Source organism: Sphingomonas epibiotica (genome assembly GCF_039615155.1).
Taxonomy (GTDB): Bacteria; Pseudomonadota; Alphaproteobacteria; order Sphingomonadales; family Sphingomonadaceae; genus Sphingomonas.
Genome location: NZ_JBDGHY010000012.1, coordinates 1 through 56,834, shown reverse-complemented (window position 1 = coordinate 56,834; position 56,834 = coordinate 1). Strand labels below are relative to the sequence as shown.

The window sequence follows — 56,834 nt, the reverse complement described above, 5'->3', positions numbered from 1 at the left end:
GGTCAATTTGTCGATGTCGGGCGTGCCCAACTGGACCCATGATATCGGCGGTTTCGCGGTCGAGGATCGCTATGCGAAGAAGGACCCGGCGCATCTGGCCGAATGGAAGGAACTGAACCTGCGCTGGTTCCAGTTCGGCGCGTTCAGCCCGCTGTTCCGCAGCCATGGCGAGACGCCGTATCGCGAAATCTATGAACTGGGCGCCAGCGATCCGGCGCTGTACGATGCGCTCGCGAAGTACGATCGGCTGCGCTACCGGCTGTTGCCGTACATCACCTCGCTGGCGGCCGAGACGTGGCATCGCGACGGGACGATGATGCGCGGACTGGCGATGGACTTCACCGCTGACCGCAAGAGCTGGGGCGTCGACGACGAATATATGTTCGGGTCGGCCTTTCTCATCGCCCCGGTGACGCAGTATGGCGCGACCAGCCGGTCGGTCTATCTGCCGGCCGGGGCCGACTGGTACGACTTCACGACTGGCGGCTATCTGAAGGGCGGGCAGACGATCACCGCCGCCTCGCCGATGGCGGTGCTGCCGCTCTACGTCCGCGCCGGATCGATCGTGCCGACGGGCGCTGAAGTTCAGTCGACCGCCGAGAAGCTGGACGCGCCGTACGTGCTGCATGTCTTTACCGGCCAGGACGGCGCGTACACGCTGTTCGAGGATGACGGCCTTACCGAAGGCTATCGCAAGGGACAGTCGTCGCAAATCCCGCTAACATGGAACGAGGCGACGAAGACGCTGACGATCGGCGCGCGCAAGGGCAGTTTCCCGGGCATGGCGGCGAAGCGGGCGATGTCGGTGCGCTTCCATACGCCGGGGACGGCGGTGGCGCCCGACTTCGCCGACAACGCGGCGACGGCGTTCGTGTATGACGGGCGGGAAGTGCAAGTGCCGTTGGCGGGGCGCGCACAGAAGAACTGATGTTTCGTCGTTCCCGCCGTCGCGGGATGACGAATGATGGCGGAGAGTTGGCATGGCGGACGCAAAGCGGGTGGCATTCGGGACGCTGGACGGGGCACCCGCCGAGGCGATCGAACTTGGTGCGGGCGGGCTGTCGGCGCGAATCCTGCCGTTCGGGGCCACGTTGCAATCGCTGTGCGTGCCCGATCGTGACGGGGCGGTGGCCGATATCGTGCTCGGGTTCGACGATGTGCAATCCTATCGCGACCGGCCGTCTTGGTTCGGGGTGACGGTCGGGCGCTATGCCAACCGGATCGCCGATGGGCGCTTCAGCCTCGACGGGCAGAGCTATACGCTCGAAACGAACAATGCGCCCAACCACCTGCACGGCGGATCGAACGGGTTCGACCGGCGGCTGTGGGACGTGGCGGAGATCGGCAGCGATGCCGACGCGGCATGGGTGCGGCTGACGCTCACCAGTCCCCATGGCGATGCCGGCTATCCGGGGACGGTGGAGGCAGGCGCGACCTATCGCCTGACCAATGACGCGCTGACCATCGAATATGACGCGACGACCGATGCGCCGACCGTCGTCAACCTGACTAACCACGCCTTTTTCGACCTTGGCGGGCGCGGCGAGGCGCTGCGCCACCTGCTGACGATCGAGGCGGATGCGTTTCTGCCGGTCGATGCGACGTCGATCCCGACAGGGGAGCAGCGCGCGGTGGCGGGAACGCCGTTCGATTTCCGCACCCCCCATGGGATCGGCGAGCGGGTGCGCGACGGGCACGACGACCAGATCGCGATCGGGCGCGGCTACGACCATAATTTCATCGTGCGCGGGGAGCCGGGTACGCTGCGTCCGGCGGCGATGCTGGCCGACCCGGAGTCGGGGCGGACGATGACACTGTCTATAACGGCGCCGGGGCTGCAACTGTATTCGGGCAATTTCCTCGGCGGGGCGGAGCCGGGCAAGGGCGGACGGTTGTACCGACAGGGCGATGCAGTGTGTCTGGAGCCGCAAGCCTATCCCGACACGCCGAACCGGCCGGAATTTCCGTCCGCCCGGCTCGATCCGGGGCAAAATTGGAACAGCATTATACGATTTGCGTTCTCCGCCCGATGATCATTTGTACCGCACCGCGACGAACGTTTGTTGCGCGGCGCACAACCGTGCTTGACGAAAACGTTTGCGTTTGCGAACGACCTTAATCCTATGAAGCACCCCCTTCTCCTCGCCGCCACCGCTGCGGCCTTCGCCCTTTCGGCCTGCGGTCAGTCGCAGCCGGAGCAGCTCGACACGCGCGCGCCCGATCCGCTGGCATCGCAGCTCGCCAACCGTGCCCCGGTGGAACTGCCGCCGCCCGTCAAGGCGAGCGTGACGTTCCGCTGCAAGGACAACAGCCTCGTCTATGTCGACTTCTTTGAAGGCGACACGCAGGCGAATTTCCGCACGAAGCAGGGCGAGATGCCCGTCCGCCTGAAGGCCGAGGAAAAGGGCAAGCCGCTGACCGCCGAGGGCGGCTACAGCCTGACCGGCACCCCGAAGTCGATCACCCTGACCCAGCCGGGCAAGGCGGCGCAGGCCTGCAACGCCTGATCCGATTACCGATGGCGGCTCCCTTCCGGGCCGTTGTCGGACGATGTGCCTGACGGCCGGCGGAGCGATCCGCCGGCCGTTTTCTTTTCAGAAGATATTGAGGGCCGAAGCGCCGTAAGATGCTCCAGAAACGTTCGTCCTGAGTAGCCATTGAGCTTGTCGAAATGGCGTATCGAAGGACCATCTGTGGCCAAGTGCTTCGATACGGGTCTTCGACAAGCTCAGCCCCTACTCAGCACGAACGGTACGGTGTTGATCCGGAAGGGTAGCAGAAACCTCAATATTTCACCCGCGTCGCGCGCAGCTTGTAGCGCTTGAGCGCGTCCTGCACGCTGCCGGTGCCTGCCAGATGCCCTGCGCCGACCGCTACGAAGACGGTGCCGGGGCGCTTCATCCGTTCCTCGATCCACTTGGCCCAGCGGGCATTGCGGTCGGTCAGCAGGACGCGGCGCAGTTCGGGCGAGACGGTCATGTCCTCGTTCATCGTCGCGGCGAGCGCGGCGGGATCGCCCTTCGCCCATTGATCGACCATCTTGTCGATCTGTTCGCCCGCGGTCGGCAGTTCCTTGATCGTCTCGCTCAAGAAGGTGACCTGCGCGGCGTCGGACAGGGTGTCGAAGAATCCGAATTGCTGTTCGAGCGTCTCCAGCCCGGTGACGGGCTTGCCCGCGACCTTGGCCGCCTGCGAAATCGTCTGCTCGGCACCGCTTTGCGGGTCATAGCCCTGCTTCTGCAGCGTCACCAGCGTCAGCGTCGAGGCGGCGAACCATGGATCGAGCTGTTCCAGCGCACCGGCCGGCAGTCCGGCATCGGCGACCGCCTTGGCATAAGCGTCGCGTTCGGCGGCGGGAAGTTTTTCGCTGAGCTTCGGGCCGGTCACGTTGACCGCCGACTTCATCACCGCCGCCTGTGCCTGTTCGGGGGTCGGCATCGGAATTTCGAGCACCACCTCGTTCGATTTGTCGAACGCGGTCTTCACGGCTTCGTCGAACCATGACAGGCCGGGTTTCAGGACGTGGATCGTCCCGAACAGATAGATGGTCGTGTCCTTGTCCTTGACCACCCACAGAGCCGGGTCGGCGTCGCGCGGTGTCGCGGCGGTGGCGTCGGAGGCGGGGGTTTCGGCAACCGGGGCCGGTGCGGTCTGCGCCATGGCGGGCAGGGCGGTCATCAGGCTGAACGCGGCGCCGAAGCGCAGCAGGATCGAGGACATCGGCGTCTCCATAGGGCCGGCGAGCCGGCAGTGCCGCCTGCATAGCAGCGGCGGTTCGCATGCGACAGGCCGCAGGAACGGACGCGGCAGACGCTTCGTTCAACGATCCTCTCCGCCCGATATCAGGGCTTTGCCGGGAACTCCGCTATGCCGAACACCACCGCCGCCCCCGATCGTCCTGAAAGGGGGGAGCATGCGATCGGACCGATCGCGGCGTGTCTGGCGGTGGAGGTCGGCAAACGCCCGGTGCTGTTCGTGGCTAACGACGAGACCCGCGCCGCCGCAATCGCCGCGGCACTGGCCGCGTTCGCGCCGGGGGCAGATGTCGTGCATCTGCCCGCCAGCGACGCGCTGCCCGGGGACGATGCGCCCGCTTCGCCCGGCAATGCCGGTGCGCGGGTCGCGGCGCTCCGTCGGTTGCGGATGGCGTCGGTAACGGGGCGGCGTATCGCCTGCATCACCGCACCCGAGGCGACGGCGCTGCGCATCGCGACGCCCGAAGATTTCGATGCCGCGCCGCCGGTGCTGCGGATCGGCGATGCGATCGACATGGCTGATTTCGCCGAACGCGCGGTCGAGCTTGGCTATGTCATCGACGACCGGGTCGACGAGCCGGGCGAAGTCGCGGTGCGCGGCGGGGTGGTCGATATCTTTCCCGCCGATGCGATCTGTCCGATCCGGGTCACCGTGACCGATGGCGCGATCACCACGATTCGCAGCTATGATCCGGTGACGCAGCGCGGCGATGCCGATCTGGGCGAGGTCACGATCGGTCGCGCCGCCGAACCAGTGACGACCAAGGGCGTGTCGCTGCTCGACCATCTGCCCAATGCGGCGGTGGCGATGGACCCCGATGCCGAGCGGCGACGCGCGCGCTTCCTTGACCTTGCCGAGGACGCGACCCGGCGGCGGCGGCGCGATGCGGCGACGCTGGTCGATCGGCAGGCTTGGGAGGATTTGCTCAAGGCACGCGACCGGATCGAATTGCCGGCCGATGCCGCGCCGCCGCCGCGCTTCGTCACCCACCGCGCACCGGCCCGCGCGTTCGGCAAGTTCGCGCGCGAGGTGCTCGACTGCGGGCGGCTGGTACTGGCGGGCAGTCCGCGCGACCTGCGCTTCCTGCGCAAGCGGCTGGCGACGCTCGGGCGGACCGAGCCGGTGACGATCGACGCGTGGGAAGAAGCGGTGCGGGCCGAACCGGGCAGCGCGATGCTGCTGACCGCGCCGATCGATCGCGGTTTCGTGGCGGACGGAGTGACCGTGGTCGCGGGCGGCGACTTGCTGGGCGGACGGGCGCGTGGCGACGAGCTGGCGGCGGCCAGCGCCAATCCGCTGTTCGCCGAAGCAGGCGAGCTGCGCGTCGGCGACGTGATCGTGCATGAGGAGTTCGGCATCGGCCGCATCATCGGGCTGGAGCAACTGCCGGGCGAAGAGGCCGGCGATGCGATCGTGCTGGAATATGCCAAGGGCGCGCGGCGGCTGGTGCCGGTGATGGAGGCCGACCGCATCTGGCGCTACGGTGCCGATGGCGATGCGGTGACCCTCGACGCGCTCGACGGGTCGAGCTGGCAGAAGCGACGCGGCGCGATCGATGCGGCGATCGCCGAAAGCGCGCGCGAACTGGCGGCGATCGCGGCCGAGCGCGACGCGATCGAGGTGGCGCCGATCGAGGCCGATATCGCCGCCTATGAACGCTTCGCCGCGGGCTTTCCGTTCACCGAAACCCCCGATCAGGCGCGCGCCATCGCCGCTGCCCGCGCCGATCTGGCGGCAGGACAGCCGATGGACAGGCTGGTGATCGGTGATGTCGGTTATGGCAAAACCGAGGTCGCGCTGCGCGCCGCCGCGATCGTTGCGCTGTCGGGACGGCAGGTCGCGATCGCCGCGCCGACGACGGTGCTGGTGCGCCAGCATGTCGAAACCTTCCGTCGCCGGTTCGAAGGGACGGGAATCGAGGTCGCCGGGCTCTCGCGCCTGTCCGATGCGGCGGAGAAGAAGCGGGTCAAGGCGGGGCTGGCCGATGGATCGATCGGCGTCGTGATCGGCACGCAGGCGGTGGCGGGCAAGGGTGTCGAATACCACGATCTCGCGCTGGTGGTGATCGACGAGGAACAGCGTTTTGGCGCGAAGGACAAGGCGAAGCTCCGCGAGCTGTCCGACCATGTCATGACGCTGTCGGCGACGCCGATCCCGCGCACGCTGCAAAGCGCGCTGATCGGGTTGCAGCAACTCTCGGTCCTTGCGACTCCGCCCGCGCTACGCCAGCCGATCCGCACCGCGGTGACCGAATTCGACGAAGTGACGGTGCGGACCGCGCTGCTGCGCGAACGCACGCGCGGCGGGCAGAGCTTCGTGGTCGTGCCGCGCATCGAGGATATCGAACCGCTGGAGGCGCGGCTGCGCAAGCTGGCGCCCGAACTGACGCTGACCGTCGCGCATGGCAAGATGCCGGCGGCGGAGATCGACGCGGCGATGGTCGGCTTCGCCCATGGTGAGGGCGACGTGCTGCTCGCGACCAACATCATCGAGGCCGGGCTGGACGTGCCGCGCGCCAACACGATGATCGTTCATCATGCCGACCGGTTCGGCCTGTCGCAGCTGCACCAGCTACGCGGGCGGGTCGGGCGCGGCGGACGGCGCGGGCAGATTTTGCTGCTGACCGATCCCGACCATACGATCGCCGAAGCGACGCTGAAGCGGTTGCGGACGTTGCAGGCGTTCGACCGGCTGGGCGCAGGCTTCGCGATCAGCGCGCGCGACCTCGACCTGCGCGGCGCGGGCGATCTGGTGGGGGAGGCGCAGGCCGGTCATATGAAGCTGATCGGCATCGACCTGTACCAGTATCTGCTCGGTCGCGCGCTGCGCGCGGCGCGGGGTGAGGTGGTCGACCGGGTGGTGCCCGAACTGCATCTGGGCATCGCGGGACGGTTGCCCGAGACGTGGATCCCGGAAACCGAGGTGCGCCTGGTCCTTTATGGTCGGCTGGCGCGGATCGAAGGGGAAGGCGCGCTCGATGCGTTCGAGGAGGAGCTGGAGGACCGGTTCGGCGCCTTGCCCGAAGAAGCGCAGTTGCTGATCGATCTGGCGCGGATCCGGTTGCTGGCACAGGCGGCGGCGGTGGCGAAGGTCGATGCCGGGCCGGCAGCGATCGCGTTGACGCCGCAGGGAAACAGCGCATTGCCCGATGTCGACGGGCTGACCGAAAAGAACGGGCGCTGGATCGTACCGGCGCGGATCGACGATGCCGGCGAGCGGCTGACCAAGGTGCGCGACGTGCTGGAGACGGTGGCGGCCTGAAAACCGCTGGCGTCGGTGCGGTTCCTGTCGGATGCTACGGGGATGAAAGCGATCTTCATCACCGGCGGCGGGTCGGGCATCGGGCGGGCGGTGGCGCAATTGTTCGCGGCGCGCGGCTGGCGGATCGGGCTGGCCGACGTGAACGCGGCCGGGCTGGCGGAGACGGATGCATTGTTGCCGGGCGGCGCGGCGACGTTCGTGTTCGACGTGACCGATCGTGCCGCATGGGAAGCGCCGCTTGGGCATTTCGCCGGGGGCGGCGGGATCGATGTGCTGTTCAACAATGCCGGCATGGCGGCAGGCGGCGTCTTTGCCGAGATGACGCCCGCCGCGATCGAACGAACGATCGCGGTCAATTTGACCGGGGTGATCCACGGCGCGCATGCGAGCCACCCGTTTCTGAAGGCGAGTGGCGGCTGCCTGCTCAACACCGCGTCGGCGGCGGGTATTTACGGGACGGCGGGCGCGGCGGTCTATTCGGCGACGAAGTTCGGGGTGCGCGGGTTGACCGAAGCGCTCGACGGCGAATGGGCGGCGGACGGCATCCGCGTGCGCTCGTTGATGCCGGGGTTCATCGACACGCCGCTGCTCGACGCGTCGTTGGCCGGAAGCAATTACAACGTCCGGCAACAGGTGCGCGCGGCGGGGCTGGAGTTCACACCCGTCGAGGTGGTGGCGCAGGCGGCTTGGGATGCGGTCCATGGCGACGCCGTCCACACGCCGGTCGGCCCGACCGCCAAGCGGATGCGCTTCGCCGCGCGGTGGATGCCGGGGAAGCTGCGGCAGCAGATGCGGCGGCGCTGATTCCGAACCGTTCGTGCTGAGTAGGGGCTGAGCCTGTCGAAGACCCGTATCGAAACACCTGCCTGCAACGTTCCTTCGATACGCCACTTCGACAAGCTCAGCGGCTACTCAGGACGAACGGGGCTAAGGTACGTTGCGGCGTACGCCTATTCCACCAGTGCGTCGATTGCCTGTGCCATGTCGATATCGCGGTCGGACAGCCCGCCCGCATCGTGCGTGGTGAGGAGAATGTCGACGCGATTATACACGTTCGACCATTCGGGATGGTGATCGGCCTTTTCGGCCAGCAGCGCGACCTGCGTCATGAACGCGAAAGCCTGCGAGAAATTGTCAAAGGTGAAGCTGCGGACGATCGCGTCGCGCCCCGCATCATGGTCCCAATCGGGCAGGCCATCCAGCGCGTCGGCGCGTTCGGCTTGGCTCAGCGGTTCCATCGTCCCTCCCTTGTCTCTCAATCGCGATGGCCTATTGCTTGGGCCATGTCCGATCAAGCGCGAACCGCCCCGAGTGCCGCCGAGATGGAAGCGTTGGCCCGCTCCGCGCTCGCCCGCATTCCCGAACCGTTCGCCAGTCACCTGTCCGACATCGTCCTGCTGGTCGAGGAGTTTGCCGACGACGAAACGCTGGCCGCGATGGAGATGGAGCCGTACGAGCTGACCGGCCTGTATCATGGCAGTCCGGTCGGTGAGAAATCGATGTTCGACGGGGTGCGCCTGCCCGATCGCGTTCATCTGTATCGCCAGCCGCTGCTCGCCGAATGGTGCGAGACCGGCGTCGATCTGGGCGACCTGATCCGGCATGTCGTGGTGCATGAGGTCGGCCATCATTTCGGTCTTTCCGACGACGATATGCACGCACTGGAAGACGCGGATTGAGCTTGTTGGCGTTCGACCGGGTCAGCGGCGCGCGGGGACGGCGAATGCTGTTCGCCGACCTGTCCTTCGATCTGGGCGCAGGCGAGGCGTTGCTGGTGCAGGGGCCGAACGGCGTCGGCAAGTCGACGCTGGTGCGGATCGCCGCCGGGCTGTTGCCGCCCGCCGGCGGCAGCGTCACGCGCGGCGGAGCGGTGGCGTTGTTGAGCGAAGCGGCGGCGCTCGACCCGCAACTGCCGTTGGCGAAGGCGCTGGGATTCTGGGCCGGGCTGGATGGCGCACGCGACCGGGTAGATGCGGCGCTGGCGGCCACGGGAATCGGGTCGCTGGCCGAAGTGCCGGTGCGGATGTTGTCGACCGGGCAGCGCCGCCGCGCGGCGATCGCACGCGTGGTGGCCGCCGACGCCCCGATCTGGTTGCTCGACGAGCCGGCCAATGGCCTCGACGTGGCATCGCTCGAACGGCTGGAGGAGGTGATCGCCATACGGCGCGCCGGAGGCGGGGCGGTGCTGGTCGCCAGTCATGTGCCGGTCGCATTGCCGGGCGCTGGGGTGGTAAGGCTGTGATCGCGTTGATCATCCGCGAATTGCGAATCGCGTGGAGTGGGGGCGGCCTGCTGCTGCCGGTCGCGTTCTTCCTGCTGGTCGCGACGCTGTTTCCCTTCGCGATCGGGCCGGATGCGGCGCTGCTCGCGCGGATCGGCGGCGGGGTGGCGTGGGCGGCGGCGTTGCTGGCGGCGCTGTTACCGATCGAGCGGCTGGTCGCGCCCGATGTCGATAGCGGCGTGGTCGATCAATTGGTCGTGCGCGGGTGGAGCGACAGCGGCATCGCGCTGGCCAAGACGATCGGCCATTGGCTGGGCTTTGCGCCGGCCGTGATGGTGGCGGCGGGGCTGTCGGCAGCGTTGCTGGGGATCGATGGCGCCACGCTGCTGATGCTGGAGGCGGGCTTGCTGATCGGCACGCCGGGACTGGCGGCGCTGAGTGTCGCGACGGCGGCGCTGGTCGCGGGACTGCGCGGCGGCGGGGCGGTGGCGGGCCTGGTCATGCTGCCGCTGGCGTTGCCGGTCGTAATCTTCGGGGCAGGGGCGCTTGAGAGCGGCGTGGGGGCGATGAAGCTGCTCGCGGCAACCAGCCTATTGCTATGTGCCGGCGGCCCGATCGTGGCGGGAGCGGCGATGCGGATCGGGCGGAGCTAAATCCTCCCCGCGAAGCGGGGAGGATCCTTACGTGTTACGCCACCGCGCAAAGATCGCCGTTGGCAGCGTCAGTCCGCGCGTTTCCTCGCGCACGCCGAGCTCTCCGCATTCGACGGTGCCGCCAAGATCGCTCAGCGACTGGCGCAACAATTCGCCGATCGCCAGCGCCGACATCCGCACCGCATACACCGTTAGGAACAGAAAGCGCGACTCGTTGTCGAGCAACTGCCGGCAATCGGCGATCAGGCCGGGGAGATGCTCCTCCAGCTTCCACACCTCGCCATTGGGGCCACGCCCCCATTTCGGCGGATCGAGGATGATGCCGTCATAGCGCCGTCCGCGCCGTACCTCGCGCGCGACGAACTTCGCGGCATCCTCGACCAGCCAGCGGACCGGTTTGTCGGTCATGTCCGACAGCGCGGCATTGGCCCGCGCCTGTTCGACCGATTTCTTCGACGCATCGACATGGACGACGCGTGCCCCCGCTGCTGCCAGCGCCAGCGAGCCGACGCCGGTATAGCCGAACAGGTTCAGGCATTCGGGATCGCTCGCCCCGTCCAGCCGCCCGCGCATCCAGTCCCAGACCGGCGCCATGTCGGGGAAAAAGCCGAGATGCCGAAACGGCGTGTTGCTCGCCGAAAACCGCACCTCGCGCCAGGTCAGCGGCCAGTCGCGCGGGGGTTGCTTGAAGAACTGCCAGCGCCCGCCGCCATCCTCGTCCGACCCCGGCACGAATTCGCCATGCGCATCCCAATCCGCCAGCGCGGGCGCCCACATCGCCTGCGGCTCGGGCCGGATGAAGCGATACGGGCCATAGCGTTCGAGCTTGCGACCATGGCCGCAGTCGATCAGCCCGTAATCGCCCCAGGGTTCGCCGATAAGCGCGATCGGTTCCATTATGCGCGGGGCGTCGCCCGTTCGGCGATCCACGCGGTTACGGCGTCGAACGTCGCGGGGAGGGTGACATAGCGCTCCTCGCGATCGAACAGGTCGCCGACGCGCGGCGGCAGCGCGGCGCGGGTGCCGATCGCGCGTTCGACCGCTTCGGGGAATTTGGCCGGATGCGCGGTGGCCAGCGTCACCATCGGCGCGTCGATGCCGCTGTCGAGGGCAGCGGCGAGCGCGATCGCGGTATGCGGGTCGATCGTCTGCGCGGCATGATCGCACGCCCAGCGCATCGCCTTTGCCATGCGATCGCCGTCGACGCGCGCGCTGACGAACAGCGACGCCGCGCCCTGCTGCTGCGCATTGGTTAGGCGCATCGCCCGGCTGGCTTCGAACCCGCGCATCTGTTCGCCCAGCGCCACGCCGTCGCGCCCGCCAAGGTCATAGAGCAGGCGTTCGAAATTCGAGCTGACCTGGATATCCATCGATGGCGTCGCGGTCGGCGTAACCTGCGCGCTCGAATAATCGCCGTTGGTCAGCGCGCGGTGGAGGATGTCGTTGACGTTGGTCGCGACGATCAGCTTGGCGATCGGCAGCCCCATCTGTGCCGCGACAAAGCCGGCAAACACGTCGCCGAAATTGCCGGTCGGCACCGAAAAGGCGATCGCCTTGTCCGGTCCACCCAGCCGGACGGCGGCGTAGAAATAATAGACGACCTGCGCCATCAGCCGGGCCCAGTTGATCGAGTTCACTGCCGACAGACGGAAGCGACTTGAGAAGCCGGGGTCGTTGAACATCGCCTTGACCAGCGCCTGCGCGGTGTCGAAATCCCCTTCGATCGCGATGTTATGGACGTTGGGGGACAGTACGGTCGTCATCTGCCGCCGCTGCACGTCGGACACGCGGCCCGCCGGGTGCAGCATGAAGATGTCGATATGGTCGCGGCCCGCCACGGCGTCGATCGCCGCCGAACCGGTATCGCCGCTGGTCGCGCCGATGATCGTCAGCCGTTCGGTCGTGCCGGTCAGGAATCGTTCGAAGAACAGCCCGAGCAGTTGCAGCGCGACATCCTTGAACGCCAGCGTCGGCCCGTGGAACAGTTCGAGCAGCCACTGGTCGTGATCGATCTGCACCAGCGGCGTTACCGCCTTGTGACTGAACCGGCCATAGGCGGTTTCGCATAGTTCCAGCAGTTCGGCTTCGCTCAGGGCATCGCCGACAAACCGCGCCATGACTTTGGCCGCGGTCTCGGCATAGCTCAGGCCAGCAAGCGCACTAATTTCCTCGCGCGTCAGGGTCGGCCAGGCCTCGGGCAGATACAGGCCGCCATCGCTGGCCAAACCGGCCAGCGTCGCGCCGGCGAAGTCGAGATCGGGCGCATGGCCCCTGGTGCTGACATACCGCATGGGCGTGCGGTTAGCGGCTGCGACGGCGAAGTGCCAGCAAGTATATGATGACCGCGGCCAAGGCGAAGGCGAACCACTGGATCGCATAGGCGAGGTGGTTGTCGGGCAGACTGGCGGGATCGGGGCGGTGGCTGGGTTTCAGGCCGGGGGCTGGAGTGTCCGACACGATCATCGGCGCGGGTGGCGTGACGCGGCCGGTCATGCGGTCGAGCAGGGTCGGCCCGCCCGGTGCCTGGCTGAGCGTACCCGCCACCGCACCGCCGGCCCAGACCGAGCGCAACTTCGGATCGGGTGCGACGCCGAGATCGACTCGGAAGCGCTGACCGTTCGGACCGGTGCATGCGGCGATGTGACGATAACCCGAACTGCCATCGACCGCGCGGCCCGCGCCCATCGTCCAGTCGCCGACCCGCGCGCAATTGGCGGTGACGCTTGCGAACAGCAGGTCGTCGGTGATCCGCGCCGGCAGCGGTTGCGCGGGGCGATTGAGATTGGCGCGGGCGTGGGCGATCAGCGCGGCTTTCTCCGCGCGACGCTGCAACTGCCACACGCTCAGCGCGACCATCGCCGCGACCGCCAGCAGCACGATCAGCGTCGGCAGGATCGGCAGGCGTTTCACGGCCGCGGGTCGATCCGGCCTTCGCGCGCACCGCGCTTATATTCGAGCGCGATCAGCATACCCTTGGCGATGCGCAGGCTGCCGACCACGCCGAGGATAGTTAGCGGTACCCAGAGCAGCACGTGCACCCACCATGGCGGGCCGGCGGCGAGTTCGAGCCAGATGGCGAGGATGGTGATGATCGTGCCGATGCCGAGCGTCAGGAACGCAGCCGGGCCGTCGCCGACATTGAACGCACCGAAGTCCAGTCCGCAGGCTGAACAGCGATCGGCAAAGGCGACGGGACTGCGGAACAGGGTCGGCGCGGCGCACCGCGGGCACAGGCCGCGCACGCCGCAGTCGAAGGGCGCGGGACCGCCTGCGCCCGGTTGGTCGGGCATCAGCCGCCGTGGATCGGCGCGCCCCAGCCGCCCCACACATAGATGACGACGAACAGGAACAGCCACACCACGTCGACGAAATGCCAGTACCATGCGGCCGCTTCGAAGCCGAAATGCTGCTTCGGGGTGAAGTCGCCCTGATAGGCGCGGATCAGGTTGACGGCGAGGAAGATGGTGCCGACCAGCACGTGGAAGCCGTGGAACCCGGTCGCCATGTAGAAAGATGCGCCGTAGTTCAGGCCTTTGAACGGCATCGGCGCATGGATGTACTCATAGGCCTGGATGCACGAGAACAGCGCGCCGAGGATAACGGTCAGCCACAGCCCCTTCTTGACGCCGTCATTCTCGCCTACGCCGATCGCGCCCCACAGACCCTTCAGCGCACCGCCGCGCTGGTTGTGGATTAATGCGTGATGCGCCCAGGTCACGGTCGTGCCCGACAAAAGCAAAATGAAGGTGTTGAGCAGCGGCAGTTCGAAGGCGTTGAGCACTTCGAGGCCGGCAGGCGGCCACTGCGCGGCGACGGCGGTATTGCCCGCCTCAATCAGCGAGACGCCGTCCTCGTGATTATACTGGATCGCGGCGGGGAAGAGCGAGAAGTCGAACCACGACCAGAACCAGCCGACGAAGAACATCACTTCGGAAGCGATGAACAGGATCATGCCGTAGCGCAGATGAAGCTGCACCACCGGCGTATGGTCGCCCGCCTTCGATTCGCGGATCACATCGGCCCACCAGAAGCCCATACAGGCCAGCGTCGCGATCAGTCCGGCGCCAAACACGAAGCCGCCGAGCGGCGCTTCGTTCAGATACATGACGCCGCCCGCCGCCATCATGAAGGCGGCCATCGAACTGGCGAGCGGCCAGATGCTGGGGGGCAGGATATGAAAATCGTGGTTCTTCGCGCCTGCCATCATCCGTCCCTAAGCTGTTCGCGCCTTTTGCGGAGCGTGTTTGCGCGCGATCCTAGCTCTTCGTCGCGCCCGAATCCACCGGGTAAAATGTGTAGGATAGGGTGATCGCGCGAATGTCCTTCGCGTCCGGATCGTCATGGATTTTGGGATCGACGAAGAAGATCACCGGCATGCGCACCTTCTCACCCGGTTGCAGCGTCTGCTGGGTGAAGCAGAAGCACTGGATCTTGGTGAAATATTTGCCCGCCTGGCTGGGGGTCACGTTGAAGGTCGCGGTGCCGGTGACCGGACGACCCGACACGTTCTTCGCGGTGAAGAACGCCATGTCGCGCGCGCCGATATCGACGGTTTCGGAGGCGCGTTCGGGCTTGAATTCCCATCCCAGCGCTGGATTGGTGTTGGTGTCGAACCGCACCACGACCTTGTCGCCGATGCCGCCGGGCGCCTGTTCCCCACGCTGGGTCGTGCCGTTGAAACCGGTCACCTGACAGAACATGCGGTATAGCGGCACGCTGGCGAAACCGACGCCGGTCATGCCGATCACGCCCGCCACCGCCAGCAACGCGACCCGCAAATTGCGCGTCATGCGCCCATTCCCGCCTGAATCTTCACGATGGTGATCGCGAACAGCAGCACGACGAACCCGCCGAGCAGCCATGCCATCACCTTGGCCCGTTCGCGCTGCCGCGCGCGGATGCGGTCGTCGTGTTCGCTCATGCCAACATCCATCGGTCGGCGACCAGCGCGCCGAACATCGCAAAGAGATACAGGATCGAGAAGGCGAACAGCCGCTTTTCGGGCTTCATCTTGTCGTCTTGTCCCGTCGAACGCAGCGCGACCTGTACCGCCAGCAACCCGAAGGTCGCGGTCAGCAGGCAGGCGGCGATGCCGTAGATCGCACCGGTCAGCTCCAGCGGCCACGGCGCCACCGCGACTGCCGCCATCGGAATGGTGTACAGCCCAATCTGGGTCCGGGTCGTCCGCTCGCCCGCCACCACCGGCAGCATCGGCACGCCGGCATTGGCGTAATCGGTCTTCACGAACAGCGCCAAGGCCCAGAAATGCGGCGGCGTCCACAGGAAGACGAGGGAGAACAGCAGGAACGGCAGCAGCGCGACGTCGCCGGTCGCCGCCGCCCAGCCGATCAGCGGCGGAAACGCCCCGGCCGCCCCGCCGATGACGATGTTCTGCGGCGTCCGGCGCTTGAGCCACACGGTATAGACCAGCACGTAGAACAGGATCGACACGGTCAGGATCGCGGCGGCGGCCAGGTTCACCGCCAGCCCCATCAGCACGACCGAAAAGATTGCGAGACCTACGCCGAAATGCAGCGCCGATTGCCGGTCCATGCGCCCGGCGGGGAGCGGACGACCCTGTGTCCGCTTCATCTTGGCGTCGAGATCGGCCTCATACCACTGATTGAGTGCGCCGGCGGCACCCGCGCCGAGGGCGATGCACAGCACGGCAGTGAAGCCGATCACCGGATGGATCGCGACCGGCGCGGCGAGCATGCCGCACAGCCCGGTAAAGACGACCAGCGTCATCACCCGCGGCTTGGTAAGGGCAAGGAAATCGCGCCAGTCGGCGGGCAGGGTGATCGTCTGCGCGGTCATCGCCGCCCTATATCGGGTTGTGGCGGCGGGGGAAAGCGCCGCCCTGCCCTGTCATTCCGGTCGTGGCCGGAATGACAGGGCAGGGCGGTCGGAACGCCTTACCGGAACTTGCCCGACAGCGAGACGCCGATGATCCGCGGATCGTTGAACACGGCGGCCATGTAATTTTCGATCACGCCCTTCAGATTCTTTTCGTTGGTGATGTTGCGCGCGAATACCGACAATTCCCAGGCGTCCGACGGCGGGGCGTAACCGATCTTCAGCCCGCCTTCGAAATTGCCGTTCGCGGTGAATTCGCGCGCCCGGTACAGGGTGAACTGCGTATAGCCCTGCAAATTCCAGTCGGTGGCGATGAACACGCGGGCACCGTCGTTCAGCGGCTGCTCCCAACGTGCGGTCAGGTCGAGCGTATATTCGGGTGCGTTGGGCAGCGGTTCGCCGTCGATCTGGGCAAAGGTGTTGGCGCCGATGCGGATCGTCGGGTTGTCGACGGTGCAGACGACCTGACCGTTGAGCGCGCAGACCTGCGCATAGACGCGCTTGTCGCGAATTGCCGAATGCAGCCAGCTACCGCCCAGACCCAGCGTCAACTGCGGCACCGGCCTCCAGTCGAGCTCGGCCTCGACGCCGTACGCCTGTGCCTTGTCGGCATTGAACAGCACGCCGTTGCCGTTCGAATCGTTGCCGTTCAGCTGGATATCCTTGACCCGGTAACCGAACACCGTGGCGTTCAGGCGCAGCGTGTTGTCGATCAGGCTGCTCTTGAACCCCGTTTCGAACGACAGGATCGTTTCCGAATCGGCGGTGGTGAAGTCGGCGTTGAACACAGCCGAACGCCCTTGGATCGTCGGCCCCCGGAAACCGCGGGCGACACGCGAATACAGGCTGAATTCGTCGCTCGCCTTGTACAGCAGGCTCACATCCCAGCTCGGCTCGGTCGACGACAGGCGGACATCGGTGCGCCCGCGATAGGTGACGACGTTGGCGGCGGTGTTGGCGGTCTTCACCAGCCGGGTGCGCTTCGTATCCTCGGTAATGCGCGCGCCGGCGGTCAGCGTCAGCTGATCGGTCAGGTCGTAATGCGCCTGTCCGAATGCCGCCCACGACGTGTTGACGTCGCGCAGCCGCACCCAGTTGTTGGGGTTGCGCGCCGCGGTCGTCAGGAAGAAGCCACGCTGGTAGAATTCGGTGACGTCGCGATTGTCGAAATAGAAGCCGCCGACCTGAAAGCCGAACGGGCCGGTGCCGGTCGAGGCGAGGCGGATTTCCTGCGACCATTGGTTGAGGTCGCGGATATTGCCGCGGCTCTGGCCGAAGCCGTTGGGGACGCCATTGACCGGGAACAGCGCGGCAGCGCCGCCATCGGTGTCGCCCCGGCTCGATCCGCTGGTCGTTTCATAGGCGGTGATCGAGCTGAGCGTCACCGGCCCGAAATCGAACGCCATCCGCGCCGATGCGCCATAGGTGTCATAGGCCTGCGGATTGTTGCCGCCTTCGTCCAATGCCACGCGGTCGCGCGGTTCGGCCGACACGTCGTTCGACCCGCGCTTCAACGCTGCACGGTGGAAGATGGTCGAGGTGCCTTCATACCAGCGGGCATGGCCCGACAGGTCGATGGTGACCGCGTCGATCGGCTGTGCGCGCAGCTGAAGGCGCAGGTTGCGATCGTCGAAACCGCCCATCGCGTCCTTTTTCGGCGTCTGGGTATTGTCGGCGCTGAACCCGGCATAGGTGTTGTCGACCCAGTCGTCGCGGTGCTGGACCAGCGCCGATACGCGCACCATCAGCCCATCGGCGATCGGCCCACCGACCCCGGCATCGAAGCTGGCACTGTTATAGGTGCCGTACGATGCCTGTGCCCGGCTCTGGAAGGTCGCGGTCGGGCGGATCGTGTCGAACTTGATGATGCCGGCGGTGGTGTTGCGGCCGAACAGCGACCCCTGCGGTCCGCGCAGCACCTCGACCTGGGCCACGTCATACACCGGGTTCGACTTCAGCACGACATGCTCGAGGATCACGTCGTCCTGGATGACGGTCACCGGCTGCGACGCGCCGAGATAGAAGTCGATATTGCCGAGGCCCCGGATATAGAAGCGCGGGAAGATGCGGCCGGTCGTCGTTTCGGCATACAGGCCGGGGATGCGCCCCGACAGCGACAGCAGCGTGTCCTCACCGCCCGCCTGGAACTGGCGCAGACCGTCGCCGGTCGCGACACCGACCGACAGCGGCGTGTCCTGCAACCGCTCCTCGCGCCGTTCGGCGGTGACGACGATATCGTCGAGTCCGGCCTCGGGTTCGGCGGGTTCGGTCTGTGCGAATGCCGGCGTGGCGAGCGCGATCAGTGCGGCGCTGGCGAGCAGCGGCAGGCGAAAATGCATGTCGGTTCCTTCCCTGTGACGGGTAGATCCGTTGCCGCACCGCCACCCGCGTTCCCCCGAACCCGAATGGCCAAGTGAGTGTACGGCAGGGCGGACCACCCCCGGCGGGCGCGCTAGGGCCGACTTATGGCAATTGCGTGACAGTCGTATGCATTATGCGACCCGCGCACGGTTCCGCACACGGCTTTAGACGAACCCCTGTCCCCAGCTCGATTTGTCGTAATTGCCGATATTGGGGAGCACGTTCGACATGTCGCCGTCGGACACGCCGAACCAGCGCGCCAGCGTCGAGGCATATTGGTCGACCGACATGGTCGGGATCAGGCGGCCTTGCCCCACATCGTCGGGCGTGTTGGTGCCGACCAGCGGCGCGGTGCCGTAGAGCCGCTTGCCGTTGACCGCCCCGCCCATGACGAAGTGCATCGATCCCCAGCCATGGTCGCAGCCATTGCCGTTCGACGGCAGCGTTCGTCCGAAATCGGACCCGGTAAAGGTCGTGACCTTGTCCGACACGCCCAACGCCACCGTCGTGTCGTGGAAGGCGCGCATCGCCTCCGACAATTTGGTCAGCAGCCGCGGCTGGTTCCCCGCCAGATTGTCGTGCAGGTCGAACCCGCCCATCGACACGAAGAACACCTGCCGTTTCGTGCCCAGATCACCCGAGATCGCGATCATCCGCGCGACCATGCGCAGCTGGTCGGCAAGGCCGTTGTCGGAGGGGAAAAGCGGGAAATTCGATTCGGGTACTCCGGCCAGACTGTTGGCCAGTTGTGCCTGCGTATCCATCGCCCGCTTGTTGATTCGCGCATATTCGGTGCCGAACATGTGCGGATTGGTCTCGGTCATCATCTGGCGCAGCGTCTGGGCCGCAACGCTCGACCCGTAGAGCGACGTTGCGTTGCGCAACAGCGGGACCGGACCGCCGGTGCCGACATTATACTGGATCGCATTGCGCCCCGACAGGAAGACGGCGTTGCCCGATGCGTTGATGCAGGTTGTCGCCGCGGTGCCGTTACCCGACTGGAACAGATCGCCGATCCGTCCGCCCCAGCCCGAACCGGCCCCCTCGGGGCTCGATGCCTGGAAAAAGCTTTGCTGGTCGTTGTGGCTGAACAGCTTGGGCGGCAGGCGCACCGACTTGTTCTGATATTGCGCCTTGGTCGTCGGCTGGATCAGCGTGCCGACATTCATCGCCACCGCCAGCCGCCCGGCATCGAACAGCGGGCTGAGCGGCGCCATTGCCGGGGCCAGCGCATAGGCGCGCCCACCCAGGTCCGCGGTCGGCAGGAGGACGGTCGGTGCCAACGCTTCGCGCGAGAAGGCGAGCGAACTGCGCAGCGACGTATATTTGGCGTGGCTGGTCGGATCATAGGGGACCAGCGTGTTGAAATGGTCGTTACCGCCAGCGAGGAAGATGCACACCAGCGCCTTGTAATCGCTGGCGGTGGCCGCTGCCGCCTCCCCGATCGCGCCGAGGCTGGTGACGAACGGGGCCGCGACCCCCGCCACCCCGAACAAGGCGGAGCGTTGCAGGAACGCGCGGCGGGAAACGTCGGTCAGGATGGTCGGAGCGTTCATTTGAGCACCAGATAATCGGGCGACGCGAGGGTCAGCAGGATCGCGACCCCGGTTCGGTTGAGCGTGGCGTTGTTCGCGGTCAGCGGGATGCTGTCGACGGCGGTACGGATGGTGGCGACGGTCGATGCCCGCAATTGCCCGGCGGCGAGGATCAGATTGACCTCGTCGACTAGCTTCGCGCTGTCCGATGCCAGCGCCATCATCGGCGCATAGTCCGCCTTGGTATCGCCGGTGCCGCCGCCGACCAGCGACTGCATGTAGTTGATATAGGCGATATTGGTCTGTTCGCTGGCCATCAGGAATTCGGGCGCCGTCAGGCCTGCCTGTACCAGCGGCGTGCCCGGCGGGCTGAAGCCCGGACGGACGAAGCCGAACACACTCGACGCGCGGCCGATGCCCTGGCCCAGCCGGGTCGTGGTGCTGGTCGTATCGCCGATCGCCCATGCGTCGCTGGGCGAGGTCACACCGAAGGCGCGCGCCCAGTTGGTTAGGCGCAGCACCGGTTCGCGCAGGCGGCCGGCGGTGGGGCTGGCCAGCGCTGCGGCCTCGTCGCGCGCTTCGGGATCGAGCAGGACGGCGCGGATGATCGCCTTCATGTCGCCACGCACGCCGCTGCCGTTATTGGCGAAGGCGGCGGCGACGCGCCCGACATAGGCGGGGCTGGGGTTAGAGGTGACCATCCGCTGGATCAGCTGCTTCGACACGAACGGCGCGATGTTCGGATGGCGGAAGATGATGTCGAGCGCGGCATCGACCGCTGCCCAGCCGCCGCCCGACACCGTCCCGCCAAGGAAGGTCGCCGACCCGGTCTCGTTGTTGGCGTCGTTCAGGATCAGTGGCTGACGCATCCGGTCTGCCGTCGTCCGGTCGTTGGTCGCCAGTTGCAGCCCGGTGAACACCCGCGCCAGTTGGGAGACGTCGTCGAGCGTATAGGTCTCCAGCACCTGTCCGTTCGACATGCGCACGGTGCCGTCCTGTTCGAGCTGGCTCACGCCCAGCGTGAAGAGCTGCATCAGTTCGCGCGCGAAGTTTTCGTCGGGCAGGCTGCCGGTCGACGGATTGGCCTTCTTGCTGTTCACGAACGTCAGGAACACGCCCATCGTCGCGTTGCGGGCGATCGCGCCGAGCAGGTCGCGATAGTTGCCAAAGGCGTTGTCGGCGAGAATGTCGGTATAGGCCGCCATCGACAGGGCGCGCCAGTCGATGGTCAGCGCGTTCATGCCGACGACCAGATAGTCGAGCAGCGCGACCGTCACGCGCTGCCGCAATGCATCGGGGCCAGCGATGACCTGTCGCCACACGCTGGCGTCGTACCCGCTCTGGACATTGACCTTGTTCGCTTCGGCATAGCCGTTGGCGACCATCCAGTCCCAATGGCCGGTCTGGCCGGTCTGGCGCGGGATCGCGAACTGCGCCTCGATCCATCCGGCGATGCCGGTGTTCAGTACCGCATCGATGCTGGTGCGGGTCGCGCCCATCGTCGCCTGCGCGAGGAAGCGGCTGGCGCTGCGGGCGTTCAGCGCGGCGACCGTCGGCGTCGGGCTGGGAGTCGGCGTCGGGGTCGGAGTGGGGTTCGGTCCGGCGACGGTGACCGTGCCGGGGCCGGTGCCGCCGCCCGAATCGCACGCGGCGAGCAGCGCCGCTGCAGCGATCACGCCGTGCTTCGCGGCGAGGCCCGTTGCGGGCGCCGCATCGACGGGCAAGCCCCGTGTCGTCTGTTCCGAAATCGGTGTCCGATCAGCAGTGTCGATGATCGTTTCGTCGCCCAACATGGCAATCCCCTGTACGCTGGCTCCGGGGATAAGGACCTATGGTTGGGGAATGTTTAACGTACGGAATTTTCGGTCGGAACATGGTTAAGCGGAGGTTTCGACCGACGGTTTCGAAGCCGTACCGACCCCTGCGAAACCGCATAAAAAACGCCCCGGATCGCTCCGGGGCGTTTCTTTCTTTTTTCGTGCGCGTCCCGGTCAGTCGACCTTGGGCAGCGTTTCGAACTGGTGGAACGGCGGCGGCGAGGACAGCGTCCATTCCAGCGTCGTCGCTCCATCGCCCCACGGATTGTCCGCCGCCTTGCGCCCGGCCATCAGCGAGATGACGACGTTGACGAAGAAGAACACCATGCCGACCGCCATGATCCCATATCCGGCCGAGGCGATGTGGTTGTAAAAGGCATAGGCGTCCGGATAGTCCGGGTAGCGCCGCGGCATGCCCTGCGCGCCGAGGAAGTGCATCGGGAAGAACATCACGTTCACGCCAATGAAGAACACCCAGAAGTGCAGCTTGCCGAGCAGTTCGTTGTACATCTTCCCCGACATCTTCGGGAACCAGTAGTAGAAGCCGGCGAACAGCGCGAACACCGCCCCCAGCGACAGGACGTAGTGGAAGTGCGCGACGACATAATAGGTGTCGTGCAGCACATCGTCGACACCGCCATTGGCAAGCACGACGCCGGTCACGCCGCCGACCGTGAACATGAAGATGAACCCGATCGCCCACAGCATCGGCGTGGGGAAGCGCAGCGACCCGCCCCACATCGTCGCGATCCACGAGAAGATCTTGATGCCGGTCGGCACCGCGATGATCATCGTCGCGGCGGTGAAGTACATCTTGGTGTTCACGCTCAAGCCGGTGGTGAACATGTGGTGCGCCCACACCACGAAGCCGACCGCACCGATCGCGACCATGGCATAGGCCATGCCGAGATAGCCGAACACCGGCTTGCGGCTGAACGTTGCGACGATGTGGCTGATGATGCCGAAGCCCGGCAGGATCATGATGTACACTTCGGGGTGACCGAAGAACCAGAACAGATGCTGGTACAGGATCGGATCGCCGCCGCCGGCCGGATCGAAGAAGGTCGTGCCGAACTTGCGATCGGTCAGCAACATGGTGATCGCCGCAGCCAGCACCGGCAGCGCCAGCAGCAGCAGGAAGGCGGTGACCAGCACCGACCACACGAACAGCGGCATCTTGTGCAGGGTCATGCCCGGCGCGCGCATGTTGAAGATGGTGGTAATGAAGTTGATCGCGCCGAGAATCGACGACGCACCGGCGAGGTGCAGCGACAGGATCGCCATGTCGACGCTCGGCCCCGGTTCGCCATAGGTCGACAGCGGAGCATAGACTGTCCAGCCGGTGCCCGCGCCGCCGCCGAACATCGTGCTGCCCAACAGCAGCGCGAAGGCGGGGATCAGCAGCCAGAAGGAGATGTTGTTCATGCGCGGGAACGCCATGTCCGGCGCGCCGATCATGATCGGCACGAACCAGTTGCCGAAGCCGCCGATCATCGCCGGCATGACCATGAAGAACACCATGATCAGGCCGTGCGCGGTGATCAGCACGTTCCAGAAATGCAGCGCCTGATCGCCTTCATGCCCCGACAGCCATGGCAGCCACTGGATGCCGGGTGCCGCGAGTTCGAGGCGCATCAGCCCCGAAATCGCGCCGCCGATGATCCCCGCGACGATCGCGAAGATCAGGTACAGCGTCCCGATATCCTTGTGGTTGGTCGACATGAACCAGCGGGCGAAGAATGCCGGCTTGTGGTCGGCATCGTGATGATGCGCGTCGGCCCCACGCCCGTGGGCATCGAACGCGTGGTGGCCGGAAAGGGCGGAATCGGTCATTTTACTGGTCCACGTTGCCGACGCCGCCGCCGTTGCCGGTGGCGCGCTGGGTGGAGGGGGAGGCGGCTTCGGTCGCGTTGACGACCGGCGTCGACGCGTCGCTCGCCGTATTGCCGGCTTCCGACGTGGCGTCGGCGGTGTCGGCACCCGGCTGCGGGATCACGGCATTGCTCGGCGCGGCGGCTTCGGCCGGGCTGGGCAGCGTGCCGCCCTTGGCGCGGATCCACTGGTTGAACTGCGCCACCGGCACCGCTTCGACCGCGATCGGCATATACGCATGGCGCGCACCGCACAGCTCGCTGCACTGGCCGAAATACAGGCCCGGCTTCTCGATGGTGAAGCTGGTCTCGTTCAGCCGCCCGGGTACCGCGTCGAGCTTCACCCAGAAGGCCGGGATCGCCCAGCTGTGGATCACGTCGGTCGCGGTGGTGATCAGGCGGATCGGCACGCCGACCGGCAGCACGATGCGATTGTCGACCGCCAGCAGGCGCGGCCCGTCGGCGTCCGTGCGGAACCGCTGACCGGCGGCAACCTCGTTCTTTTCCTTCAGCATGTTGGCGGTCACCGACACGCCACCATAATCGGGATATTCGTAGCTCCAGAACCACTGGTTGCCGATCGCCTTGATCGTCACGGCATTGTCGGGCGCCGGCTTGAACTGGCGCGCGAGCAGCCCGATCGACGGCACCGCGATCGCGGCGAGGATCAGGACGGGGGCGGCGGTCCAGATGATCTCGATCGCGGTATTGTGCGACGTCTTCGACGGGACCGGGTTCGCCTTTTCGCGGAACCGGATCGCGACATAGGCGAGCAGGAACAGCACCAGCAGCGAAATCGCGACGATCACCGGCATCAGGATGTTGTTGTGGAACGCCTTGCCCTCGCGCCCATTGGGGGTGAACTGGGTCTGCAGGTCGATCGTGCGATCGGTCGGCTGACCGACATGCGGCGTCGCGACCATGCGCGGCGATCCGTCGGCGTTCAGCGTCGGGTCCTGCACCGCGGGCGGCGTCGGGGCGGCGGCGGTCGCGGGCGGCGTGACCTGTCCGGTCGGATTGGCCTCCGCCGATCCGGGGGGCGGGGCCCCCGCCTGCGGCGCGGTCGCGACCTCGCCGCTGCCCGGCGTCACCGCGGCCGGCTGCTGCGCATAGACGCTGCCCGCCAGTGCCGCGGCGGCGGCGAAAACAAACATCCTCATCCCAATGCTTCGCATCGTGTATCGTCACCCCGTTATCTGGCACGCGGCACGCTTCTAGATTGGCGTGGTCGCGTCGCGCGGGCGTTTGGAAACCCTAACCCATCGGGCTATACGCGGCATGTCGCCCGGCCTCAAGCGATGGTTGCGAACGCACCCCGGGCGGCAGTAGAGGGCGCGCGACGGCAATGGGCGGGATGACAGCCATGAACGACGACGCGATCCTCGACGAATTCCGGCAGGCGGAAGCGCTGCTGGAGGGGCATTTCATCCTGTCGTCGGGGCTGCGCTCGTCGCGTTATCTGCAATGCGCGCGCGTGCTGATGGATCCGCGCCGTGCGGCACGGCTGTGCGACGAACTTGCCAGCCGTCTGCCGGACGATGTGCGCGAATCGATCGAGGTCGTGATTTCGCCGGCGATGGGCGGCGTGATTGTCGGGCACGAGATGGGGCGGTCGCTGGGCGTATCCGCGATGTTCCTCGAACGGCCGACCGGTACGTTCGAACTGCGCCGCGGCTTCCGCATTGCTGCCGGCACCCGCGTGCTGATGATGGAGGACGTGGTCACGACCGGCCTGTCGTCGCGCGAGGCGATCGCCGCGATCGGCGCGGCGGGGGGGAAGGTCGTGGCAGCGGCGTCGCTGGTCGACCGGTCGAACGGTTCCGCCGATCTGGGCGTCCCCTTCTTGCCGCTGATCCGCCTCGACGTGCCGAGCTACCAGCCCGACGCGCTGCCCGCCGAACTGGCGGCGATCCCGGCGATCAAGCCCGGGAGCCGCGCGGCATGACCGGGCCGCTGCGTCTGGGCGTCAATATCGATCATGTCGCCACCGTCCGCAACGCACGCGGATCAGGCTATCCCGATCCGGTGCGAGCGGCGTTACTTGCGGCCGAACATGGCGCGGACGGCATCACCGCCCATCTGCGCGAGGATCGCCGCCATATCACCGACGACGATATCGCGCGGCTGTCGGCGGAGCTGATCGTGCCGCTCAACCTCGAAATGGCGGCGACCGACGAAATGCTCGGCATCGCGCTGCGCCATCGTCCGCACGCCGCCTGCATCGTCCCCGAAAAGCGTGAGGAGCGCACGACCGAGGGCGGGCTGGATGCTGCCGGGCAGTATGATGCGCTGGCACCGATGGTCCGCGAACTGGGCGCGGCGGGGGTGCGGGTGTCGCTGTTCATCGAACCCGATGCGCAGCAGATCGCCGCCGCCGTGGCGCTCGGCGCGCCGGTGGTCGAGTTGCACACCGGCCGCTATGCCGAACTGGCGGGCGACGAGCAGGTCGCCGAACTGCGCCGCATCGCCGATGCCGCGGCATTGGCGGCGAAGAACGGGATCGAGGTCCATGCCGGACATGGGCTGACCTTCGACAACGTCATCCCGATCGCGGCGATCCCGCAGGTGCGCGAGCTGAATATCGGCCATTTCCTGATCGGGGAGGCGATCTTCGGTGGTTTGGGGCCGATGGTGCGGCGGATGAAGGACTTGATGGAGACTGCACGGTGAAATGGGAATCCTCCCCGGCACGGCGAGGGGGACCAGCCGCAGGTTGGTGGAGGGGGGTATCCTGCTCCACTGCCGTTGCGGTTGGGGACGCCCCCCTCCACCACCGCCGCGCGGCGGTCCCCCTCACCGCGCCGGGGAGGATTTCATGATCGTCGGTCTCGGCTCGGACCTCTGCAATATCGAGCGTATCCAGTCGTCGCTCGACCGCTTCGGCGACCGGTTCCTGCAGCGCGTCTTCACCGAGGTCGAACAGGCCAAGGCCGCCCGGCGCCCCTTTACCCGCGCCGGGACGCTCGCCAAGCGCTTCGCTGCCAAGGAAGCCTTTTCCAAGGCGGTCGGGACCGGTTTCGCGCAAGGCGTGTTCATGCGCGACATCGGCGTGGTCAATGCCCGTTCCGGCGCGCCGACGCTGGCGCTGACCGGTGGTGCGAAAGCGCGACTTGACGCGATGATGCCCGAGGGCCACGTCGCGAAGGTGCATCTGACGATGACCGACGATCACCCCTGGGCCCAGGCGTTCGTCATCATCGAGGCGGTGCCGGCAACAGAGTAGGACGATTGATGGCCGATCATCTGGCGCTGGAGAACGATGGAGTTCCCGCGTCGTCGCCGACCCCGGCGCCTGCCCACCGCCATCCGCCGCGGCGTGCGCGGCTCGACTGGAAGGGCGAACTGCGCGGGCTGTTCTGGCTGTTGCTGGTGGTGCTGGGCTTTCACAGCTTCATCGCCAAGCCTTTCTATATCCCGTCCGAATCGATGCTACCGGGGCTGCGGGTCGGCGATCGGCTGGTGGTGAGCAAATATGCCTATGGGTGGTCGTTCGTATCGCCGACCATCCCCAATCCGGTGGCGATGTTCCGCGATATCGTGCTGCATCAACCGCAGGAGACGTGGAGCGTCCAGTTGCCGGCATGGCGTGGTCGCCTGTGGGGATTGATGCCCGAGCGCGGCGACGTGGTCATCGTCAAGCCGCCGGGCAGCAATACCGACCTCATCAAGCGCGTCATCGGCCTGCCGGGCGACCGGCTGGAGGTAGCGGGGGGCGTCGTCTACATCAACGACGTCGCCATTCCCCGCAAGGCGATGGGCGATGCGATGATCCCGGTCGACGCCAATACCCGCTGCGACGCCTATCAATATCCGGGCGCGTTGGTGCGGACCGACAAGGGTGCGTTCTGCCGCCTGCCGATGTATCGCGAGACGCTGCCGAACGGGCGGCAATATGACACGATCGACCTCGGCTATTCGCAGGGCGACAATTTCGCACCGATCGTGATCCCGGCCAACCATGTCTTTCTGATGGGCGACAATCGCGACAACAGTGCCGACAGCCGCTTCTCGGAAGCCGAGCGTGGGCTGGGCGGGCCGGTGCCGTGGGAGAATATCGGCGGGCGTGCCGAGTTCATCACCTTCTCGCTCGACGGTACGACCAGCCTGAACCCGGCGACCTGGTTCAGCTCGTTCCGCAGCGGTCGCGCCGGCACGTCGCTGGTGCCGGCAAGCGGGACCGCGCAGTGAGCGACGTCACGCTGTACGACTATTTTCGGTCGTCGGCTGGCTACCGCCTGCGCATCGCGCTGAACCTCAAGCACGTCGCCTATGACCGCGTCGAGATTTCGCTGCTGAAGGGCGAACAGCGTCAGCCCGATCATCTTGCGCGCAACCGTCAGGGACTCGTGCCCGCGCTGGCCCTGTCCGAAGGGACCGTGCTGACCCAGTCGCTGGCGATCCTCGACTGGCTGGACCACGCCCATCCCGAACCGCGACTGTTTCCCGCCGATCCGCTGGCGCGCGCGCAGGCGATGGCGCAGGCGCTGGTGATCGTCGCCGACATTCACCCGATCGACAATCTGCGTGTGCTGCAGCGCCTCGAACGCCAGTTCGGTGCCGATGCGGCGGCGAAGGCCGACTGGTATCGCCACTGGATCGCGCTGGGCCTCGACGCGCTGGAGGCGAGCGCGCCGGCGAACGGCTTTTTCGGCGGCGATGCGCCGGGGGTGGTCGATTGCTGCCTCGTGCCGCAACTCTATAATGCCCGGCGGTTCGAACTCGATCTGTCGCCATGGCCGAAACTGGTCGCGATCGACGCACGGACATCGGCGCTGCCCGCCTTTGCCGATGCGCATCCCGATCAGGTGGCCGACCAGGTGGCGCCCGCGGCATGATGCTGGCGAACGCCGGACCAACCGCGTAGGACGTCGCGCGACATGGTAAGCGATACCGACGCCGTACGGGCTGGGCCCGATCTGGCCGGGCTGGAGCCGCTGGAGCGGTTCCGTCCGCGTTGGCCGCGCATCCTCGGCGCGGCGCTGTCGGGGCTGATGATCGTCGGGCTGGCATGGGAGCTGTTCGATCATGGTTGGGCCGGGGTCGAACTCGCCGCACCGGATTCGCTGTGGTTCTACCTCTTCTTCGCGCTCGCCTATCTCTCGCCGCCGCTGTTCGATTTCATCATCTTCCGTGCGCTCTGGCGGCTGCCGTTCGACGGATTCGGCGCGCTGGTGCGCAAGCGGATCGCGAACGACGTCGTCATCGGCTATTCGGGCGACGTCTTCTTCTATGCCTGGGCGCGTGCCCGGCTGAAGATGGTGACTGCGCCGTTCGGGGCGGTGAAGGACGTGACGATCCTGTCGGGTATCGCCGGCAATATCGTCACCGTCGGCATGCTCGCCGTTGCGCTGCCCTTCGCCTTCGAACTGTTCACCGCGCCGCAGCTGCGGATGCTCAGCTGGTCAGCGGCGGTCGCGGTCGGGATTTCGGGGGTGCTGCTGCTGTTCTCGCGCCGGGTCTTCTCGCTGCCGGCACGGACGCTTGGCTGGATCTTCGGCGTGCATTGCGCGCGCCTCGTGCTCGGGTCGCTCGCCTTCGGTATCGCCAGCTATTTCGCGATGCCATGGGTGTCGATCAAGTGGTGGCTGTTCCTCGCCGCCGGGCGTCTCGTGGTGGCACGGCTGCCGCTGCTGCCGAACAAAGACCTTCTTTTCGCCAACTTCGCGATTATGTACATCGGGCATGGCGAAGCCCTGTCCGACCTCGTCGCATTCGTCGCGACGCTCACCCTGTTCACCCACGCGGTGTTGATGGCGGCATTCGGGCTTCCTGCGCTCGCAAGGAAAGAATGATGCAATTGCCTCTGACGCTGCTTGGTGCAGCGTTGCTCGTCGCGACGCCGGCCGCCGCGCAATCGATCGGCAGCGATGCTGCCGCCTGCAACAACGGGCAGGGGCCGGCGATCCGCGTCAACGTCGTCGGGCTGAAGGACCGCACCGGCCGGTTGAAGCTGGAACTCTACCCGGCAAACGACGACGATTTCCTGAAGGACGATCGCGACTTGCGCGCCGAGGGCAAGTTCTTCCGCCGCGTCTGGGCCGACATGCCGGCATCGGGCGCGGTACAGATGTGCATCCGCGCCCCGTCGCCCGGCCGCTATGCGTTGCTGTTCACCCATGACCGCGACGGGCGCAACAAGTTCAATTTCATGCGCGACGGCGCCGGGTTCCCAGGCGCGGGCAAGCTCGGGCGCGCGCGGCCGAAACTGGCGCAGGCGATCGTGACCGTGCCGGCCGGCGTGACCACCACGACCGTGCGCGCCCAGTATCTGCGCGGGCTGGGCGGTTTCGCCCCGCTCGGCTGACCCGGCCGATCGATCTCCGATGCGCGTCGTCGACGTCAACGAATTCTATTCGCCCACCGGCGGCGGGGTCCGCACCTATATCGATCACAAGATGACAATCATGGCCGAGCTGGGCCATGAACTGATCGTGATCGCGCCGGCAAAGCACAATGCGGTCGAGGAACGCCCCGGCGGTGGGCGCATCCATTGGGTGAAGGCGCCGACATTGGTGCTCGATCCCAATTACGGCATCTTCGTGCGCGGCGGCGCGATCCATACGCTGCTCGACGAACTCCATCCCGATGTGGTCGAGGCATCGAGCCCGTGGCGCCCCGCCACCATCGTCGCCGACTGGCCCGGCCATGCGGTAAAGGTCTATTTCGCGCATAACGACAATGTCGGCGCCTATCCACTGCGCTGGTTCGAACGGCTGGCCAGCCGCGAGCGGATCGAGGACGCGTTCATGTGGTGGACGCGCTACATGGCGCGCTACCTCGCCAAGATGGACGCGTTCGTCACCAACGGCCCGGCGCTCGAAAAGCGCCATGCCGCGCGCGGACTGACGGTGCATGCGTCGATGCCGCTCGGCATCCAGCGCGGTTTCTTTTCGCCCGAACATCGCGACGAACAGTTGCGCGCGTCGCTGCTCGAGCAGCTGGGCCTCCCGCCCGAGGGGCATTTGCTGCTCGGGCTGGGGCGGCACCATGCCGAGAAACGCTGGCCGATGATCTTCGACGCGGTCGAGATGGCGGGCGAACATATGGCTGTCGGCATGATCCAGATCGGCAGCGGGGTGCATACCCGCCGACTGGAACACCGGCTGAAGAACAGCCCGCATATCAAGCTGTTCCGCCCGGTCTACGATCGGGTTCGGCTGGCGCGGATCATGGCCAGTTGCGACGCGCTGATCCACGGATCCGATGCCGAGCCCTTCGGGTTGGTCGGGCTGGAAGGGCTGGCATCGGGCCTGCCGCTGATCGTGCCCGACGAGGGCGGCTGCGCCGAGATCGCCGAGCCGGACTTCGCCGAAACCTATGCCGCGCGCGATCCCCGGTCGGCGGCGGATGCGATCGGGCGGATGTTCGCGCGCGACTATGATGTGGTCAAGGCGGCGGCGAATGCAGCGGCGGCGCGGGTCAGGACCGACCGCGATCACGCGGTCGACCTGATGCACTATTATGAAGGGCTGGTGGCGCAGAAGGCGCAGCGTTACCCCGAATGGTTCGCCCGGTAACCCCGCACGCGGCGGCGCTTCAGTTCCGGTATCGGTCGGCCACCGTGTCGCGCGACGCGTTGGGCGCGATCTTCGCCTCCGCCGCCTCCAGCGCTTCCCAATCCGCCACGTCGGGCAGCGACGGGATGCACACCGCTTCGCCCAGTTCCAGCCCGCGCAGCGAGGCGACGACCAGATCGTCGGGCTCCATCACCCGTTCGGGCGGGAAATCGTCGATGCTCTTGCCCGCGACGTGGTGGAAATCGGTGGCGGTGACGCCGGGGATCAGCAACTGGATGCGGATGTTCAACTCCGTCGCCTCGACCTGCATCACGCGGGTATAATAGGCGACATAGGCCTTGGTCGCGCCATAGCCGGCATAGCCCGGCATCTTGGTGAACAGCGTGCCCGAGCCGACATTGATGATCGTGCCCTGGCCCGTGCGCTTCATCCCGGCCATCGCGGCATCGGCCAGCCGGCTGAAGGCGACGACGTTCAGCAGCAGCATGTCGGTCATGTCGTCGCGGTCGCCCTCACCGACCTTGCCCATCGCGGCGAAGCCGGCATTGTTGACGAACAGCGCGACCGGCTCGCCCGCCTCCAGCCGTTCCTCGACCACGTCGAGGTCGTCCGGGTCGGCGAGGTCGGCGACGATCACCTCGATATCAATGCCATGTTCGGCCGACAGCTGTTCGGCGAGATCGCGCAACCGGTCCTCGCGCCGGGCGACGATGACGAGGTCGTGGCCGGTCCGGGCGAGGTGATGCGCGAAGCTGAGGCCGATACCGGACGATGCGCCGGTGATGAGGGCGACGGGGCGGGGCATGGCAATTCCTAGACTGGAGTAGGGGGTCAGGCGGCCAAACGCGCGAGTGTCGGAATCAGTTCGTCATAGTGGTCGATCACCGCGTCCGCGCCCAGTTCGGCCACCGGCTGCATCATGAACCCGAACGAACAGGCGACCGACGGGATACCGGCATTGCGCGCCGCATCGATATCGAAATGCGAATCGCCGACGAACGCCGCGCGTCCGCCGCCGCAGCGTTCGATCATCGCGTCGATCGGCGCGCGGTTGGGCTTCGACTTGCCCGGACCCAGCGTGTCGCCGCCGAGGATGCAGGCGAAACGCTGTGTCAGGTCCAGTTCGTCCAGCAACCGCCGCGCCAGCGCCTCCAGCTTGTTGGTGACGATCGCGACCTTCACGCCGCCCGCTTCCAGCGCGTCGAGTGCCGCCAGCGCGCCCGGAAAGGGCCGCGAATGGACCGCGATATGTGCTTCATAATAATCGAGCAGCAGCCGGTTCAGCCGGTTCAGCTCGGCTTCGTCGCAGCCGCCGGTCGCCTCCATCCCCTGGCGCAGCATGTGCTTCGCGCCGCCGCCGATCATCGGGATCACCTGTTCGCGGGTCAGCGCCGGCCGGCCGGCATCGGCCAGGGCATGGTTGACGGCATCGGTCAGGTCGCCGCTGGTGTCGACGAACGTCCCGTCGAGATCGAAACCGACGATGGCGAATGAAATCTCTGTCATCTGGTCCGCTTTGGCGCGCGCGATATGGAATTGGCAAGGGTCGTATGCCAAGGAGCGCATCCATGAACGCGCAACCGATCGCCGCCGTGATCCTCGCCGCCGGGCAGGGCACGCGCATGAAGTCGTCGAAGCACAAGGTGCTGCACCCGCTCGCCGGGCAGCCGATGCTGTTCCACTTGCTCGACAGCCTCGACGCCGCCGGTATTTCGCGCCGCGTCGTGATCGTCGGCGCGGTCGGCGAACAGGTCGAGGCGGCGGTCGCGGGGCGCGGCGTCGAGATTGCGTGGCAGCGCGATCAACTCGGCACCGCCCATGCCGCGTTGCAGGCGCGCGAAACGCTGGCCGATCATGACGGTATCGTCCTCGTCTGTTTCGGCGATACGCCGCTGCTCTCGGCCGATACCGTCGCGCGGCTGGCCGCCCGGCTCGATGCGCCCGATGCACCGGCCGTCGCCGTCCTCGGCTTCCGTCCCGCCGATGCCGCCGCCTATGGCCGGATCATCGCCGACGATGCCGGCAACATCGCCAAGATGGTCGAATATAAGGACGCTTCGGCGGACGAACGTGCGGTCGACCTGTGCAACAGCGGCGTGACCGCCGTCCACAGCCGCGACCTGTGGGCGCTGCTCGACCGAGTCGGCAACGCCAATGCGGCGGGCGAATATTATCTGCCCGACATCGTCATGCTGGCGATCGCCGACGGACGCGGGGCGGTGGTGATCGAAACCGGCGCCGACGAAGTGGCCGGCATCAACAGCCGTGCCGAACTGGCGGCGGTCGAGGGGGCGTGGCAGGCGAAGCGGCGGAGCCAGGCGATGGCCGACGGCGTCACGCTGATCGCGCCCGACACCGTCTTCTTCGCGCACGACACGCAGCTTGGTCGCGACGTGACGGTCGAGCCGAACGTCGTGTTCGGCCCCGGCGTGACGATCGCCGACAACGTGACCATTCACGCGTTCAGCCATCTCGAAGGCGCGACCGTCGCGTCGAAGGCAGACGTCGGTCCCTATGCCCGCCTGCGCCCCGGCGCGGTGCTGGGGGAGGGCAGCCGTGTCGGCAATTTCGTCGAGGTGAAGAACACGACACTGGGGGTGGGGGCCAAGGCCAATCACCTGACCTATCTCGGCGATGCCAGCGTCGGGGCGAACGTCAATATCGGCGCGGGCACCATCACCTGCAATTATGACGGCTATCTCAAATACCGGACCGAGATCGGCGAGGGGGCCTTTATCGGATCGAACAGCGCCTTGGTCGCGCCGGTCAAGATCGGCGAGGGCGCGCTGGTCGCCGCCGGGTCGACCGTGACCCGCGATGTCGAGGCCGACGCGCTGGCGCTGGTCCGCGCCGAACGCGCCGATCATCCCGGTTGGGCCAAGCGCTTCCGCGCCAAGCAGGCGGCGATCAAGGCCGCCAAGTCGAAGAAATAAGCGGGCATCCCGCCGGAGAGACGATCATGTGTGGAATTGTTGGCATCATCGGCACCGACAGCGTCGCCGACCGGCTGCTCGATGGCCTCAAGCGCCTCGAATATCGCGGCTATGACTCGGCGGGCATCGCCACCGTCGAGGGTAGCGCGATCGAGCGTCGCCGCGCGTCGGGCAAGCTCAAGAACCTCGCCGCCGAACTGGCCGACCATCCGCTGCCCGGCCATGTCGGCATCGCCCATACCCGCTGGGCCACGCATGGCGGCCCGACCACCAACAATGCGCACCCGCATGCGACCGACGAGATCGCCGTCGTCCACAACGGCATCATCGAGAATTTCAAGCCGTTGCGCGACGAACTGACCGCGCGCGGCCGGGTCTTCACCAGCGAGACCGACACCGAGGTCGTCGCCCATCTGGTCAGCGAACAGGTCGAGGCGGGGCTGTCGCCTGCGGATGCGGTCAAGGCGATCCTGCCGCGTCTGCACGGTGCCTTCGCGCTCGCCATCCTGTTCCGCCAGCATCCCGACCTGCTGATCGGTGCGCGCCTCGGCTCGCCGCTGGTCGTCGGCTATGGCGAGGGCGAGGTCTATCTCGGCTCCGACGCGCTGGCGCTCGCGCCGCTGACCCAGCGTATCGCCTATCTGGAGGAAGGCGACTGGGTTGTCTGTCGTCAGGGCGGCACCGAAATCTTCGATCGCGACAACAACCCGGTCGAACGTCCGGTCACGCTGTCAGGCGTCACCGGCGCGCTGATCGACAAGGGCAATCACCGCCACTTCATGCAGAAGGAGATTTACGAGCAGCCGATTGTCGTCGCCCAGACGCTGCGCGGTTATCTCCAGCGCTTCGAAGGGCGCGTGTCGCTGCCCATCCCCGAATTCGACCTGTCGGGGATCAAGCGCGTCACCATCGTCGCCTGCGGCACCAGCTTCTATGCCGGCATGGTCGCAAAATACTGGTTCGAACAATTCGCGCGCGTGCCGGTCGATTTGGACGTCGCGTCCGAGTTCCGCTACCGCGCGCCGGTGATGGAGGAGGGCGGCCTTGCCCTGTTCATCAGCCAGTCGGGCGAGACCGCCGATACGCTCGCCGCGCTCCGCCATGCCAAGAGCGAGGGGCAGACCATCGCCGTCGTGGTCAACGTGCCGACCAGCACCATGGCGCGCGAAGCCGATCTGCTGCTGCCGACCCATGCCGGGCCGGAGATCGGCGTCGCCTCGACCAAGGCGTTCACCTGCCAGCTTGCGGTGCTGGCGGCACTTGCCGCCAATCTCGCCAAGGCCAAGGGGCGGTTGAGCGAGGCCGAGGAACGCAGCATCGTCCGCCATCTGGCGGAGGCCCCCGCATCGATCAACGGCGCGCTCGCCTATGACGAATCGATCGAGTCCATGGCCGGCGTCATCGCGGCGGCGCGCGACGTGCTGTATCTGGGGCGCGGCACCGATTATCCGCTGGCGCTGGAAGGCGCGCTGAAGCTGAAGGAAATCAGCTATATCCATGCCGAGGGCTATGCCGCCGGCGAGATGAAGCACGGCCCCATCGCGCTGATCGACGAATCGGTGCCGGTGATCGTCATCGCCCCGTCGGGACCGCTGTTCGACAAGACCGTCAGCAACATGCAGGAAGTGCAGGCGCGTGGCGGCAAGGTCGTGCTGATCTCCGACTATGACGGCATCCAGGCGGCGGGCGAAAACTGCATCGCCACCATCACCATGCCCAAGGTCCACCCGCTGATCGCGCCGATCGTCTATGCGGTACCGGTGCAGTTGCTGGCGTACCATGTCGCGGTCGCCAAGGGGACCGACGTCGATCAGCCGCGCAATCTGGCGAAGAGCGTGACGGTGGAGTGATGCAAAATCCTCCCCGGCACGGGGAGGGGGACCAGCGAAGCTGGTGGAGGGGGTTGTCCGCTTGCGGTGAGGCTGCGTTTGCCGCGCTCCCCCTCCACCACCGCTACGCGGCGGTCCCCCTCCCCGTGCCGGGGAGGATTTGAAGGCTTAGCCCTTGTGCCGGAAATAGGCCGCGAAGCCGCGCACCTGGTGCTTCAGCTTCAACAGGTCGCGGTTCTTGATCAGGTCGTGCTCCGACCTGCCCAGCACGTCGCGTAGCGCGGCGCGCAGGCTCATCAGCATCCAACCGCGCACCCGCTTCTGCCGCAGATGCTTGGCGTATAGCGCGCCATTGCCGAAGCCATAGCCGCGATACATTTTCCGCGCCGCGTCCAGCCCGCGCCGGCCATGATAATGGTCCACTCGGAAGGTCGGATCGTACAGGATCGGAATGCCGAGGTCCTGCGCGCGTACCAGATAATCGGTATCGTCCGAACCGATGAACGCCGCGCCCGCGCCGAAGCGTTCGTCGAACTTGCCGATCCGCTCGGCGACCGACCGCTGCATCGTGAAGTTCGCGCCGATGATGAAGCCGCTCGGCATCGCCGTCGGCCCCAGTTCGGCCGGATTGGGCGCGCGCTTGGTGGTGAAGGGGATGTCGCGCGGATCGCCGAGGCCGACCATGCCGCCGCGGATCACCTCGCGCGGGTCCTTGGCATAGGCGGCGCGGACATGTTCGAAATAATCGGGTTCCAGCGTGCAGTCGTCGTCGGTCATGACGATGATCCGCCCGCGCGCCGCCGCCAGCCCGGCATTGCGTGCGCACGAAAGCCCGCGGCGTTCCTCAGCCACGATCCGCACCGGCACCGATTGCTGCGCGGCCCAGCCTTCCATCACCTGCTGCGTGTCGTCGGTCGACCCGTTATTGACCAAGACGACCTCGACCGACTGCTCCGCCCGCCCTACCGCGATGCCAAGCGCGTCGAGCGCCAGCGGCAATTGCGTGGCACGGTTCAGCGTGCAGATGATGACACTGAATTCGGGGTCGGTCATGGCGCCCTCAGTTTCCGACTTGGTTCAGAAGCTCGACGGCCTGCGGTGCCGACGTTGCCTGGCGCGCGATGCGCAGTTCCTTGGTCCATGCATCAGCATAACGGCCGATCTTGCCGTAGGAGTTGTCGAGATAGACGTGCGGGATGTCGAGCAGGGTACACATGATGTGCCCATGCAGCCGATCGGTGATGACCTTGCGACCGTCGCTCAGGACGCGCGCGCCGCGATCGAACCGCTGGTTGGCAAGGTAGTTGTAGACCGACACCTGCCGCTTGCTCTTGGTCACCGCCCCGGTCGCGATCGCGCGGAGATTGGCGAAGCGCCGCTGCCACGTCCGTGACTTGGGCGATTCCGCCCGCCAGTCGGCTTCGCGCGCATTCGGGATGCTCTGAAGCGTACTGGCGTCGAGGTTCACCTTTTCCTTGTCGGTGCGCAGCAGCATGACGACGTCGTGGCTCGGGCTGACCGGGCGCGGTAGTAGGCCGATGCCGAACGCCGCATCGGGAACCAGCGTCGGGGAAAGGCCGAGCCGTTCCTGTGCAAAGGTCACGCTGTGGCGATCGCGCACCATCAGGTGGAAATCGGGATGCGCGCCGAAGGAGTCGATGCACTGCTGGATGGCGGCATCGTCCTGAAACTGGATCGATTGCGGTGCCTGTACCAGCCGCCGGTCGGTGAAGATGCGGGCCATCTTTTCGCGGAACTGCTGATGGCGTGGCCATACGTCGCCGAAATTGCCGCCACCATGCAGGAAGATCGGTCCCGTGGGGGCGGCGCGGCGCAGCGCATCGGCGTCGAAGCGGGCAAGGCTCGCCACATAGCTCGGATCGCGACCGGTCAGCTCGCGCAGGACGGACAATTCGCCGAGATAGATCGCACTGTCGCCGACATTGCCGTGATCGGGGAAGTCGATGATCGCATAGGGCTGACCCCGGCTGACATGCTTGCCGAATTCGGTCAGGAGCAATGCGCGTTGTGCCGCGATGACGCTTTCCGCCGAACGCGAGGTCTCGTTACCGTGTCCGCCCATACGTCCCCCATGATGTATAAGGCGCGCATGATCGGGTTCGGCCAAAGAGTCAATTGAACAAGCAATCACGATTAATCCACAAACGGGAAGCAGCGATGGTCCGCAGCTTTTTCGCCCGCTCGAACAGCGTGATATTTGGCCGCGACAAAAGATTGTTCTTCGAAACCCATCGCCGCTGCGCGCGCCCGGCGCAGAGCAGAGAGGAATCCTGCCGTACCGATCGCGTATCTTTTCGTTGCTGACGGACCCCATGCAGGCGCGCTGCGGTTGTCGCGGCGATGACAGCATGGGGAAATGCGATGAAGGTCCGCAATTGGGGCGCGGTGGCGCTCGCGTTGATGTCGAACGCAGCGATGGCGCAGGCGCCGCAGAAAGCCATTCCGGGCCTGAGGGAAACCGATCCGCCCTATGCGACCGAATCGGTCGTCAACCATCCGGTCACGATCGGCTGGCCCGAAGGCCGCACCCCCACTGCCCCGCGCGGGTGGCAGGTCGTCAAGTTCGCCGGCGGCCTCGACTATCCGCGGCAGGCGCTGCTGCTCCCCAATGGCGATGTGCTGGTGTCGGAAGCGCGCACGCTGCCCAAGCTCGACGCCGATCCCGAGGTCGCGCGCGGGCAGGCGCTGTCGAAGACCACGGGCTTCAGCGCCAACCGCATCACGTTGCTGCGCGACGCCAATCGCGACGGTGTGGCCGAACAGCGCTTCGTCCTGCGGGAAGGGCTGAACCAGCCGTTCGGGATGCAATATGTCGGCGGGCGGCTCTATGTCGCCAATACCGATGCGGTGGTCAGCTTCCCCTATCAACTGGGCGCGACCAGCATCACCGGCGCGCCGCGCATCCATGCCACGCTGCCGGCGGGCGGGTACAATAATCACTGGACGCGCAATCTGCTGGCCAGCCCCGACGGGCGCACACTCTATGTCTCGGTCGGGTCGGCGTCGAATGTCGGCGAATATGGCATGGACGAGGAAAAGCGTCGCGCCGCGATCCTCGCTATCGACCTGTCGACCGGGCGCGAGCGGCTCTACGCCTCGGGCCTGCGCAATCCGGTAGGCATGGATTTCGTCCCCGGCACCTCGACCCTGTGGACCGCGGTCAACGAGCGCGACGAGATCGGCGACGACATCTCGCCCGACTATCTGGTCGGCGTGCGCGAGGGCGGTTTCTATGGCTGGCCGTACAGCTATTATGGCAAGCAGGACCCGCGCCATGCCAACGAGAAGCGTGAATTGCTGAGCACTACGTTGCTGCCCGACGTCGCGGTCGGCGCCCATGCCGCCGCGCTCGGCATCGGCTTCGCCAAGCAGGGGGCGCCCACCGCCTTCGTCGCGCGCCACGGATCGTGGAACCGGTCGAGCTTCAGCGGCTATGACGTGCTTGCCGTCCCCTTCGCCAATGGCCGCCCGACCGGCGATCCGCAGCCGTTCCTGACCGGTTTCGTGGCCGATGAAAAGAAGGGGACCGTCCATGGCCGCCCGGTCAGCATCCAGACGCGGGCCGATGGTGCGATCTTCGTCGTCGACGATGCCGGCGACACGGTGTGGATGGTGCGCCGGACGGGGTGACAAAGCGCCGCACTCCGTTCGTGCTGAGTAGAGGCTGAGCCCTTCGACTGCCTGCCTGCGGCAGGCGCTCAGGACAGGCTTCGGTGCTTCGCACCGAAGTCGAACACCCGTATCGAAGTATCTGGTCAGCGGTCCTTCGATACGCCCCTTCGACAAGCTCAGTGGCTACTCAGGACGAACGGGTTTTGCCGGTCTAGGCCACGATCCACTCCACCCCGGTCGTCACCGCCGCATAGGCCGCATCGCATGCCCGGTCGCTGACGATCCTGTCGACCTCGGCGAACGAAGCGACCGCGACGACGCTCGCCCGGTCGAATTTCGATGCGTCGACCGCCATCGTTACCCGCCGCGACTGGCCGATCATCTGCCGGCACAACTCGCCCTCGCCGATATGATAGTCGGTGAAGCCGGATCGGACGTCGACCGACTCCGTCGACACGATCGCCATGCTTGGCCGGAACTGCGCCAGATAGGCCCGCGCCGTCGCGTCGAAGAAAGCGCGATAGCGATCTTCCAGTTCGCCGCCCGCCAGATACAGCCGATTGCCGTTGCGCCCGCCCAGTTCCGCAGCGACGCCCAGCGCGTTGGTGACCACGGTCAGATCGCGCTTGCCCTTCAGCGCCTGCGCGATGTGGAACGCGGTCGAACTGGCGTCGAGATAGAGCGATTCGCCGTCATCGACCACCTGCGCGACGGCGGCGGCGATGCGCTGTTTCGCGGCGGCGTTGCGGTGCAGCCGTGCCTCGAACGGCCCTTCCTCGACCGATTTGGCGAGGCGCGCGCCGCCGTGGATGCGCTCGATCAGCCCGTCCGCCTCCAGCAGCCGCAATTCGCGCCGGACGGTTTCGTCCGACACCGCCAGGATGCTTGCCAGCCCATGGATGCCCATCGCCTCGCCCTGGCGCAGCAGATCGAGGATTTCCTGGCGGCGGTCGCGGCGCTTCATCATGGGCGTGCAGCATATCGCGCAAACCGTCGATCGCAACCAGTTGGCGACGATATCAACATAATCTCATCATTAGCTTTGGGTTTCATGGCCATTGCATTACCGAATTCCTCAACATCGTGACCATCTGTAACAAATTATACGCAATCGCCGCCTAAGCGCGCCACCGAACGGGGAAGAACCCCGCATCCGATCCAAAGGGGAAATCCATGTCGTTCTTCTCGACGCTGCCGGCACGCCGGCGGCGCGCCTCCGCGCTCGCCCTGTCCAGCGCTGTCACCGCCCTTGCCATGGTGGCGCTGTTGCCCGCCTCCGCGCGTGCGCAGGACGTGCCCGCCGCCGACCAACAGACTGCCAGCGAGTCGCTGACCGACGACATCGTCGTCAACGGTCGGCGGCAGCGCACCGCGCTGAACGAGGAACAGGCCGAGATCGCGACGATCGACATCGTCACGACGGGTGACGTCGCCATCCATTCGCAGACGGGCATCGCCGACCTTGCCAAGATGCTGCCCGGCGTCTCGGTCAGCCGCGATCAGGGCCGCAACCAGAGCGCGACCGGCGAGGCGCAGTTCGCGACGATCCGCGGCTTCGACACCGGCTACAACGCCTATACCCTCGACGGCCTGCGCCTGCCGCAGACGGCGGGCAGCAGCCGCGCGATTTCGCTCAACCTGTTCTCGCCCTTCGCGATCGGCGGCATCGTCGTCGACAAGACGCCGGGCGCGGCGCGCGATGCCGACAGCATCGCCGGCATCATCGACCTGCGCACGCCGACCGCATTCGACTTCGCGCAAGGCTTCACCCGCGCCCGCGTGCTGGGGCAGGTCGCCGGCCTCGCGCTCGACCGCGAACAGGAAGCGTTCGGCGGGGCGATCGGGCTCGACGCCGCGCGCCGCTTCGGCAGCGACCGCCAGTTCGGCGTGTATCTGGCCGGCTATTACGAGGAACGCGGCAACGCGGCGGAATCGACCGCGGTGCAGAACGACTACAAGACCACCAATTTCGACGTCGGCACCCCGCGCGCCAATGCGAACGCGCTGTCGGCCGATGGCGTGCAGTGGAATTTCTACAACAACAAGATCAAACGCTACGGCGCGACCGGATCGTTCGATTTCCGCGGCGATGCGATCGATCTGTTCGGGCGGGTCAATTACGCGACCTACCTCAACACCAACACCATGAACCAGACGGGTCTCCGCAACGAGGTGACCAGCGGCCAGTCGAGCGGCAACCCACTGCGCACGCTGGCGAACGGCAGCACGACCCGCGCCTATAACGCCGCCGGCATCTACACCCCGCAGGGTGTGAATCCGGCAAGTTATTTCCGGACCGAGGACATTGAACAGGAACTCTTCTCCGCACAACTCGGCGCGAAGGCGCACTGGAACGGCTTCACCGCTGCGCTCGAAGGCGCCTATGCCGATGGCCGGTTCGACCAGCCGACCCGGATCGAGGCGGCGTTCCGCGGCATCGCCTATAACGGTACTGCCACCAACACCGGGGCTGCCACCGAAGGTGTCGTCGTCGACCTGTCCAATCCGAAATCGCCGCGACCGGTGCTGTCGGCCGGCGCGACCAGCTACGTCTCCTCGCTTGACCGCCCGACCCAACTCTATGTTCAGCGCGGCTATGACTATCTGACAGAGACCAAGAAGACGCTGAAGGGCAGCATCGGCTGGAGCGGCGAGGCCTTGCTGTCGGCGGTCGAGATCGGCGGGCTGTATGAGGATGCCGACCGCACCGGTCGCAGCCTTGCGCCCGACAATACCCGTTACCGCTTCCTGACTCCGCTGCAGAACGGCACGGTGCAGGGGCCGTCGATCAACCAGTATCTCGGCTATGTCCTCAAGGACTTCCTCGATTACTATCCCGCCCGCCCGATCAAGGTGCTGTCGCGCGCCCAGCTCGACGCGCAGGTCCGCGGCTATGTCGATCCGATGGTCATCGCGCAGAATACGCTGAACCAGGGGCTGCTCGACGGGCATGAACGGCGCAAGGCGCTCTACGGTACCGCGACGCTCAAGCTCGGCACGCTCGAAGTGATGCCCGGCATCCGCTATGAGGATAACGGCTTCAACGCGCGTTACTTTCTGAACGATGCCGATGGCGCGCGCTTCGTCAACGCCGGACGCGATTACGACCATCTCGACCCAAGCGTCCTCGCCGCGTGGAAGCCCAGCGACCGCATCACCGTGCGTGCCGCCGCCCGGTCGAGCTATGCCCGCCCGTCGTTCGACCTGATCGCCGGCCCGACCCGCATCACCCGCGATCCCGGTCGGAACAACGCGATCATCGCGATCAGCCAGCCCAATCCCGACCTGAAGCCGGTACAGGCATGGAGCTACGATGCAGGCGTCGATTTCTATGCCGGGGTCGGCCGCTATTTCCAGCTTGCCGCCTATTACAAAGACCTGTCGAACTTTGTCGTGACCACCGCGACGCGGACGGCGGGCGAGACGATCGACGGCATCGTCTATACCCGCCCGATCAACGGTGGCGGCGGCAAGGCGAAGGGCGTCGAGGCATCGGGCCGCTTCACCGTCGGCGACATGGTCGACAGCAGCTTCCTCGGCAATTTCGGCGTCGGTGGGAACATCACCTATCAGCAGACCGAGGCGAGCTATGTCATCCCGCTGAACGGCGTGCGCACTACCCGTACAAGCGCGCTGCCGCAGGCACCGGACCTGATCTACAATGCCGAGGTGTTCTATGCCGGCGGCGGGTTCCGGACGAACCTGTGGTACAATTATACCGGCCGCATCCTCGCGGCGGTGCAGGACAGCCAGCCCGACATCTATGTCCAGCCGGTCGGTGAACTCAACTTCGGCGCGGCCTATGAAGTCACCGACAATCTCGAAATCGGCGTATCGGCGCGCAACCTGCTCGACCAGCATACCTATTGGGCGACGGTGGGGAAGGGCGAGACGTACATCTCGAACGACCGCAACGGCGGCTATCTGAAGACCGGGCGGGTGTTCCAGTTCAGCCTGACGATGAAGATGTGAGCGGGTGGGGTGGTGGGCGCCGCTTGCCACCCCGCTTTTCCTTTCGTCATCCCGGCACGGGCCGGGGTCCATGGTTCCGCAGGCTCCGATACCGCTGGCTTTGCGGCGCGGTGGATCCCGGCATGTGCCGGGGTGACGCGGTTTACGCGACAGAAGGACAAACCATGCGCCCGATCCTCTTCCTCACCGCGGCGCTGAGCCTCGCGCCACATCCGGCCGCCGCCCGCGACACGCTCGACCGCGTCGTCATGCTGATGCGCCACGGCGTCCGCGCCCCGATTACGGGCGAGGCGCCCGCCGATACCAAGGTCGACGGGGCATGGCCCGCATGGCCGGTCGCCCCCGAAGTCCTCACGGCGCACGGTGCGAAGGCGATCGCGCAACTCGCCCGCCACGACCGCCGCTGGCTGACCGGCAAGGCCTGTCCGGTGCGCGGCAGCGTCCGCGTCTGGACCAACACCGCCGAACGCACCGTCGCCACCGGTCGCGTATATGCCGATGCGCTCGCTCCCGGATGCGACCTGCCCGTCGGCCACAACGCCGATGGGAAGGTCGACCCGCTGTTCGAACCGCTCCGCGCCGGTGCGACCGCTTTCGATGCGGACAGGGCGGTGGCGGCGATCACCGCCTATACCGGCGGCGTCGATGCGCTGACCGTGCGCCATGCCGATGCGATCCGCGAACTCGACCGCGTGCTCGGCTGCGGTTTACCCGCGGGTTGCTCGACCCCCGGACCCGCGACCTTGAAACCCAGCCGCGACGGACGCGGCATCGACTTCACCGGCCCGATCCGATCGACCTCGGGCACCGCGCAGGTGATCCTGCTGCAATATGCCGAGGGGATGCCGATGGCGCAGGTCGGGTTCGGCCGCGCCGATGCGACGACGATCCGCCGGATCGGCACGCTCCACGCCGCGCTGTTCGACGTCTTCACCCGCTCGCCCTATATGGCCGCGCATCAGGCGGGACCGATCGGACACCACATGCTGGCGACGCTGACCGCCGCGCAGGCACCGCGTCTCGAAATGCTCGTCGGGCATGACACCAACGTCACTGCGCTCGGCGCGGCGCTCGGCGTCGATCTCGACGCGCCGGGCTTTGCACGGAACGACGTCGCCCCCGGCGGTGCGCTCGTTCTCAAGCGCTGGCGGGGAAGCAAGGGGCCGTACGTCACGGTTTCCTATCGCGTGCAGCCGCTGGACGCGATCCGCTCGGGCGCGGCGAGGGTGGTCGAAACGCCGCTCGCCATCCCCGGCTGTGGCATCCGCTGTCCGCTTGATCGCTTCGACAAGCTGCTGCGCGCAAAGCTCGCCCCGGCCGTTGCGGGGTGATAGCGTCGGCGCCATGCCCTGCTACGCCCTCACCGATGCCGTTCCCGACCTTGCCACCGACAGCTGGGTCGCGCCGTCCGCCGATGTGATCGGCGCGGTACGGCTGGGGGCGGGGGCCAGCATCTGGTTCGGCGCGGTGGTGCGCGCCGACAATGGCGCGATCGTGATCGGCAACCGCAGCAACGTACAGGACGGCGCAGTCCTCCACAGCGACCCCGGCGCACCGCTGACGCTGGGGCAGGACTGCACGATCGGCCACCGCGCGGTGCTGCACGGCTGCACCATCGGCGACCGCGTGCTGATCGGCATGGGCGCGACCGTGCTCAACCACGCGGTCATCGCCGAGGATTGCGTGGTCGGCGCGGGTGCGCTGGTGACCGAGGGAAAGCGCTTTCCGCCGCGGAGCCTGATCGTCGGGGCACCCGCACGGGCAGTGAAGACGCTGACCGACGAGCAGCTTGCCGGGCTCAAACTGTCGGCAGCGGTCTATGTCGAAAAGGCGAAGCGGTACCGCGAGGGGCTTACTTCATTCTGTTGACAATTTGGTCACCTGCCATCGGTCTCGCGTGCGGCGCCGGTCGGTCCTGCCTGTCGATGAACAACAGCCGATCCACGACGATAGCGTGTCGTGCCAAGCCCAAATGACCGTAGTTGCCGGGAACGACGGTTCGGCGACCGATGAAATCAATCCGGTATAAACCTTCGGCTTGTTTTATGCGCGGATCGAGGGGGCTTTTGAACTCGATCCACGTATATGCTGGTTGTGGATCGGCTTCTGGTTCGATCCTACATCGCGTCGCTGGTGTTTCACAGAAAGCGTGGCTTTCGAACGCATTGCGCCACAATCCTTGCCAGCGTTGGGGCAACGACATCTTGTAACAGTCGTCAGTATCCTCGGGCAGCACGGCGATGCCACCAAATTGCAGCTTGTTGCGGCATTCCTCGGTCATGCCCGGCAATCCGGCATCGTAGTAGTTCATGTCGGCATCGGAAATTTGCGGCGTCGGCGGGTTGCAGCCCAACAGCATCAGGAGCGCGAACAAAGACAGGGGTGCGCGCGGCATGGTCCGATAGTGAGACAGCAATGCTGAACTCGCAAGCCTACAGCGTAACCCCCGATTTCCAGATCCCGATCGCGCGTTCCTCGTTCACCTCGTTGCGCGCCGGCTCCCCCGACGCCACCGCGACGATCCTTGCAAGCAGCGCATCCGCCGCCGCGTCCTGCCCGTCGTCCAGCACCCTACTCGCATCGAAATCGATCCAGCCCGCCTTGCGCGTCGCCAGATCGCGATTGGTCGCGATCTTCATCGTCGGCACGGGGGACCCGAGCGGCGTGCCGCGCCCGGTCGAAAACAGCGTGATCGTCGCCCCCGCCGCTGCCAGCGCGGTCGTCGATACCGCATCGTTGCCCGGCCCGTCGACCACCGACAGTCCGGCTCGGCGCACCGGTTCGCCATAATCGAGCACGTCGCTGACCGGAGCGAGCCCGCCCTTCTGCACCGCGCCCAGCGATTTCTCCTCCAGCGTGGTGATGCCGCCCGCGATATTGCCGGGGCTCGGATTTTCCGACACCGGCTCGCCATGGTCGAGGAAATAGCGTTTGAAGCGGTTGGTCACCTCGACCAGCCGGTCAAAGACGGCTTCGTCGGCACAGCGCGCCATCAGCATCCGTTCCGCGCCGAAGATTTCGGGGATTTCGGTCATCAGCACCGTGCCGCCCACCGCCGCGACCCGGTCGGTCATCCGCCCGATCAGCGGATTGGCGGTCAGCCCCGACATTGAATCCGACCCGCCGCACTTCACCCCCAGCCGCAGTGCCGACAGCGGCACCGTCTGCCGCTTCGCTGCCGCCGCTTCGGCCAGTTCGTCGACCGCCGCCATCGCCTCGGCAAATTCGTCGGCACTCGCCTGCGCTCGCACCGTCCGCACCCGCGCCAGTACGTCGGCAGGCAGGCGCGTCAGCATCGCATCGAGCTGGTTCGACTCGCACCCGAGGCCCAGCAGCACCACGCCCCCAGCATTGGGATTGCACGCCAGCGCCGCCAGGATCGCCCCGGTCCGGTTCAGATCGTCGCCCAGCTGCGAACAGCCGAACGGATGGTTGAACGCATGGACGCCGTCGATCCGCCCGGCATGGCGCGGCCCCGCCTGCATCGCGATCCGCTCGCCCAGCCGTCCGACGCAGCCGACCGTCGGCAGCACCCAGATTTCGTTGCGCGTACCCACGCTGCCATCGGCGCGGACATAGCCGACAAAGCCCGGCTCGCTGCGTACCGGCGGGGCGGGCGGCATGGCCGGGACGTAGCGATACTCGTCCTCACCGGCCAATGCCGTCGCGACATTATGGACATGGACATGCTCGCCCGCCGCAATGGCCGAGCGCGCAATGCCGATCGGACTGCGATAGCGTCGTACCGGCGCTCCCGCCGCGACCGGGCGCACCGCGATCTTGTGCCCGACTGGAATGTCGGCGCGCGCCACGACCCGGTCATCATCGACCGCGACCACCCCCCCCGCCGCGACGGGATCGAGCAGCAGGGCAACATCGTCGTCACGATCGACGCGCACGGCACGGGCGGGGGAAACATCGAGCATTGGCAGGAAATAGGGCATTGCCACCGCTGGCACAATCCACCAAGGGGCGGGAAAGGAGATGCCGATGCCCGCCTTGCTGCTGAACCCCGATCGCCTGTTTCCGGCCGATCCGACGACGCGCGGCATCGCCCGCGACCTGTATGCCGCCGTTCGCGACCTGCCGATCGTCAGCCCGCATGGCCATACCGACCCGGCGTGGTTCGCGACCAACCGCCCCTGGACCAACGCGACCGAGTTGCTGCTGTCGCCCGACCACTATATCTTCCGCATGCTGTACAGCCAGGGCATCGCGCTCGACGACCTTGCCGTGCCGCGCCGCGACGGGACGATCGTCGCCGATCCGCGCAAGGCGTGGGGGGTGTTCGCCGCCAACCAGCATCTGTTCCGCGGCACGCCGTCGCGGCTGTGGCTCGATCATGTGTTCGGCGCGGTGTTCGGGTTCGACGAAGCGCTGACCGCCGCTAATGCCGACACCTATTACGACCGGATCGGCGAACTGCTCGCGACCGACGCCTATCGCCCGCGCGCGCTGTTCGAACGTTTCGGTATCGAACTGATCGCGACGACGGAGGGAGCCGACGATCCGCTCGACCATCACCGCGCGATCCGCGCCAGCGGCTGGAGCGGGCGCGTCGTCACCGCCTATCGCCCCGACGCGGTGATCGACTGCGAACACGAAGCCTTCCGCCCGGCCCTCGCCAAATTCGCCGAACTGACCGGCGAGGACGTGGCAAGCTGGACCGGCTATCTGAACGCCCACCGTAAACGCCGGCAGGACTTCATCGCCGCTGGCGCGACGTCGAGCGATCACGGCCACCCGACCGCCCGCACCGCCAACCTCTCGGCGTCGAAATCCGAAGCGCTGTTCGCCAAGGTCATCGCCGGCACCGCCGACGCCAGCGACGCCGAGCTGTTCCGCGCGCAGATGCTGACCGAAATGGCGCGCATGTCGATCGACGACGGGCTGGTGATGCAGATCCACCCCGGATCGTTCCGCAACCATAATCGCGGCCTGTTCGAAGCGTTCGGCCGCGACAAGGGCGCCGACATCCCGACCCGCACCGATTATGTCGCCGCGCTCAAACCGATGCTCGACGTGGTCGGCACCTCGACCGAACTGGCGATCATCCTCTTCACGCTCGACGAATCGACCTATGCCCGCGAACTGGCGCCGCTGGCGGGCCATTATCCGTGCCTGAAGCTCGGCCCCGCATGGTGGTTCCACGATTCGCCGGAAGGGATGCGCCGGTTCCGCGAGATGACGACCGAGACGGCGGGCTTCTACAACACCGTCGGCTTCAACGACGACACCCGCGCCTTCCTGTCGATCCCGGCCCGCCACGATGTCGCCCGCCGCGTCGACTGCGCCTTCCTCGCCCGGTTGGTTGCCGAACACCGGCTGGACGAAGCCGAGGCGCACGACGTCGCGCACGACCTGACCTATGGCCTCGTCAAGAAGGCGTACAAGCTGTGATCCTCTCCAACGCCACCCTTGCCGACCTGCCCGCCACGGTCGCACGCCCCGACTACGACCGCACGACGCTGACCCCCGGCATCGTCCATATCGGCCCCGGCGCGTTCCACCGCGCGCATCAAGCCGCCTATGTCGACAGTATTCTAGGCCACGACCCACGCTGGGCGATCAGTGCGGTTGCCCTCAATTCGACCGGGGTCGCCGATGCGCTGCGGCCGCAGGACGGGCTGTACACGCTGGCGCTGCTCGATCGTGAGACGCGCTACCGCGTGATCGGTTCGATCACCGAATTGCTGACCGCGCAGCGCCGCGACGCGATCCTGTCGCGCATCGCCGCGCCGACCACCCGGCTGGTCACCACCACCGTTACCGAAAAGGGCTATCACCTCGACAGCAGCGGTGCGCTCGACATGGACCATCCGGCGATCGTCCGCGAACTGACCGGGGCCGAACCGTCGACGCTGTCGGGCTGGCTGGTCGCCGGCCTCGCCGCACGCCGGGCGGCGGGCGGTGGCGCGATCACGCTGCTGTCGTGCGACAATCTGGCGGATAATGGCCACCGCTTCCGCCGCTCGGTCCGCGACCTTGCTGCCGCGCGCGATCCCGACCTCGCCAAATGGATCGACGATAACGTCCGTTTCCCCTCGACCATGGTCGATTCGATCACGCCCGCGACCGACGACGCATTGCGCCAGTCGGTGCGCGCTGCGATCGGCGTCGACGACGCGTGGCCGATCCAGCGCGAGCGCTTCGCGCAATGGGTCGTCGAGGATGATTTTGCCGGTGAGCGTCCGCCGCTCGATGCCGCCGGCGTCCAGTTCACCCGCGACGTGCGCGGCTTCGAAAACGCCAAGCTGCGGCTTTTGAATGGCACGCATTCGACGCTCGCCTATGTCGGGCTGCTGATGGGCCTCGCCACCGTGCGCGACGCGATGGCGTGCCAGCCGCTCGCCGCCTTTGCCGAGCGGCTGATGCGGCAGGATATCGCGCCCTCGATCCAGCCGCCCGCCGAAATGGACCTGTCGGCCTATATCGATGCGGTGCTGGCGCGCTTCGCCAATCCGGCGATCGCGCACCAGCTGGCGCAGATCGCATGGGACGGTTCGCAGAAACTGCCCTACCGCCTGTGCGACACCATCCGCGACGCGCGTGCGGCGGGGCGTCCGGTCGACCGGCTGGCGGTGCCGATCGCGGCCTGGTTCCGCTTCCTCGAACTGCGCAAGATGAGCGGCGAAAAGCTGGTCGACCCCCGCGCCGACGCGCTGCTGGCGCGAGCCGGGGAGCCGGCGGCATTGCTGGCGATGCGCGATGTGTTCGGCGATCTGGGCGAGGATGCGGTGTTCGTCGCGGCGGTCGAGCGGGCTTATGCGGCGCTGGCGCCGGGCGAGGATCTGGCGGCGGCCCTGGTCTGATCGGGGAGATTGGTTCACGCGAAGGCGCGAAGCTCGTGAAGAGAAGAAGGTAGATTGTCGCGCAGAGGCACGGAGGCGCAGAGGGTTGCATTGCGGGCGATCGGCTCTCGATCGGGAGACCGTAGCGCCCTTGGCAGTAGGGCGTGAAGCCGCTGACGCGGGGGACGTTGCACCAAGTACAATCCCTCCGCGCCTCTGCGCGAAAAGCACTCTTTCCTCTTCGCGTCCTTCGCGCCTTCGCGTGAACGAATTAAACCAACCCGACCCCCTCATGCGCCAGCAGCCACCGCTTGCGCTCCAGCCCGCCGCCATAGCCGGTCAGCGCCCCCGACCGTCCGATGATCCGGTGGCACGGCACGACGATCGCGATCGGGTTCGATCCATTGGCCAGCCCCACTGCCCGCACCGCGCTCGGCCGCTCGATCGCCGCGGCGATATCGACATAGGCGACCGTCCGTCCCGCGCCGACCTTGCGCAGCGCCTGCCACACCGACCGCTGAAACGCGGTCCCCCCGGTCGCGGTCGGCAGCCCGTCGATCGCCGACACATCCCCCGCGAAATAGGCGGTCATCGCCCGCATCGCGTCGCTGGTCCGCGTCGCCGGCACGACCCGCCACGCGCCCGGCCCGTAATGCAGCCGCAGCAGCCGCTCCATCCGCGCGCCGAAATCCTCGAACTCCAGCACGCGCAATACCCCGTCGCCGTCGGTCAGGATGGTGATCGTCCCGACCGGACTGGGCAGCAGTTCTTCATACAGCGTCATCATGCCCTGCAACCTGACGCCGCGCGCAACCGACTGCCAGCGGAAATCGGACATCACGCCACGTCCATGTCCGTTTTTCGCTAGTTGCGCGGCGGATCGGCGATAGGTTGGCACCCATGCTCGACCCCGACCAATGCTATGCCGCGATCCTCCGCCGCGACCCGGCACAGGACGGGCTGTTCTTCACCGCGGTCCGCACCACGCGCATCTATTGCCGTCCGGTCTGCCCGGCGCGCACCCCGACCCGCGGCAGTGTCACCTTCTACGCCAACGCGGCGGCGGCGCAGGCGGCGGGCTATCGACCATGCCTGCGATGCCGGCCCGAAACCGCCCCCGACAGCCCAGCCTGGGCCGGCACGCTCGCGTCGATCCACCGCGCGCTGCGCCTGATCGACGACGGCGCGCTGGCGGAGGGCAGCGTGGCCGCGCTCGCCGACCGGCTGGGCATGACCGACCGTCATCTCCGCCGCCTGTTCGTCGAACATCTCGGGCTGACCCCGCTTGCGATCGAGGCGACGCGCCGCCTCCACCTCGCCAAGCATCTCGTCCACGACACCCGCCTGCCGTTGACCGATATCGCCTTCGCCGCGGGCTATGGCAGCGTCCGCCGCTTCAACGAAGCCTTCCAGTCCGCCTTCGGCCGGGCCCCCTCCATGCTCCGTCGCGAAGGTCCGCCCGCCGATCCCGCCGCGCCGATCACGGTCACCATTGCGCACCGGCCCGATCGGACGCCCGCCGGCCCGATCGCGGTCGGCCTTCCCGAAGGTCGAGCCGAAATCATACCGGGCCGAAACCGGACGCTGCGCATCACCCTGACCGACGTTCCGCTCCCCGCCCTCGGTCGCGCTATCGCCGCTGCGAAGCGGGCGGTGTCCGAAAATGCTGTCCTACATGGGCGCCGGTCGGCAGGATGACGACCGTTCTTTCTCATCACCGCTGCCGATATCATTCACGCGAAGGCGCGAAGTCGCAAAGAAAATAGATTTCGCGCGGAGCCGCGGAGCCGCGGAGGAGGTACATTCGATGTAACCTCCCGCGCGCCAGCGGCCTCATGCCAAGCTGTCAGTGAGCACAACGTCTTCCGATCGCGAACGGTTCGCAACCCTCCGCGCCTTCGCGTCTCTGCGCGAAAACTACCCTAGACTTCGTGCCTTAGCGCCTTCGCGCGAACCAAAGCCGACAAGTACGAAAACGCGCGCAAGTGTGAACTTCGTGAACTTTGGACCGGTCAAACCAGCCCATGCCGCGCCAGCATCGCTGCCGGATCGGGATCGCGCCCGCGAAATGCCCGGAACAACTCGATCGCCGGCCGCACCGCGCCCTGTGACAATACCGTCTCGCGCAGCCGATCCCCGGTCGCCCGATCGACCGTCCCCGCCTCGGCAAACGCGGCAAACCCGTCCGCCGCCAGCAATTCCGCCCAGAGATAGCTGTAATATCCCGCCGCATAGCCCCCGGCGAAGATATGCGCGAAGGCGTGAGGGAAACGGTGCCATTCCGGTGGTCGCGCCACCGCCACCTCGTCGCGCACCGCCTCGATCACCGCCATCGGGTCATCGCCCTCGGTGCCCAGATGCAGCAACAGGTCGAACATCGCGAACTCGATCTGCCGCAACAGGAACATGCCCGACCCGAACCGCCGCGCCGCCAGCATCCGTTCGAACAGGTCGTCGGGCAGCGGCTCGCCGGTCTCGACATGGCCCGACATCGCCGACAGCACCGACGGCTCCCATGCGAAATCCTCCATCAACTGGCTGGGCAGTTCGATCGCGTCCCATTCGAACCCGGTCGTACCGGCAATGTCCGGCCGCGGCACGCGGGTGAACAGGTGGTGCAGGCAGTGCCCGGTCTCGTGCAGCAGCGTCGTGACGTCGTCATGGCTGAGCAGCGGCGTCGCGCCCCCGGTCGGGGCGAAGTTGCAGACCATGTACGCGACCGGGATGCCCTCGGCCGGATCGGCACGATAGGGCCGGGCAGGGGCCATCCACGCGCCGCCCTTCTTGCCCGGACGCGCATGCAGGTCGAGATAAAGTCCCGCGAACACGCCTTCATCGTCCGCCACATCGTAATAATGCGCATCGGCATGATAGGTCACGACGTCGCTGCGCTCGGTCAGGACGATGCCGAACAACTGACCCAACAGCCGCTGCCATCCGTTCAGCACCCGATCGACCGGGAAATATTGCTTCACCGCCGCCTGGTCGATGGCGTGGGCATGCCGCTTCAGCCGGTCGCTTACGAACCCGGTATCCCAGGGCTGCAGGTCGTCGATCCCCAGATGCTCGGCGGCGAAGATGCGCAGTTCGGCGATCTCCGCCTCGGCATGCGGCCTGGCCCGTTTGGCAAGGTCGCGCAGGAACGCCAGCACCTCAGCTACGTCGGGCGCCATCTTGGTGCTCAGCGACCGCGCGACCGGATCGGTGAAGCCCAGCAGCGTCGCCGCCTCCTGGCGCAGCCCAAGGATGCGGCGGATCCGCGCGCCATTGTCGAACCTGCCGGCATCCGGTCCCTGATCCGACGCCCGCGTGCCATAGGCGCGATAAACCTCCGCCCGCAGATCGCGATCCTCGGCAAAGGTTAGCACCGCGATCACGCTCGGCTGTTGCAGCGTCACGACCCAGCCATCCAGTCCGCGCGCTTCCGCCGCCGCCGCCATCATCGCCCGGTCGGCTTCCGACAGTCCGTTCAGGCGCGTCGGATCGGTGACGTGCAGCGTCCACGCATCGGTCGCATCCAGCACCGCGCTGGCGAATTCGGTCTGGAGCGCCGACAATTCGGTCGCGACCGCTTTGAACCGTTCGCGCTCCGCCTCGTCGAGCGCTACGCCCGCCAGCGTCCGGTCGCGGATCGACCGCTCGACCGCGACGCGATCGGCATCGTCCAGTTCGGCGAATTCGGGTGCGATCGCCAGCGTGCGCAGCGTATCGAACATCGCCCGGTCCTGTTGCGCCGCGATCCCGCGCGCGGTCAGCACCGCCTGTCCCGCCGCATGCGCCTCGCGCAGTTCGGGGGTGTCGGCAACCGCATGCAGGTGCCACACGGTCGACCAGAAATCGTCGAGCGCGACATCCGCCGCCTCGACCGGCAACCACGTCGCGGTGAAGCTCGGTTCGGTGGTCTTGGCCTGCTCGGCCACCGCCTCGCGCTCCGCCAGCAGCGTGTCGAGCGTGGGCGCGATCGAATCGGGGGTGATCGCGGCGAAATCGGGAAGCTGGGGCAAGCGCAAATCCTTCAACATTCGACGACATTGACCGCCAGGCCACCCTGGCTGGTCTCCTTATACTGGCTCTTCATATCCTCGCCGGTTTGACGCATCGTTTCGATCACCTGGTCGAGACTGACGATGTGGCGACCATCGCCATGCAGCGCCAGATAGGCGGCGTTGATCGCCTTGATCGCGCCCATCGTGTTGCGCTCGATACACGGGATCTGCACCAGCCCGCCGATCGGATCGCAGGTCAGTCCCAGATTATGCTCCATGCCGATCTCGGCAGCATTCTCGACCTGCCCCGGTGTCGCGCCGAGTGCGGCGGCCAGGCCGGCGGCGGCCATCGAACAAGCGACGCCGACCTCGCCCTGACACCCCATTTCGGCGGCCGAAATTGACGCATTCTGCTTGTAGAGAAACCCGATCGCCGCCGCCGTCATCAACAGCGCCCGCGCACCGGCGCGGGTCGATCCATGGACGAAGGTCTCGTAATATTTCAGCACTGCCGGTATCACCCCCGCTGCGCCGTTGGTCGGTGCGGTGACGACGCGGCCTCCCGCCGCATTCTCCTCATTGACGGCGAGTGCCCACAGGCTGACCCATTCGAACACGACGCTGGGGTCGGTGCGGGGGCCGCGCTCCAGCAGCTTCTCACGGATCGCCCGCGCACGGCGCTGGACGCGTAGCCCGCCGGGCAGTTCGCCGCTCCCCGCACAACCGCGATCGATTGAGGCCAGCATCGCCGATCGCACCGCGTCGAGGAACGCGTGCGTCTCCGCTTCCGGCCGCCACGCGCTCTCGTTGGCGGCGACGATCTCCGCGATCGACTGGCGGGTATCGGCACAGGTCGTCAGCAGTTCCGCGCCGCTGGCAAAGGGATGCGGCAGCGTCAGGTTCAGGCGTGGCGGCGTCTCGCCTTCGGGTCGGATCGCGCCGCCGCCCACCGAATAATAGCGCCGCACGATCCGGCTTCCGTCCGCCAGCACGGCCGTGAACGCCATCGCATTGGGATGGCCGGGCAGGAAACCGGGATGAAAGACGATGTCGCGTGCCGGATCGAACGCGATCCGTCGCGTTCCGGCCAGATCGATCGAGCAGGTCGCGTGGATCATGTCGACCATGCCCGCGACCGCATCCGGATCGATCCCTTCGGGAGTCGCTCCGGCCAGCCCCAGCAACACCGCGATATCGGTGGCATGGCCGCGACCGGTCAGCGACAGCGAACCGTACAGGTCGCACAGCACCCGTTCCGGCACGATCCCATCTTCGTCCAGCATCGTCGCAAAGGCATGGGCCGCACGCATCGGCCCGACGGTATGCGAGCTCGACGGCCCGATACCGATCGTGAACAGGTCGGTGATGCTGAGCGGAGTCATGCGGACTGCCGCAGAAAGCGTTCGAACCGCGCCGCCGCCGGTCGCCAGTCGATCCGGCGCGCCGCCAGCCAGCCATCGTCATAATAGGTATCGCCGTAGCGCAGGCCCGAATCGCACAGGATCGTCACCACCGATCCCCGCTGTCCCGCCGCGACCATTTCCTCGATCAGCATAGCGCAGGCGACGATATTGGTCCCTGTCGATCCGCCGACCGGCCGCCCGAGCCGCGCACTGATCGCCCGCATCGCCCCGATGCTGTCGGCATCGTCGACGGCGATCATCCGGTCGATGACGCTGGGAACGAAGCTCGGCTCGACCTGCGGGCGTCCGATCCCTTCGATACACGAACATTCGCCTTCGACGGTCTGGATGGCGGGATCGTCATAATAGCGGTGAAAGACCGACGCCGCCGGATCGGCGACGCATAGCCGCGTGGCATGACGCCCGTAGCGGATGAAGCGACCCAGCGTCGCCGACGTACCGCCGGTGCCCGCGCCGCAGACGATCCAGCTCGGCTCGGGTGAGTCCTCCTTGGCCATCTGTGCAAAGATCGATTCGGCGATATTGTTGTTCCCGCGCCAGTCGGTCGCACGCTCGGCATAGGTGAACTGGTCGAGATAATGCCCGCCACTGGCGTCGGCCAAGCCGCGAGCCGCGGCATAGACCTCGCGCGGGTCGTCGACGAAGTGGATCTCGCCGCCTTGGAACCGGATCGCATCGATCTTGGCGCTAGCGATCGATCGCGGGACCACGGCGATGAAGCGCAGTCCAATCAATCGCGCGAAATAGGCTTCGGACACCGCGGTCGATCCGCTGGTCGCCTCGACCAGCATCGTGTCCGGCCCGATCCACCCGTTGCACAGGCCATAGAGAATTAGGGATCGGGCGAGCCGGTGCTTCAGGCTGCCCGACGGATGGACCGATTCGTCCTTGAGGTAGAGCGTGATCCCCGGCGTCGCGGGCAGTTCGACGCGGATCAGATGGGTATCGGCCGAACGGCAGAAGTCGGCCTCCAGCCGCCGGATCGCATCAAGCGTCCAAGTGCGGTCCGGCGAAGGCGGCGCGGGAACAGCAGTCAACGAAGCGAACCTTTCACAAGATACTATCATCAACCTTATGACGCGGGAGCCGGGTAGGGGGAAGGGCGCGCCAACAGGCTTGCAAACGCCCTGGAACGGCACGCTGGATCGAAAAATCGCCGGGAACCGAAAAAAGTAGAGAATCGTTGTTGACGCCTTCTGACGCCGTCCGTATAAGCAGCTTCACCGGACGACGAGGCGCTCTTCGCTTCTTCCGACGGTCGCCTCGCTGATCTTCGGATCGTGCCGCTCAAGCGGTTAGCGAGTTGCTCTTTTTAAACCGGGACCTGGTACTGACCGAGATGGTTGGTGCCATGTGTTCCGGTCTCTCTATCGCCGGCTTGCTGGCGCTTCGACCGGTAGGTTTGGAGCAGGGAGAGT

General features: G+C 66.6%; 52 protein-coding genes (1 of these 52 running past the window's edge). 25 read left to right on the top strand and 27 right to left on the bottom strand.

Going from position 1 to position 56,834, the window contains the following annotated elements; genetic code table 11:
• From AAIO73_RS18475 to AAIO73_RS18465, 3 genes are all read left to right on the top strand, one after another.
• On the top strand, window positions 1–928 hold the 3' end of the coding sequence (locus AAIO73_RS18475; RefSeq protein ID WP_345880066.1) for a glycoside hydrolase family 31 protein. The gene continues 1,943 nt to the left of window position 1, outside the view; only the last 928 of its 2,871 coding nucleotides appear in the window; the start codon falls outside the window, past its left edge; its stop codon occupies window positions 926–928.
• Between the two features lie 52 nt (window positions 929–980).
• The gene (locus tag AAIO73_RS18470; RefSeq protein ID WP_345880064.1) at window positions 981–2,033 is read left to right on the top strand and encodes an aldose epimerase family protein; all 1,053 of its coding nucleotides are present in this window, start codon (window positions 981–983) and stop codon (window positions 2,031–2,033) included.
• A 90-nt stretch (window positions 2,034–2,123) separates the two neighbouring features.
• On the top strand, window positions 2,124–2,507 hold the full coding sequence (locus AAIO73_RS18465) for a hypothetical protein (protein WP_345880062.1): 384 nt from the start codon (window positions 2,124–2,126) through the stop codon (window positions 2,505–2,507).
• Window positions 2,508–2,784: 277 nt separating this feature from the next.
• On the opposite strand, the gene AAIO73_RS18460 is transcribed toward AAIO73_RS18465, so the two are convergent.
• Entirely contained in the window at window positions 2,785–3,720 is a 936-nt protein-coding gene (locus AAIO73_RS18460) for a TraB/GumN family protein (RefSeq protein WP_345880059.1), read from the bottom strand.
• A 147-nt stretch (window positions 3,721–3,867) separates the two neighbouring features.
• Between AAIO73_RS18460 and AAIO73_RS18455 the strand changes: the two genes are divergently transcribed.
• Window positions 3,868–7,017 (top strand): helicase-related protein, encoded by a 3,150-nt coding sequence (locus tag AAIO73_RS18455; RefSeq protein WP_345880058.1) that lies wholly within the window; start codon window positions 3,868–3,870, stop codon window positions 7,015–7,017.
• 42 nt (window positions 7,018–7,059) lie between these two features.
• Window positions 7,060–7,821: an SDR family oxidoreductase gene (locus tag AAIO73_RS18450; protein WP_345880057.1), complete on the top strand. Its 762-nt coding sequence runs from the start codon at window positions 7,060–7,062 to the stop codon at window positions 7,819–7,821.
• A gap of 146 nt (window positions 7,822–7,967) precedes the next feature.
• On the opposite strand, the gene AAIO73_RS18445 is transcribed toward AAIO73_RS18450, so the two are convergent.
• Window positions 7,968–8,255, bottom strand: a complete 288-nt coding sequence (locus AAIO73_RS18445; protein ID WP_056456550.1) for a 4a-hydroxytetrahydrobiopterin dehydratase — start codon at window positions 8,253–8,255, stop codon at window positions 7,968–7,970.
• Between the two features lie 45 nt (window positions 8,256–8,300).
• Between AAIO73_RS18445 and AAIO73_RS18440 the strand changes: the two genes are divergently transcribed.
• The 3 genes from AAIO73_RS18440 to AAIO73_RS18430 are packed head-to-tail and all read left to right on the top strand — an operon-like array spanning window position 8,301 to window position 9,891.
• Window positions 8,301–8,696, top strand: a complete 396-nt coding sequence (locus AAIO73_RS18440; protein WP_345880053.1) for a metallopeptidase family protein — start codon at window positions 8,301–8,303, stop codon at window positions 8,694–8,696.
• Window positions 8,693–9,259: a heme ABC exporter ATP-binding protein CcmA gene (ccmA, locus tag AAIO73_RS18435; protein WP_345880051.1), complete on the top strand. Its 567-nt coding sequence runs from the start codon at window positions 8,693–8,695 to the stop codon at window positions 9,257–9,259. Before AAIO73_RS18440 ends, ccmA begins: the two co-directional genes overlap by 4 nt.
• Window positions 9,256–9,891: a heme exporter protein CcmB gene (locus tag AAIO73_RS18430; RefSeq protein WP_345880049.1), complete on the top strand. Its 636-nt coding sequence runs from the start codon at window positions 9,256–9,258 to the stop codon at window positions 9,889–9,891. Before ccmA ends, AAIO73_RS18430 begins: the two co-directional genes overlap by 4 nt.
• A 27-nt stretch (window positions 9,892–9,918) precedes the next feature.
• Here the strand turns inward: AAIO73_RS18430 and AAIO73_RS18425 are convergent, their stop codons facing one another.
• From AAIO73_RS18425 to coxB, 13 genes are all read right to left on the bottom strand, one after another.
• Window positions 9,919–10,788, bottom strand: coding sequence for a class I SAM-dependent methyltransferase (locus AAIO73_RS18425; protein WP_345880047.1), 870 nt, complete (start codon window positions 10,786–10,788; stop codon window positions 9,919–9,921).
• On the bottom strand, window positions 10,788–12,182 hold the full coding sequence (gene thrC, locus AAIO73_RS18420; protein WP_345880045.1) for a threonine synthase: 1,395 nt from the start codon (window positions 12,180–12,182) through the stop codon (window positions 10,788–10,790). The genes AAIO73_RS18425 and thrC overlap by 1 nt, the downstream gene beginning before the upstream one ends.
• A 10-nt stretch (window positions 12,183–12,192) precedes the next feature.
• Window positions 12,193–12,801: an SURF1 family protein gene (locus AAIO73_RS18415; protein ID WP_345880043.1), complete on the bottom strand. Its 609-nt coding sequence runs from the start codon at window positions 12,799–12,801 to the stop codon at window positions 12,193–12,195.
• A complete protein-coding gene (locus tag AAIO73_RS18410; protein WP_345880042.1) occupies window positions 12,798–13,181 on the bottom strand; it encodes a DUF983 domain-containing protein in 384 nt (127 codons plus the stop codon). The genes AAIO73_RS18415 and AAIO73_RS18410 overlap by 4 nt, the downstream gene beginning before the upstream one ends.
• Window positions 13,181–14,095 carry a cytochrome c oxidase subunit 3 gene (locus AAIO73_RS18405; protein WP_345880076.1) on the bottom strand — a complete coding sequence of 305 codons (915 nt, stop codon included), beginning with the start codon at window positions 14,093–14,095 and terminating at the stop codon, window positions 13,181–13,183. Before AAIO73_RS18405 ends, AAIO73_RS18410 begins: the two co-directional genes overlap by 1 nt.
• Window positions 14,096–14,147: 52 nt before the next feature.
• Window positions 14,148–14,681: a cytochrome c oxidase assembly protein gene (locus tag AAIO73_RS18400; protein WP_345880041.1), complete on the bottom strand. Its 534-nt coding sequence runs from the start codon at window positions 14,679–14,681 to the stop codon at window positions 14,148–14,150.
• Entirely contained in the window at window positions 14,678–14,812 is a 135-nt protein-coding gene (locus tag AAIO73_RS18395; protein ID WP_345880040.1) for a cytochrome c oxidase system small membrane protein, read from the bottom strand. The genes AAIO73_RS18400 and AAIO73_RS18395 overlap by 4 nt, the downstream gene beginning before the upstream one ends.
• Window positions 14,809–15,708, bottom strand: a complete 900-nt coding sequence (locus tag AAIO73_RS18390) for a heme o synthase (protein ID WP_345880039.1) — start codon at window positions 15,706–15,708, stop codon at window positions 14,809–14,811. Before AAIO73_RS18390 ends, AAIO73_RS18395 begins: the two co-directional genes overlap by 4 nt.
• A gap of 98 nt (window positions 15,709–15,806) precedes the next feature.
• Window positions 15,807–18,086, bottom strand: a complete 2,280-nt coding sequence (locus AAIO73_RS18385; protein WP_345880037.1) for a TonB-dependent receptor — start codon at window positions 18,084–18,086, stop codon at window positions 15,807–15,809.
• 186 nt (window positions 18,087–18,272) lie between these two features.
• Entirely contained in the window at window positions 18,273–19,664 is a 1,392-nt protein-coding gene (locus AAIO73_RS18380; protein WP_345880036.1) for a DUF1501 domain-containing protein, read from the bottom strand.
• Window positions 19,661–21,436 (bottom strand): DUF1800 domain-containing protein, encoded by a 1,776-nt coding sequence (locus AAIO73_RS18375; protein WP_345880034.1) that lies wholly within the window; start codon window positions 21,434–21,436, stop codon window positions 19,661–19,663. The genes AAIO73_RS18380 and AAIO73_RS18375 overlap by 4 nt, the downstream gene beginning before the upstream one ends.
• A 198-nt stretch (window positions 21,437–21,634) precedes the next feature.
• Window positions 21,635–23,293 carry a cytochrome c oxidase subunit I gene (ctaD, locus tag AAIO73_RS18370; RefSeq protein ID WP_345880032.1) on the bottom strand — a complete coding sequence of 553 codons (1,659 nt, stop codon included), beginning with the start codon at window positions 23,291–23,293 and terminating at the stop codon, window positions 21,635–21,637.
• A gap of 1 nt (window position 23,294) precedes the next feature.
• Window positions 23,295–24,491, bottom strand: a complete 1,197-nt coding sequence (coxB, locus tag AAIO73_RS18365) for a cytochrome c oxidase subunit II (protein WP_345880030.1) — start codon at window positions 24,489–24,491, stop codon at window positions 23,295–23,297.
• A 203-nt stretch (window positions 24,492–24,694) separates the two neighbouring features.
• Between coxB and pyrE the strand changes: the two genes are divergently transcribed.
• From pyrE to AAIO73_RS18325, 8 genes are all read left to right on the top strand, one after another.
• On the top strand, window positions 24,695–25,276 hold the full coding sequence (pyrE, locus tag AAIO73_RS18360) for an orotate phosphoribosyltransferase (RefSeq protein ID WP_345880027.1): 582 nt from the start codon (window positions 24,695–24,697) through the stop codon (window positions 25,274–25,276).
• The gene (locus AAIO73_RS18355; RefSeq protein ID WP_345880026.1) at window positions 25,273–26,001 is read left to right on the top strand and encodes a pyridoxine 5'-phosphate synthase; all 729 of its coding nucleotides are present in this window, start codon (window positions 25,273–25,275) and stop codon (window positions 25,999–26,001) included. Before pyrE ends, AAIO73_RS18355 begins: the two co-directional genes overlap by 4 nt.
• A gap of 145 nt (window positions 26,002–26,146) precedes the next feature.
• Window positions 26,147–26,554, top strand: a complete 408-nt coding sequence (gene acpS / locus AAIO73_RS18350; protein ID WP_242119333.1) for a holo-ACP synthase — start codon at window positions 26,147–26,149, stop codon at window positions 26,552–26,554.
• 8 nt (window positions 26,555–26,562) lie between these two features.
• Complete coding sequence (gene lepB / locus AAIO73_RS18345; protein WP_345880023.1) at window positions 26,563–27,519, top strand: signal peptidase I; 957 nt, start codon at window positions 26,563–26,565, stop codon at window positions 27,517–27,519.
• A complete protein-coding gene (maiA, locus tag AAIO73_RS18340; protein WP_345880022.1) occupies window positions 27,516–28,166 on the top strand; it encodes a maleylacetoacetate isomerase in 651 nt (216 codons plus the stop codon). Before lepB ends, maiA begins: the two co-directional genes overlap by 4 nt.
• 42 nt (window positions 28,167–28,208) lie before the next feature.
• Window positions 28,209–29,123, top strand: a complete 915-nt coding sequence (locus tag AAIO73_RS18335) for a hypothetical protein (RefSeq protein ID WP_345880021.1) — start codon at window positions 28,209–28,211, stop codon at window positions 29,121–29,123.
• On the top strand, window positions 29,120–29,635 hold the full coding sequence (locus AAIO73_RS18330; protein ID WP_345880020.1) for a DUF2141 domain-containing protein: 516 nt from the start codon (window positions 29,120–29,122) through the stop codon (window positions 29,633–29,635). Before AAIO73_RS18335 ends, AAIO73_RS18330 begins: the two co-directional genes overlap by 4 nt.
• 19 nt (window positions 29,636–29,654) lie before the next feature.
• Window positions 29,655–30,848 carry a glycosyltransferase gene (locus AAIO73_RS18325; protein ID WP_345880018.1) on the top strand — a complete coding sequence of 398 codons (1,194 nt, stop codon included), beginning with the start codon at window positions 29,655–29,657 and terminating at the stop codon, window positions 30,846–30,848.
• A 19-nt stretch (window positions 30,849–30,867) separates the two neighbouring features.
• Here AAIO73_RS18325 and AAIO73_RS18320 read toward each other — a convergent pair whose 3' ends face one another.
• Window positions 30,868–31,653, bottom strand: a complete 786-nt coding sequence (locus AAIO73_RS18320; RefSeq protein ID WP_345880015.1) for an SDR family NAD(P)-dependent oxidoreductase — start codon at window positions 31,651–31,653, stop codon at window positions 30,868–30,870.
• Window positions 31,654–31,679: 26 nt separating this feature from the next.
• Window positions 31,680–32,354, bottom strand: a complete 675-nt coding sequence (locus AAIO73_RS18315) for an HAD-IA family hydrolase (protein ID WP_345880013.1) — start codon at window positions 32,352–32,354, stop codon at window positions 31,680–31,682.
• Between the two features lie 62 nt (window positions 32,355–32,416).
• Between AAIO73_RS18315 and glmU the strand changes: the two genes are divergently transcribed.
• Together glmU and glmS are read left to right on the top strand one after the other, a co-directional pair.
• Window positions 32,417–33,781, top strand: a complete 1,365-nt coding sequence (gene glmU / locus AAIO73_RS18310; protein ID WP_345880012.1) for a bifunctional UDP-N-acetylglucosamine diphosphorylase/glucosamine-1-phosphate N-acetyltransferase GlmU — start codon at window positions 32,417–32,419, stop codon at window positions 33,779–33,781.
• A gap of 26 nt (window positions 33,782–33,807) precedes the next feature.
• Window positions 33,808–35,631 (top strand): glutamine--fructose-6-phosphate transaminase (isomerizing), encoded by a 1,824-nt coding sequence (glmS, locus tag AAIO73_RS18305; RefSeq protein WP_345880010.1) that lies wholly within the window; start codon window positions 33,808–33,810, stop codon window positions 35,629–35,631.
• A 147-nt stretch (window positions 35,632–35,778) separates the two neighbouring features.
• Here the strand turns inward: glmS and AAIO73_RS18300 are convergent, their stop codons facing one another.
• The 3 genes from AAIO73_RS18300 to AAIO73_RS18290 are packed head-to-tail and all read right to left on the bottom strand — an operon-like array spanning window position 35,779 to window position 38,006.
• Window positions 35,779–36,663 (bottom strand): glycosyltransferase family 2 protein, encoded by an 885-nt coding sequence (locus tag AAIO73_RS18300; RefSeq protein WP_345880008.1) that lies wholly within the window; start codon window positions 36,661–36,663, stop codon window positions 35,779–35,781.
• A 7-nt stretch (window positions 36,664–36,670) separates the two neighbouring features.
• Complete coding sequence (locus tag AAIO73_RS18295) at window positions 36,671–37,693, bottom strand: polysaccharide pyruvyl transferase family protein (RefSeq protein ID WP_345880006.1); 1,023 nt, start codon at window positions 37,691–37,693, stop codon at window positions 36,671–36,673.
• Between the two features lie 49 nt (window positions 37,694–37,742).
• On the bottom strand, window positions 37,743–38,006 hold the full coding sequence (locus tag AAIO73_RS18290; RefSeq protein ID WP_345880004.1) for a hypothetical protein: 264 nt from the start codon (window positions 38,004–38,006) through the stop codon (window positions 37,743–37,745).
• Here AAIO73_RS18290 and AAIO73_RS18285 point away from each other — a divergent pair.
• Window positions 37,993–39,261: a PQQ-dependent sugar dehydrogenase gene (locus AAIO73_RS18285; protein ID WP_345880001.1), complete on the top strand. Its 1,269-nt coding sequence runs from the start codon at window positions 37,993–37,995 to the stop codon at window positions 39,259–39,261. The genes AAIO73_RS18290 and AAIO73_RS18285 overlap by 14 nt on opposite strands.
• Before the next feature lie 193 nt (window positions 39,262–39,454).
• Here the strand turns inward: AAIO73_RS18285 and AAIO73_RS18280 are convergent, their stop codons facing one another.
• Entirely contained in the window at window positions 39,455–40,210 is a 756-nt protein-coding gene (locus tag AAIO73_RS18280) for a DeoR/GlpR family DNA-binding transcription regulator (RefSeq protein WP_345880000.1), read from the bottom strand.
• A 206-nt stretch (window positions 40,211–40,416) separates the two neighbouring features.
• Here AAIO73_RS18280 and AAIO73_RS18275 point away from each other — a divergent pair, with 206 nt between their 5' ends.
• The 3 genes from AAIO73_RS18275 to AAIO73_RS18265 all read left to right on the top strand — a co-directional run bounded on the left by AAIO73_RS18275 (window position 40,417) and on the right by AAIO73_RS18265 (window position 45,084).
• The gene (locus tag AAIO73_RS18275; protein ID WP_345879997.1) at window positions 40,417–43,215 is read left to right on the top strand and encodes a TonB-dependent receptor; all 2,799 of its coding nucleotides are present in this window, start codon (window positions 40,417–40,419) and stop codon (window positions 43,213–43,215) included.
• 164 nt (window positions 43,216–43,379) lie between these two features.
• Complete coding sequence (locus AAIO73_RS18270) at window positions 43,380–44,546, top strand: histidine-type phosphatase (RefSeq protein WP_345879996.1); 1,167 nt, start codon at window positions 43,380–43,382, stop codon at window positions 44,544–44,546.
• 13 nt (window positions 44,547–44,559) lie between these two features.
• A complete protein-coding gene (locus AAIO73_RS18265) occupies window positions 44,560–45,084 on the top strand; it encodes a gamma carbonic anhydrase family protein (protein WP_345879994.1) in 525 nt (174 codons plus the stop codon).
• Here the strand turns inward: AAIO73_RS18265 and AAIO73_RS18260 are convergent.
• Together AAIO73_RS18260 and AAIO73_RS18255 are read right to left on the bottom strand one after the other, a co-directional pair.
• On the bottom strand, window positions 45,068–45,610 hold the full coding sequence (locus tag AAIO73_RS18260) for a hypothetical protein (protein WP_345879992.1): 543 nt from the start codon (window positions 45,608–45,610) through the stop codon (window positions 45,068–45,070). The genes AAIO73_RS18265 and AAIO73_RS18260 overlap by 17 nt on opposite strands.
• Window positions 45,611–45,647: 37 nt before the next feature.
• Window positions 45,648–47,159, bottom strand: coding sequence for a UxaA family hydrolase (locus AAIO73_RS18255; RefSeq protein ID WP_345880075.1), 1,512 nt, complete (start codon window positions 47,157–47,159; stop codon window positions 45,648–45,650).
• Between the two features lie 46 nt (window positions 47,160–47,205).
• Between AAIO73_RS18255 and uxaC the strand changes: the two genes are divergently transcribed.
• Together uxaC and AAIO73_RS18245 are read left to right on the top strand one after the other, a co-directional pair.
• Window positions 47,206–48,615, top strand: coding sequence for a glucuronate isomerase (gene uxaC, locus AAIO73_RS18250; protein WP_345879991.1), 1,410 nt, complete (start codon window positions 47,206–47,208; stop codon window positions 48,613–48,615).
• A complete protein-coding gene (locus AAIO73_RS18245) occupies window positions 48,612–50,027 on the top strand; it encodes a mannitol dehydrogenase family protein (protein WP_345879989.1) in 1,416 nt (471 codons plus the stop codon). The genes uxaC and AAIO73_RS18245 overlap by 4 nt, the downstream gene beginning before the upstream one ends.
• Window positions 50,028–50,277: 250 nt before the next feature.
• Here AAIO73_RS18245 and AAIO73_RS18240 read toward each other — a convergent pair whose 3' ends face one another.
• Window positions 50,278–50,844, bottom strand: coding sequence for a methylated-DNA--[protein]-cysteine S-methyltransferase (locus AAIO73_RS18240; protein WP_345879987.1), 567 nt, complete (start codon window positions 50,842–50,844; stop codon window positions 50,278–50,280).
• Window positions 50,845–50,906: 62 nt separating this feature from the next.
• Between AAIO73_RS18240 and AAIO73_RS18235 the strand changes: the two genes are divergently transcribed.
• On the top strand, window positions 50,907–51,704 hold the full coding sequence (locus tag AAIO73_RS18235; protein ID WP_345879985.1) for a bifunctional transcriptional activator/DNA repair enzyme AdaA: 798 nt from the start codon (window positions 50,907–50,909) through the stop codon (window positions 51,702–51,704).
• A gap of 314 nt (window positions 51,705–52,018) precedes the next feature.
• Here the strand turns inward: AAIO73_RS18235 and AAIO73_RS18230 are convergent, their stop codons facing one another.
• From AAIO73_RS18230 to AAIO73_RS18220, 3 genes are read right to left on the bottom strand one after another with little or no spacing between them, the layout of a single operon-like run.
• The gene (locus AAIO73_RS18230; RefSeq protein WP_345879984.1) at window positions 52,019–54,010 is read right to left on the bottom strand and encodes a M3 family metallopeptidase; all 1,992 of its coding nucleotides are present in this window, start codon (window positions 54,008–54,010) and stop codon (window positions 52,019–52,021) included.
• Between the two features lie 11 nt (window positions 54,011–54,021).
• Window positions 54,022–55,374, bottom strand: coding sequence for an L-serine ammonia-lyase (locus AAIO73_RS18225; RefSeq protein ID WP_345879981.1), 1,353 nt, complete (start codon window positions 55,372–55,374; stop codon window positions 54,022–54,024).
• Complete coding sequence (locus AAIO73_RS18220; RefSeq protein WP_345879979.1) at window positions 55,371–56,453, bottom strand: PLP-dependent cysteine synthase family protein; 1,083 nt, start codon at window positions 56,451–56,453, stop codon at window positions 55,371–55,373. Before AAIO73_RS18220 ends, AAIO73_RS18225 begins: the two co-directional genes overlap by 4 nt.
• Window positions 56,454–56,834: the final 381 nt, after the last annotated feature.

Excerpts from the sequence above, each read along its gene's own strand:
- AAIO73_RS18450 (WP_345880057.1), top strand. The coding sequence starts at position 7,060 with ATGAAAGCGATCTTCATCACCGGCGGCGGGTCGGGCATCGGGCGGGCG.
- AAIO73_RS18390 (WP_345880039.1), bottom strand. The coding sequence starts at position 15,708 with ATGACCGCGCAGACGATCACCCTGCCCGCCGACTGGCGCGATTTCCTT.
- AAIO73_RS18315 (WP_345880013.1), bottom strand. The coding sequence starts at position 32,354 with ATGACAGAGATTTCATTCGCCATCGTCGGTTTCGATCTCGACGGGACG.
- thrC (WP_345880045.1), bottom strand. The coding sequence starts at position 12,182 with ATGCGGTATGTCAGCACCAGGGGCCATGCGCCCGATCTCGACTTCGCC.
- AAIO73_RS18335 (WP_345880021.1), top strand. The coding sequence starts at position 28,209 with ATGGTAAGCGATACCGACGCCGTACGGGCTGGGCCCGATCTGGCCGGG.
- AAIO73_RS18280 (WP_345880000.1), bottom strand. The coding sequence starts at position 40,210 with ATGATGAAGCGCCGCGACCGCCGCCAGGAAATCCTCGATCTGCTGCGC.
- uxaC (WP_345879991.1), top strand. The coding sequence starts at position 47,206 with ATGCCCGCCTTGCTGCTGAACCCCGATCGCCTGTTTCCGGCCGATCCG.
- AAIO73_RS18400 (WP_345880041.1), bottom strand. The coding sequence starts at position 14,681 with ATGACGCGCAATTTGCGGGTCGCGTTGCTGGCGGTGGCGGGCGTGATC.
- AAIO73_RS18320 (WP_345880015.1), bottom strand. The coding sequence starts at position 31,653 with ATGCCCCGCCCCGTCGCCCTCATCACCGGCGCATCGTCCGGTATCGGC.
- AAIO73_RS18235 (WP_345879985.1), top strand. The coding sequence starts at position 50,907 with ATGCTCGACCCCGACCAATGCTATGCCGCGATCCTCCGCCGCGACCCG.
- AAIO73_RS18260 (WP_345879992.1), bottom strand. The coding sequence starts at position 45,610 with ATGCCGCGCGCACCCCTGTCTTTGTTCGCGCTCCTGATGCTGTTGGGC.
- AAIO73_RS18440 (WP_345880053.1), top strand. The coding sequence starts at position 8,301 with ATGTCCGATCAAGCGCGAACCGCCCCGAGTGCCGCCGAGATGGAAGCG.
- coxB (WP_345880030.1), bottom strand. The coding sequence starts at position 24,491 with ATGAGGATGTTTGTTTTCGCCGCCGCCGCGGCACTGGCGGGCAGCGTC.
- AAIO73_RS18395 (WP_345880040.1), bottom strand. The coding sequence starts at position 14,812 with ATGAGCGAACACGACGACCGCATCCGCGCGCGGCAGCGCGAACGGGCC.
- AAIO73_RS18275 (WP_345879997.1), top strand. The coding sequence starts at position 40,417 with ATGTCGTTCTTCTCGACGCTGCCGGCACGCCGGCGGCGCGCCTCCGCG.
- AAIO73_RS18375 (WP_345880034.1), bottom strand. The coding sequence starts at position 21,436 with ATGTTGGGCGACGAAACGATCATCGACACTGCTGATCGGACACCGATT.
- AAIO73_RS18425 (WP_345880047.1), bottom strand. The coding sequence starts at position 10,788 with ATGGAACCGATCGCGCTTATCGGCGAACCCTGGGGCGATTACGGGCTG.
- AAIO73_RS18325 (WP_345880018.1), top strand. The coding sequence starts at position 29,655 with ATGCGCGTCGTCGACGTCAACGAATTCTATTCGCCCACCGGCGGCGGG.
- AAIO73_RS18445 (WP_056456550.1), bottom strand. The coding sequence starts at position 8,255 with ATGGAACCGCTGAGCCAAGCCGAACGCGCCGACGCGCTGGATGGCCTG.
- AAIO73_RS18240 (WP_345879987.1), bottom strand. The coding sequence starts at position 50,844 with ATGTCCGATTTCCGCTGGCAGTCGGTTGCGCGCGGCGTCAGGTTGCAG.
- ctaD (WP_345880032.1), bottom strand. The coding sequence starts at position 23,293 with ATGACCGATTCCGCCCTTTCCGGCCACCACGCGTTCGATGCCCACGGG.
- pyrE (WP_345880027.1), top strand. The coding sequence starts at position 24,695 with ATGAACGACGACGCGATCCTCGACGAATTCCGGCAGGCGGAAGCGCTG.
- glmS (WP_345880010.1), top strand. The coding sequence starts at position 33,808 with ATGTGTGGAATTGTTGGCATCATCGGCACCGACAGCGTCGCCGACCGG.
- AAIO73_RS18385 (WP_345880037.1), bottom strand. The coding sequence starts at position 18,086 with ATGCATTTTCGCCTGCCGCTGCTCGCCAGCGCCGCACTGATCGCGCTC.
- glmU (WP_345880012.1), top strand. The coding sequence starts at position 32,417 with ATGAACGCGCAACCGATCGCCGCCGTGATCCTCGCCGCCGGGCAGGGC.
- AAIO73_RS18465 (WP_345880062.1), top strand. The coding sequence starts at position 2,124 with ATGAAGCACCCCCTTCTCCTCGCCGCCACCGCTGCGGCCTTCGCCCTT.
- AAIO73_RS18225 (WP_345879981.1), bottom strand. The coding sequence starts at position 55,374 with ATGACTCCGCTCAGCATCACCGACCTGTTCACGATCGGTATCGGGCCG.
- AAIO73_RS18255 (WP_345880075.1), bottom strand. The coding sequence starts at position 47,159 with ATGCCCTATTTCCTGCCAATGCTCGATGTTTCCCCCGCCCGTGCCGTG.
- AAIO73_RS18470 (WP_345880064.1), top strand. The coding sequence starts at position 981 with ATGGCGGACGCAAAGCGGGTGGCATTCGGGACGCTGGACGGGGCACCC.
- acpS (WP_242119333.1), top strand. The coding sequence starts at position 26,147 with ATGATCGTCGGTCTCGGCTCGGACCTCTGCAATATCGAGCGTATCCAG.
- AAIO73_RS18295 (WP_345880006.1), bottom strand. The coding sequence starts at position 37,693 with ATGGGCGGACACGGTAACGAGACCTCGCGTTCGGCGGAAAGCGTCATC.
- lepB (WP_345880023.1), top strand. The coding sequence starts at position 26,563 with ATGGCCGATCATCTGGCGCTGGAGAACGATGGAGTTCCCGCGTCGTCG.
- AAIO73_RS18270 (WP_345879996.1), top strand. The coding sequence starts at position 43,380 with ATGCGCCCGATCCTCTTCCTCACCGCGGCGCTGAGCCTCGCGCCACAT.
- AAIO73_RS18285 (WP_345880001.1), top strand. The coding sequence starts at position 37,993 with ATGAAGGTCCGCAATTGGGGCGCGGTGGCGCTCGCGTTGATGTCGAAC.
- AAIO73_RS18330 (WP_345880020.1), top strand. The coding sequence starts at position 29,120 with ATGATGCAATTGCCTCTGACGCTGCTTGGTGCAGCGTTGCTCGTCGCG.
- AAIO73_RS18300 (WP_345880008.1), bottom strand. The coding sequence starts at position 36,663 with ATGACCGACCCCGAATTCAGTGTCATCATCTGCACGCTGAACCGTGCC.
- AAIO73_RS18265 (WP_345879994.1), top strand. The coding sequence starts at position 44,560 with ATGCCCTGCTACGCCCTCACCGATGCCGTTCCCGACCTTGCCACCGAC.
- AAIO73_RS18355 (WP_345880026.1), top strand. The coding sequence starts at position 25,273 with ATGACCGGGCCGCTGCGTCTGGGCGTCAATATCGATCATGTCGCCACC.
- AAIO73_RS18460 (WP_345880059.1), bottom strand. The coding sequence starts at position 3,720 with ATGTCCTCGATCCTGCTGCGCTTCGGCGCCGCGTTCAGCCTGATGACC.
- AAIO73_RS18405 (WP_345880076.1), bottom strand. The coding sequence starts at position 14,095 with ATGGCAGGCGCGAAGAACCACGATTTTCATATCCTGCCCCCCAGCATC.
- AAIO73_RS18455 (WP_345880058.1), top strand. The coding sequence starts at position 3,868 with ATGCCGAACACCACCGCCGCCCCCGATCGTCCTGAAAGGGGGGAGCAT.
- AAIO73_RS18380 (WP_345880036.1), bottom strand. The coding sequence starts at position 19,664 with ATGAACGCTCCGACCATCCTGACCGACGTTTCCCGCCGCGCGTTCCTG.
- AAIO73_RS18410 (WP_345880042.1), bottom strand. The coding sequence starts at position 13,181 with ATGCCCGACCAACCGGGCGCAGGCGGTCCCGCGCCCTTCGACTGCGGC.